The 56,248-nt window shown below is 54.4% G+C and carries 56 protein-coding genes and 2 tRNA genes (2 of these 58 only partly in view); 38 read left to right on the top strand and 20 right to left on the bottom strand.

Annotated features, from left to right (window positions below):
* The 4 genes in view from lptC to KUE00_RS10475 are tightly spaced (at most 13 nt apart) and all read right to left on the bottom strand, a layout consistent with a single transcriptional unit that may run on beyond the window.
* On the bottom strand, positions 1 to 74 hold the 5' end (the start) of the coding sequence (gene lptC / locus KUE00_RS10460; RefSeq protein ID WP_246759813.1) for an LPS export ABC transporter periplasmic protein LptC. Its footprint begins 499 nt before the window's first position; the window shows 74 of its 573 coding nt (coding positions 1-74); it begins with the start codon at positions 72 to 74; its stop codon lies off the left edge, out of view.
* Positions 71 to 637 carry a 3-deoxy-manno-octulosonate-8-phosphatase KdsC gene (kdsC, locus tag KUE00_RS10465; RefSeq protein ID WP_246759814.1) on the bottom strand — a complete coding sequence of 189 codons (567 nt, stop codon included), beginning with the start codon at positions 635 to 637 and terminating at the stop codon, positions 71 to 73. The genes lptC and kdsC overlap by 4 nt, the downstream gene beginning before the upstream one ends.
* A 13-nt stretch (positions 638 to 650) precedes the next feature.
* A complete protein-coding gene (gene kdsD / locus KUE00_RS10470; protein ID WP_246759815.1) occupies positions 651 to 1,637 on the bottom strand; it encodes an arabinose-5-phosphate isomerase KdsD in 987 nt (328 codons plus the stop codon).
* A gap of 13 nt (positions 1,638 to 1,650) precedes the next feature.
* A complete protein-coding gene (locus KUE00_RS10475; RefSeq protein ID WP_246759816.1) occupies positions 1,651 to 2,628 on the bottom strand; it encodes a calcium/sodium antiporter in 978 nt (325 codons plus the stop codon).
* Positions 2,629 to 2,859: 231 nt separating this feature from the next.
* On the opposite strand from KUE00_RS10475, the gene mlaF reads away from it, so the two are divergent.
* The 7 genes from mlaF to murA all read left to right on the top strand — a co-directional run bounded on the left by mlaF (position 2,860) and on the right by murA (position 7,648).
* Positions 2,860 to 3,672, top strand: coding sequence for a phospholipid ABC transporter ATP-binding protein MlaF (mlaF, locus tag KUE00_RS10480; protein WP_246759817.1), 813 nt, complete (start codon positions 2,860 to 2,862; stop codon positions 3,670 to 3,672).
* Positions 3,673 to 3,676: 4 nt separating this feature from the next.
* A complete protein-coding gene (mlaE, locus tag KUE00_RS10485) occupies positions 3,677 to 4,459 on the top strand; it encodes a lipid asymmetry maintenance ABC transporter permease subunit MlaE (RefSeq protein ID WP_246759818.1) in 783 nt (260 codons plus the stop codon).
* A gap of 4 nt (positions 4,460 to 4,463) precedes the next feature.
* Positions 4,464 to 4,997 carry an outer membrane lipid asymmetry maintenance protein MlaD gene (mlaD, locus tag KUE00_RS10490; RefSeq protein ID WP_246759819.1) on the top strand — a complete coding sequence of 178 codons (534 nt, stop codon included), beginning with the start codon at positions 4,464 to 4,466 and terminating at the stop codon, positions 4,995 to 4,997.
* A gap of 11 nt (positions 4,998 to 5,008) precedes the next feature.
* The gene (gene mlaC / locus KUE00_RS10495; protein WP_246759820.1) at positions 5,009 to 5,644 is read left to right on the top strand and encodes a phospholipid-binding protein MlaC; all 636 of its coding nucleotides are present in this window, start codon (positions 5,009 to 5,011) and stop codon (positions 5,642 to 5,644) included.
* The gene (gene mlaB, locus KUE00_RS10500; protein WP_246759821.1) at positions 5,644 to 5,934 is read left to right on the top strand and encodes a lipid asymmetry maintenance protein MlaB; all 291 of its coding nucleotides are present in this window, start codon (positions 5,644 to 5,646) and stop codon (positions 5,932 to 5,934) included. Before mlaC ends, mlaB begins: the two co-directional genes overlap by 1 nt.
* Positions 5,935 to 6,057: 123 nt before the next feature.
* Positions 6,058 to 6,312 (top strand): BolA family iron metabolism protein IbaG, encoded by a 255-nt coding sequence (ibaG, locus tag KUE00_RS10505; protein ID WP_246759823.1) that lies wholly within the window; start codon positions 6,058 to 6,060, stop codon positions 6,310 to 6,312.
* A 73-nt stretch (positions 6,313 to 6,385) separates the two neighbouring features.
* Entirely contained in the window at positions 6,386 to 7,648 is a 1,263-nt protein-coding gene (murA, locus tag KUE00_RS10510; protein WP_246759825.1) for a UDP-N-acetylglucosamine 1-carboxyvinyltransferase, read from the top strand.
* Positions 7,649 to 7,769: 121 nt separating this feature from the next.
* Here murA and KUE00_RS10515 read toward each other — a convergent pair whose 3' ends face one another.
* A complete protein-coding gene (locus KUE00_RS10515; RefSeq protein WP_246759827.1) occupies positions 7,770 to 8,036 on the bottom strand; it encodes a helix-turn-helix domain-containing protein in 267 nt (88 codons plus the stop codon).
* Positions 8,037 to 8,460: 424 nt separating this feature from the next.
* The gene (gene ispB, locus KUE00_RS10520) at positions 8,461 to 9,432 is read right to left on the bottom strand and encodes an octaprenyl diphosphate synthase (RefSeq protein WP_246759829.1); all 972 of its coding nucleotides are present in this window, start codon (positions 9,430 to 9,432) and stop codon (positions 8,461 to 8,463) included.
* Positions 9,433 to 9,687: 255 nt separating this feature from the next.
* Here ispB and rplU point away from each other — a divergent pair, with 255 nt between their 5' ends.
* The 5 genes from rplU to KUE00_RS10545 all read left to right on the top strand — a co-directional run bounded on the left by rplU (position 9,688) and on the right by KUE00_RS10545 (position 15,371).
* Entirely contained in the window at positions 9,688 to 9,999 is a 312-nt protein-coding gene (gene rplU, locus KUE00_RS10525; protein WP_125287102.1) for a 50S ribosomal protein L21, read from the top strand.
* 15 nt (positions 10,000 to 10,014) lie between these two features.
* Positions 10,015 to 10,272: a 50S ribosomal protein L27 gene (gene rpmA / locus KUE00_RS10530; protein ID WP_013204035.1), complete on the top strand. Its 258-nt coding sequence runs from the start codon at positions 10,015 to 10,017 to the stop codon at positions 10,270 to 10,272.
* A 284-nt stretch (positions 10,273 to 10,556) separates the two neighbouring features.
* Positions 10,557 to 11,735, top strand: a complete 1,179-nt coding sequence (cgtA, locus tag KUE00_RS10535; protein ID WP_246759830.1) for an Obg family GTPase CgtA — start codon at positions 10,557 to 10,559, stop codon at positions 11,733 to 11,735.
* Between the two features lie 153 nt (positions 11,736 to 11,888).
* Positions 11,889 to 12,848: a Fe2+-enterobactin ABC transporter substrate-binding protein gene (fepB, locus tag KUE00_RS10540; protein ID WP_246759832.1), complete on the top strand. Its 960-nt coding sequence runs from the start codon at positions 11,889 to 11,891 to the stop codon at positions 12,846 to 12,848.
* 261 nt (positions 12,849 to 13,109) lie between these two features.
* The gene (locus KUE00_RS10545; protein ID WP_281434575.1) at positions 13,110 to 15,371 is read left to right on the top strand and encodes a TonB-dependent siderophore receptor; all 2,262 of its coding nucleotides are present in this window, start codon (positions 13,110 to 13,112) and stop codon (positions 15,369 to 15,371) included.
* Between the two features lie 52 nt (positions 15,372 to 15,423).
* Here the strand turns inward: KUE00_RS10545 and dacB are convergent, their stop codons facing one another.
* Positions 15,424 to 16,857: a serine-type D-Ala-D-Ala carboxypeptidase gene (gene dacB / locus KUE00_RS10550; RefSeq protein ID WP_246760116.1), complete on the bottom strand. Its 1,434-nt coding sequence runs from the start codon at positions 16,855 to 16,857 to the stop codon at positions 15,424 to 15,426.
* Positions 16,858 to 17,105: 248 nt separating this feature from the next.
* Between dacB and greA the strand changes: the two genes are divergently transcribed.
* A complete protein-coding gene (greA, locus tag KUE00_RS10555; protein ID WP_246759835.1) occupies positions 17,106 to 17,582 on the top strand; it encodes a transcription elongation factor GreA in 477 nt (158 codons plus the stop codon).
* A gap of 104 nt (positions 17,583 to 17,686) precedes the next feature.
* Here greA and yhbY read toward each other — a convergent pair whose 3' ends face one another.
* Positions 17,687 to 17,980, bottom strand: coding sequence for a ribosome assembly RNA-binding protein YhbY (gene yhbY / locus KUE00_RS10560; protein ID WP_125287107.1), 294 nt, complete (start codon positions 17,978 to 17,980; stop codon positions 17,687 to 17,689).
* 127 nt (positions 17,981 to 18,107) lie between these two features.
* On the opposite strand from yhbY, the gene rlmE reads away from it, so the two are divergent.
* From rlmE to KUE00_RS10640, 17 genes are all read left to right on the top strand, one after another.
* Positions 18,108 to 18,737 (top strand): 23S rRNA (uridine(2552)-2'-O)-methyltransferase RlmE, encoded by a 630-nt coding sequence (rlmE, locus tag KUE00_RS10565; RefSeq protein WP_246759836.1) that lies wholly within the window; start codon positions 18,108 to 18,110, stop codon positions 18,735 to 18,737.
* A 55-nt stretch (positions 18,738 to 18,792) separates the two neighbouring features.
* On the top strand, positions 18,793 to 20,700 hold the full coding sequence (gene ftsH / locus KUE00_RS10570; protein WP_246760117.1) for an ATP-dependent zinc metalloprotease FtsH: 1,908 nt from the start codon (positions 18,793 to 18,795) through the stop codon (positions 20,698 to 20,700).
* Positions 20,701 to 20,807: 107 nt separating this feature from the next.
* Positions 20,808 to 21,644, top strand: coding sequence for a dihydropteroate synthase (folP, locus tag KUE00_RS10575; protein ID WP_246760118.1), 837 nt, complete (start codon positions 20,808 to 20,810; stop codon positions 21,642 to 21,644).
* A 1-nt stretch (position 21,645) separates the two neighbouring features.
* Positions 21,646 to 22,980, top strand: coding sequence for a phosphoglucosamine mutase (gene glmM / locus KUE00_RS10580; protein WP_246759837.1), 1,335 nt, complete (start codon positions 21,646 to 21,648; stop codon positions 22,978 to 22,980).
* Between the two features lie 274 nt (positions 22,981 to 23,254).
* Positions 23,255 to 23,584 carry a preprotein translocase subunit SecG gene (secG, locus tag KUE00_RS10585; protein ID WP_246759838.1) on the top strand — a complete coding sequence of 110 codons (330 nt, stop codon included), beginning with the start codon at positions 23,255 to 23,257 and terminating at the stop codon, positions 23,582 to 23,584.
* Between the two features lie 48 nt (positions 23,585 to 23,632).
* Positions 23,633 to 23,719: transfer RNA gene (locus tag KUE00_RS10590), tRNA-Leu, on the top strand.
* A 59-nt stretch (positions 23,720 to 23,778) separates the two neighbouring features.
* A tRNA-Met gene (locus KUE00_RS10595) sits at positions 23,779 to 23,855 on the top strand.
* Positions 23,856 to 24,066: 211 nt separating this feature from the next.
* Positions 24,067 to 24,519, top strand: a complete 453-nt coding sequence (gene rimP, locus KUE00_RS10600) for a ribosome maturation factor RimP (RefSeq protein WP_148101243.1) — start codon at positions 24,067 to 24,069, stop codon at positions 24,517 to 24,519.
* 24 nt (positions 24,520 to 24,543) lie between these two features.
* Positions 24,544 to 26,031 carry a transcription termination factor NusA gene (gene nusA / locus KUE00_RS10605; RefSeq protein ID WP_246759839.1) on the top strand — a complete coding sequence of 496 codons (1,488 nt, stop codon included), beginning with the start codon at positions 24,544 to 24,546 and terminating at the stop codon, positions 26,029 to 26,031.
* A 24-nt stretch (positions 26,032 to 26,055) separates the two neighbouring features.
* On the top strand, positions 26,056 to 28,743 hold the full coding sequence (gene infB, locus KUE00_RS10610; protein ID WP_246759840.1) for a translation initiation factor IF-2: 2,688 nt from the start codon (positions 26,056 to 26,058) through the stop codon (positions 28,741 to 28,743).
* Between the two features lie 72 nt (positions 28,744 to 28,815).
* Positions 28,816 to 29,217 carry a 30S ribosome-binding factor RbfA gene (gene rbfA / locus KUE00_RS10615; protein ID WP_246759842.1) on the top strand — a complete coding sequence of 134 codons (402 nt, stop codon included), beginning with the start codon at positions 28,816 to 28,818 and terminating at the stop codon, positions 29,215 to 29,217.
* A complete protein-coding gene (gene truB, locus KUE00_RS10620) occupies positions 29,217 to 30,191 on the top strand; it encodes a tRNA pseudouridine(55) synthase TruB (RefSeq protein ID WP_246759843.1) in 975 nt (324 codons plus the stop codon). Before rbfA ends, truB begins: the two co-directional genes overlap by 1 nt.
* Positions 30,192 to 30,268: 77 nt before the next feature.
* Positions 30,269 to 30,538 (top strand): 30S ribosomal protein S15, encoded by a 270-nt coding sequence (rpsO, locus tag KUE00_RS10625; protein WP_024966694.1) that lies wholly within the window; start codon positions 30,269 to 30,271, stop codon positions 30,536 to 30,538.
* 298 nt (positions 30,539 to 30,836) lie between these two features.
* The gene (pnp, locus tag KUE00_RS10630; RefSeq protein WP_246759844.1) at positions 30,837 to 32,963 is read left to right on the top strand and encodes a polyribonucleotide nucleotidyltransferase; all 2,127 of its coding nucleotides are present in this window, start codon (positions 30,837 to 30,839) and stop codon (positions 32,961 to 32,963) included.
* A gap of 120 nt (positions 32,964 to 33,083) precedes the next feature.
* A complete protein-coding gene (nlpI, locus tag KUE00_RS10635; RefSeq protein WP_246759845.1) occupies positions 33,084 to 33,968 on the top strand; it encodes a lipoprotein NlpI in 885 nt (294 codons plus the stop codon).
* 104 nt (positions 33,969 to 34,072) lie between these two features.
* A complete protein-coding gene (yrbN, locus tag KUE00_RS21950) occupies positions 34,073 to 34,129 on the top strand; it encodes a protein YrbN (protein WP_106382000.1) in 57 nt (18 codons plus the stop codon).
* 16 nt (positions 34,130 to 34,145) lie between these two features.
* Positions 34,146 to 36,062 carry a DEAD/DEAH family ATP-dependent RNA helicase gene (locus tag KUE00_RS10640; protein ID WP_246759846.1) on the top strand — a complete coding sequence of 639 codons (1,917 nt, stop codon included), beginning with the start codon at positions 34,146 to 34,148 and terminating at the stop codon, positions 36,060 to 36,062.
* Between the two features lie 150 nt (positions 36,063 to 36,212).
* On the opposite strand, the gene KUE00_RS10645 is transcribed toward KUE00_RS10640, so the two are convergent.
* The 3 genes from KUE00_RS10645 to ubiU all read right to left on the bottom strand — a co-directional run bounded on the left by KUE00_RS10645 (position 36,213) and on the right by ubiU (position 39,319).
* Entirely contained in the window at positions 36,213 to 37,220 is a 1,008-nt protein-coding gene (locus tag KUE00_RS10645) for a luciferase-like monooxygenase (protein ID WP_246759847.1), read from the bottom strand.
* Between the two features lie 216 nt (positions 37,221 to 37,436).
* Positions 37,437 to 38,315 (bottom strand): U32 family peptidase, encoded by an 879-nt coding sequence (locus KUE00_RS10650; RefSeq protein ID WP_246759848.1) that lies wholly within the window; start codon positions 38,313 to 38,315, stop codon positions 37,437 to 37,439.
* A gap of 8 nt (positions 38,316 to 38,323) precedes the next feature.
* The gene (gene ubiU / locus KUE00_RS10655) at positions 38,324 to 39,319 is read right to left on the bottom strand and encodes a ubiquinone anaerobic biosynthesis protein UbiU (RefSeq protein WP_246759849.1); all 996 of its coding nucleotides are present in this window, start codon (positions 39,317 to 39,319) and stop codon (positions 38,324 to 38,326) included.
* 203 nt (positions 39,320 to 39,522) lie between these two features.
* On the opposite strand from ubiU, the gene ubiT reads away from it, so the two are divergent.
* Both ubiT and KUE00_RS10665 read left to right on the top strand, forming a co-directional pair.
* Entirely contained in the window at positions 39,523 to 40,047 is a 525-nt protein-coding gene (ubiT, locus tag KUE00_RS10660; RefSeq protein WP_414148895.1) for a ubiquinone anaerobic biosynthesis accessory factor UbiT, read from the top strand.
* The gene (locus tag KUE00_RS10665; RefSeq protein WP_246759853.1) at positions 40,041 to 40,544 is read left to right on the top strand and encodes a GNAT family N-acetyltransferase; all 504 of its coding nucleotides are present in this window, start codon (positions 40,041 to 40,043) and stop codon (positions 40,542 to 40,544) included. The genes ubiT and KUE00_RS10665 overlap by 7 nt, the downstream gene beginning before the upstream one ends.
* On the opposite strand, the gene KUE00_RS10670 is transcribed toward KUE00_RS10665, so the two are convergent.
* Positions 40,517 to 40,834 (bottom strand): GIY-YIG nuclease family protein, encoded by a 318-nt coding sequence (locus KUE00_RS10670; RefSeq protein WP_246759855.1) that lies wholly within the window; start codon positions 40,832 to 40,834, stop codon positions 40,517 to 40,519. The two genes, KUE00_RS10665 and KUE00_RS10670, sit on opposite strands and share 28 nt — an antisense overlap.
* Positions 40,835 to 40,925: 91 nt before the next feature.
* Here KUE00_RS10670 and KUE00_RS10675 point away from each other — a divergent pair, with 91 nt between their 5' ends.
* Complete coding sequence (locus KUE00_RS10675) at positions 40,926 to 41,354, top strand: YhbP family protein (RefSeq protein WP_246759856.1); 429 nt, start codon at positions 40,926 to 40,928, stop codon at positions 41,352 to 41,354.
* Between the two features lie 54 nt (positions 41,355 to 41,408).
* Here the strand turns inward: KUE00_RS10675 and KUE00_RS10680 are convergent, their stop codons facing one another.
* From KUE00_RS10680 to nrdD, 3 genes are all read right to left on the bottom strand, one after another.
* A complete protein-coding gene (locus tag KUE00_RS10680) occupies positions 41,409 to 41,927 on the bottom strand; it encodes a type 1 glutamine amidotransferase domain-containing protein (protein ID WP_246759857.1) in 519 nt (172 codons plus the stop codon).
* A gap of 110 nt (positions 41,928 to 42,037) precedes the next feature.
* Positions 42,038 to 42,502 carry an anaerobic ribonucleoside-triphosphate reductase-activating protein gene (gene nrdG, locus KUE00_RS10685; protein WP_246759858.1) on the bottom strand — a complete coding sequence of 155 codons (465 nt, stop codon included), beginning with the start codon at positions 42,500 to 42,502 and terminating at the stop codon, positions 42,038 to 42,040.
* Complete coding sequence (nrdD, locus tag KUE00_RS10690) at positions 42,499 to 44,637, bottom strand: anaerobic ribonucleoside-triphosphate reductase (protein WP_246759859.1); 2,139 nt, start codon at positions 44,635 to 44,637, stop codon at positions 42,499 to 42,501. The genes nrdG and nrdD overlap by 4 nt, the downstream gene beginning before the upstream one ends.
* A 347-nt stretch (positions 44,638 to 44,984) precedes the next feature.
* On the opposite strand from nrdD, the gene KUE00_RS10695 reads away from it, so the two are divergent.
* Complete coding sequence (locus tag KUE00_RS10695) at positions 44,985 to 47,561, top strand: DEAD/DEAH box helicase (RefSeq protein WP_246759860.1); 2,577 nt, start codon at positions 44,985 to 44,987, stop codon at positions 47,559 to 47,561.
* A gap of 212 nt (positions 47,562 to 47,773) precedes the next feature.
* Here the strand turns inward: KUE00_RS10695 and treC are convergent, their stop codons facing one another.
* The 5 genes from treC to argF all read right to left on the bottom strand — a co-directional run bounded on the left by treC (position 47,774) and on the right by argF (position 52,798).
* Entirely contained in the window at positions 47,774 to 49,456 is a 1,683-nt protein-coding gene (treC, locus tag KUE00_RS10700) for an alpha,alpha-phosphotrehalase (RefSeq protein WP_246759861.1), read from the bottom strand.
* 223 nt (positions 49,457 to 49,679) lie between these two features.
* Positions 49,680 to 50,066: a 2-iminobutanoate/2-iminopropanoate deaminase gene (gene ridA / locus KUE00_RS10705; RefSeq protein ID WP_246759862.1), complete on the bottom strand. Its 387-nt coding sequence runs from the start codon at positions 50,064 to 50,066 to the stop codon at positions 49,680 to 49,682.
* A gap of 70 nt (positions 50,067 to 50,136) precedes the next feature.
* Positions 50,137 to 50,601, bottom strand: a complete 465-nt coding sequence (gene pyrI, locus KUE00_RS10710) for an aspartate carbamoyltransferase regulatory subunit (protein WP_246759863.1) — start codon at positions 50,599 to 50,601, stop codon at positions 50,137 to 50,139.
* Between the two features lie 12 nt (positions 50,602 to 50,613).
* Positions 50,614 to 51,549 (bottom strand): aspartate carbamoyltransferase, encoded by a 936-nt coding sequence (gene pyrB / locus KUE00_RS10715; protein WP_246759864.1) that lies wholly within the window; start codon positions 51,547 to 51,549, stop codon positions 50,614 to 50,616.
* A gap of 238 nt (positions 51,550 to 51,787) precedes the next feature.
* Positions 51,788 to 52,798, bottom strand: coding sequence for an ornithine carbamoyltransferase (gene argF, locus KUE00_RS10720; protein WP_246759865.1), 1,011 nt, complete (start codon positions 52,796 to 52,798; stop codon positions 51,788 to 51,790).
* A gap of 158 nt (positions 52,799 to 52,956) precedes the next feature.
* Between argF and rraB the strand changes: the two genes are divergently transcribed.
* The 4 genes from rraB to KUE00_RS10740 all read left to right on the top strand — a co-directional run.
* Positions 52,957 to 53,379 carry a ribonuclease E inhibitor RraB gene (gene rraB / locus KUE00_RS10725; RefSeq protein WP_246759866.1) on the top strand — a complete coding sequence of 141 codons (423 nt, stop codon included), beginning with the start codon at positions 52,957 to 52,959 and terminating at the stop codon, positions 53,377 to 53,379.
* 130 nt (positions 53,380 to 53,509) lie between these two features.
* Positions 53,510 to 54,274, top strand: a complete 765-nt coding sequence (miaE, locus tag KUE00_RS10730; protein ID WP_246759867.1) for a tRNA isopentenyl-2-thiomethyl-A-37 hydroxylase MiaE — start codon at positions 53,510 to 53,512, stop codon at positions 54,272 to 54,274.
* Positions 54,275 to 54,622: 348 nt separating this feature from the next.
* Positions 54,623 to 55,930: an OprD family porin gene (locus tag KUE00_RS10735; RefSeq protein ID WP_246759868.1), complete on the top strand. Its 1,308-nt coding sequence runs from the start codon at positions 54,623 to 54,625 to the stop codon at positions 55,928 to 55,930.
* A gap of 12 nt (positions 55,931 to 55,942) precedes the next feature.
* Positions 55,943 to 56,248, top strand: the 5' portion of a protein-coding gene (locus tag KUE00_RS10740) for a histidine phosphatase family protein (protein ID WP_246759869.1). Its footprint extends 435 nt past the window's final position; 306 of the gene's 741 nt are visible here — the first part of the coding sequence; the start codon lies at positions 55,943 to 55,945; the stop codon falls past the right edge of the window.

Consider the following 56,248-nt stretch of genomic DNA (forward strand, 5'->3'; position numbering starts at 1 on the left):
GCCAGGTTCCAGCCGATCAATACGATAGCCAGCAGCGCCAGCAGCAGCGTAATCCAACGCCTTGTTTTACTCATACAGACTGCCCTTTGGCCTCATCAAACTTATCCTGTGCGATTAAAATGACATCACAAATTTCGCGAACGGCGCCGCGTCCGCCTGCAATTCGGGTTACGTAATCGGCGCGGGGAAGCAGTACCGGATGGGCATCAGCCACCGTGACGCTCAGGCCGACCTCCGCCATCACCGGCCAGTCAATCAGGTCGTCGCCAATATAGGCGACCTGCTCCGGCTGAAGGGACAGTTTATCCAGAAGTTCGCGGAAGGCCAAAATCTTATCTGACTGGCCCTGGTAAAGATGCGTAATGCCCAGCGTAGCGCAGCGATCTTCCAGCAGCTTCGCTTTGCGGCCGGTGATAATAGCGACTTCTACGTCCGAGGTCAGTAGGCAACGAATGCCATAGCCGTCCCGTACGTTAAAAGCCTTCAGCTCTTCGCCATTGTTGCCCTGGTAGATGATGCCGTCGGACATCACGCCGTCTACGTCACAAATCAACAGTTTAACTTTGCGTGCGCGATCCATTACATCCTGGCTCACGTCGCCATAACAGGTTGTTACCCAGCTTGCGCCAGCGCTCATTTTTTATTCCTTGTTAAACCACGCCGGCACGCAGCATGTCATGCATATGAACGACGCCAATCAGCCGATCGCCGTCGGCTACCAGTAAAACGGTAATATTACGGTTTTGCATCAGGTTAAGCGCGTCAACGGCCAGCGTATTGGGTCTGACCCGGATACCGCCTGACGTCATCACGCTGGCAATGCTGGCATGCTGAATATCCACGCCCATATCGAAAACCCGACGAAGATCGCCATCGGTAAAAATACCTTCGATTTTCATCAGGTCGTCACAGATTACCGTCATACCTAAATTTTTGCGCGTAATCTCAAGCAGCGCGTCGCGCAGCGAAGCGTCACGGCTGACCCGGGGAATTTCATCGCCGCTATGCATAATATCGTCAACGGTCAGCAGCAGCTTACGGCCCAATGCACCGCCCGGATGCGAAAGCGCAAAATCTTCTGCCGTAAAGCCGCGAGCTTTAAGCAGCGCCACCGCCAGCGCATCCCCCATCACCAGCGTTGCCGTGGTGCTGGTGGTCGGCGCCAGGCCAAGCGGACAGGCCTCTTCGGGTACTTTAACACAGAGATGGATATCCGCCGCGCGGCCCATTGCGCTGTCGGGACGGCTGGTCATACAGATAAGCTTTACGCGCAGGCGTTTCAACACGGGGATCAGCGCCAGGATTTCAGAAGACTCGCCGGAATTGGAAATGGCAATAACGATATCGGCCGCGCTGACCATGCCCAGATCGCCATGGCTGGCTTCGGCCGGATGCACAAAAAAAGCGGGCGTGCCGGTGCTGGCAAAGGTTGCCGCCATTTTTTTACCAATGTGGCCCGACTTCCCCATGCCCATCACCACGACTTTTCCCTGACAGCCGTAGATGCTTTCACACGCCAGGGTAAAATCTTCATTGATATACTGGTCAAGCTGTTCCAGACCCTGGCGTTCAATCGTCAGAACGTCTTTTCCCGCCTGCTGAAAATCGAAACCGGGTTGAAGAGGGGCAGGTGCCATAATGTCTATTCCTTTACCAGAAGGTTATCGAAGGCAGCCAGTACAGCATCGCTACCCAGGCAAGAAAGCCGCTCAGCAGCAGCGCGCCCGTGACTCTGCCGATACAGCGGCTTTTCAGGCAAATCAGCATAAACAGCGCGCTGACGCCGAGCATGACCCAGTAGTCGCGAGCAAAGGCATGCATATCGACGGAAGCGGGATGCAGCAGTGCCGGAATGCCGGGGACAAGGGTGAGATTATAGATATTGGAGCCGATCAAATTGCCGACGGCAATATCATCTTCACCTTTCAGCGCGCCGGCAATCACGGTGGCCAACTCCGGCAGGCTGGTGCCGACCGAAACGATAGTCAGGCCGATAACCAGCTCGCTGATACCAAAGAAATTGGCGATAACCGTGACGTTATCAATCACCATGCGGGTAGACATTGGCAGAATGATTAACGCGACCGCCAGCCATAAAAAAGCGACGGTATTGCCGGTATCATCCCGCGGAAGTTCGGCAAGCTGCTCGCGCGTCAGGGAGTCGGTGCCGCCGCGTTCCGCTTTACGGGCAATGGTGATAATAAACACCAGCCAGGCCGCCGCAAGCGCAATCAACAGCAACCCGTCGTTACGGCTGAGCCTGTCATCAAACAGGAGCAGGCCGCAGAGCAGGGTCACCAGCAGCATCAGCGGCAGCTCGCGTACTAATAGCTTAGAATGCAGCGTCAGCGGGTGCATCAGCGCCGCGCCGCCCAGAATCAGCAAAATATTAGTAATATTAGAGCCAATGGCGGTGCCGACTGCGATATCCATCTGGCCATGCACGGCGGCGGAAAAAGAGACGATCAGCTCCGGCAGAGAAGTGCCTATGCTGACGACGGTCATACCGATAATAAGCGGGGGAATGCCAACGGCACGGCACAAAATGGCCGCGCTGAATACCAGACGATCTGCACCATATACCAGCAGGACCAGGCCGATAATCAATAGTGCGGTAGCTACAAGCATGAAATGTCCTTTGATCGGGTATAATCGTCGGCTTGCCTGCGCGACGTAAATAACGGGCCAGCAGAATGGCAGTAAACGCGCTGATTTTGACGATCTGCGAGCAAAAAGTAAAACTTATGCCAACTTTAGACACGTTTGCCGGGTAAGTTTCTGTAAAAGTGTCCAGCCCCGGCGGTTATACGTTACCATCGGTAGAGATGACAGGCCTGAAAAAGAGGATAAGCAGTCACAATGAGCAAGACGGAGACGAATTTGGTGGATGTCCGGGGCGTCAGCTTCGCCCGCGGCGATCGCCCGGTTTTCGATAACATCTCGCTTACGGTGCCGAAAGGGAAAGTCACAGCCATCATGGGCCCTTCAGGCATTGGTAAAACCACGCTGCTGCGTTTGATCGGCGGCCAGCTGCGGCCGGACGCGGGCGAAATTTGGTTTAACGGCGAAAATATTCCCACGCTTTCGCGCTCGCGGCTTTATGAAGCGCGCAAAAAAATGAGCATGCTGTTCCAGTCCGGCGCGCTGTTCACCGACCTGACGGTTTTTGATAACGTCGCCTGGCCGCTGCGCGAACATACGCAGCTGCCGCCGCAGTTATTACACAGCACGGTAATGATGAAGCTGGAAGCGGTAGGCCTGCGCGGCGCGGCGCAGCTGAAGCCTTCCGAGCTGTCCGGCGGGATGGCGCGTCGTGCCGCACTGGCAAGAGCGATTGCGCTGGAGCCGGATCTGATTATGTTCGATGAGCCTTTTGTCGGGCAGGATCCTATTACTATGGGCGTGCTGGTTAAGCTTATTGATGAGCTTAACCATTCGCTGGGAATGACCTGCATCGTGGTATCGCACGATGTGCCAGAAGTTCTCAGCATTGCGGATTACGCTTATATCATCGCCGGTCAGAAAGTTATCGCCCAGGGAACGGCCAGCGGGCTGCGCGAAAATGAAGATGCCCGGGTGCGTCAGTTTATCGATGGTATTGCGGATGGCCCGGTGCCTTTTCGTTTTCCCGCAGGCGACTACCTGCAGGATTTAACCGGTTCAGGGAGTTAATCTGATGTTAATACGTGCACTGGCGTCTGTCGGACGCCAGGGAATCAATACCTGCGCTTCCTTTGGCCGGGCCGGACTGATGCTGTTCCATGCGCTAATCGGCGTGCCGCGCTTTCATAAGCACGCGCCGTTAGTGATTAAACAGCTTTACAGCATTGGCGTCCTGTCGCTGCTGATTATCGTGGTGTCCGGCTTGTTCATCGGAATGGTGCTCGGTTTGCAGGGCTACCTGGTGCTGAACACTTACGGCGCGGACAGCAGCCTTGGCATGCTGGTGGCGCTGTCGCTATTGCGCGAGCTTGGGCCAGTCGTGACGGCGCTGCTGTTTGCGGGCCGCGCAGGTTCAGCGCTAACGGCGGAAATTGGCCTGATGAAAGCGACCGAGCAGCTCTCCAGCATGGAAATGATGGCGGTGGATCCGCTGCGCAGGATCATCTCTCCTCGCTTCTGGGCCGGATTTATCAGTATGCCGCTGCTGACGTTAATTTTTGTTGCGGTGGGGATTATGGGTGGCGCTATTGTCGGCGTGAGCTGGAAAGGCATCGACAGCGGCTTTTTCTGGTCGGCGATGCAAAACGCCGTCGATATCCGCACCGATATTATTAACTGCGTGATAAAAAGCGCTGTTTTTGCCTTTACCGTCACCTGGATTGCGTTATTTAACGGTTATGACGCTGTCCCTACTTCTGAAGGGATTAGTCGGGCGACGACGCGTACCGTAGTGCATGCTTCTCTGGCTGTGCTCGGTTTAGATTTTGTGCTGACGGCACTGATGTTTGGGAACTGATGCAATGCAATCGAAAAAAAGCGAAATTTGGGTAGGGGTCTTTTTACTGTTGGCACTTTGTGCGGCGCTGTTTCTCTGCCTGCGGGTGGCCGATCTTAAATCTTTAGGCAGCGAGCCAACCTGGCGGCTCTATGCAACCTTCGACAACATTGGCGGGCTAAAAAGCGGATCGCCAGTGAAAATCGGCGGCGTAGTGGTGGGGCGCGTAACGGATATCGGGCTGGATGAAAAAACCTATTTACCGCGCGTCTCTATGGATATTGAAGATAAATATAACCAGCTGCCCGACACCAGCTCGCTGGCGGTCAGAACGTCTGGCCTGCTTGGCGAACAGTATCTGGCGCTGAACGTCGGTTTTGACGACCCTGACATGGGAACGGCTATGCTTAAGGACGGCAGTACCATTCAGGACACCAAGTCTGCAATGGTACTGGAAGATCTGATTGGCCAGTTCCTGTACAAAAGCGGCAACGGTAACGACAGTAAAAATGCTGCTGAACCGAACGGCTCTGCGCCAGCCGCCGCGACTAACCCATAAGAGGACCAGTAATGTTTAAACGTTTCCTGATGGTGGCAATGTTAGTTATTGCCCCGATTGCGGCTAATGCCGCCGCAGACCAGACCAATCCTTACAAGCTGATGAATGAAGCAGCGGCAAAAACCTTTACCCGCCTGAAAAGCGAACAGCCTAAAATCAAGCAGGATCCCAACTATCTGCGCCAAATCGTGCGTGAAGAGCTACTGCCTTACGTGCAGATTAAGTACGCTGGCGCGCTGGTGCTGGGCCGTTATTACAAAGAGGCAACGCCTGCCCAGCGCGAAGCCTATTTCAAAGCTTTTGCTGACTATCTGGCTCAGGCCTATGGCCAGGCGCTGGCGCTTTATCATGGTCAAACCTATCAGATTGCACCTGAGCAGCCGTATGGCGACGCTACCATTATTGCTATTCGCGTTTCTATTATCGATCCTAACGGCCGCCCACCGGTTCGCCTGGACTTCCAGTGGCGCAAAAACAGCCGCACGGGTGACTGGCAGGCTTATGACATGATTGCCGAAGGCGTCAGCATGATCTCCACCAAGCAAAATGAATGGGCGGGCGTACTGCGTCAGAAAGGCGTTGACGGTCTGACCAGCGTGCTGGAAAACGCGTCTAAGCAGCCAATCACGCTGGATAAACAGCAGTAATGAACATTAACTGGCGCACCGACGCGAACCGGCTCTATCTGGCTGGCGAACTGGAGCGGGAAACGCTGCTGCCACTCTGGGAGCAGCGCAACAGCGTAATGAAACAGATTGATACCATTGATGTCTCCGCGCTGGAGCGCGTGGACTCCGCTGGTCTGGCGCTGCTGGTGCATCTGCGCCAGACCGCGCTGCAACAGGGAAAAGTGCCGAGTTTTACGGGCATTACGGACAAGCTGCGTTCCCTGATTGCGCTGTATAACCTGCAACAGTTTATTACCTCCGACCGCTAATCTTCATAAGCGGGCCTTTGTCTGAAAAAGCCTCTGCTGCCGCAGAGGCTTTTTTGCCTGTTTAAGACAGCGCCACTTTCCACTAATATGTGTGCCTGTTTATTATCGAGCGAATAAAACATCATGGAAACCAGTGAAATTCAGGCCGTGCTGATGGAGGCGCTGCCTCTTCAGGAAGCCATTGTGACCGGTGATGGCAGCCATTTTCAGGTTATCGCCGTGGGCGAGCTGTTTGGCGAACTGAGCCGCGTGAAGAAGCAGCAGGCGGTCTATGCGCCGCTGATGGCTTATCTTGCTGATAACCGCATTCACGCGCTGTCTATCAAGACCTATACCCCAGAAGAATGGGCTCGCGACCGTAAGCTGAACGGTTTTTAAGCCGCTGTCTTCATCGCGCTTTGCCGTGGTGAAGCGGCCGCACTCTATATCTGATTAATTGAGAGCAGGTTTAATGGATAAATTTCGTGTGCAGGGCCCGACCCGCTTAAGCGGGGAAGTGACTATTTCCGGTGCCAAAAACGCTGCGCTGCCGATTCTTTTCGCTGCTCTGCTGGCGTCTGACCCTGTTGAAATCCAGAACGTCCCGAAACTGAAAGACATCGACACCACCATGAAGCTGCTGAGCCAGCTGGGCGTGAAGGCGACGCGCAATGGTTCTGTGCATCTGGATGCCAGCGACGTCAATATTTACTGCGCGCCTTACGATCTGGTGAAAACGATGCGCGCTTCCATCTGGGCACTTGGCCCGCTGGTGGCACGTTTTGGCCAGGGCCAGGTCTCATTGCCGGGCGGTTGCGCTATCGGCGCTCGTCCTGTTGACCTGCATATTACCGGACTGGAGCAGCTGGGCGCAGAGATCAAGCTGGAAGAGGGCTACGTTAAGGCTTCCGTTGATGGACGCCTGAAGGGCGCACATATCGTGATGGACAAAGTTAGCGTAGGCGCGACCGTGACTATCATGAGCGCCGCCACGCTCGCTACCGGCACCACGGTAATCGAAAACGCTGCGCGCGAGCCGGAGATTGTCGATACGGCAAACTTCCTGAACACGCTGGGTGCAAAAATTACCGGCGCGGGCAGCGATCGCATCACCATTGAAGGCGTAGAGCGTCTGGGCGGCGGCGTTTACCGCGTGCTGCCTGACCGTATTGAAACCGGTACGTTCCTGATTGCGGCCGCGATTTCTGGCGGCAAAGTTGTCTGCCGCGATACGCAGCCGGATACGCTGGATGCGGTACTGGCTAAGCTGCGTGAAGCGGGAGCCGACATCGAAACGGGTAAGGACTGGATAAGTCTTGATATGCACGGCAAGCGGCCAAAAGCGGTTAACTTCCGCACCGCGCCACATCCGGGCTTCCCTACCGATATGCAGGCGCAGTTCAGCCTGATGAATCTGGTTGCAGAAGGGACTGGCGTTATCACCGAAACGATTTTCGAAAATCGCTTTATGCACGTGCCTGAACTCATCCGCATGGGCGCGCACGCGGAGATCGAAAGCAACACGGCAATTTGTCACGGTGTGGAAAAGCTTTCTGGCGCTCAGGTAATGGCGACAGATTTGCGTGCTTCCGCGAGCCTCGTGCTGGCTGGCTGTATCGCAGAAGGCACGACGATTGTGGATCGCATTTACCATATCGATCGCGGCTATGAGCATATTGAAGACAAGCTGAAAGCGCTGGGCGCAAACATCGAACGCATCAGCGGCGATGAGTAAAAGCAGGGTAAAAGGGCGGTAGCGCGCTACCGCCTGAGCGCCGGCATGCCGCTAAAAGCGCATGCTGGCCTGCTTTACGGCGCGCAGGAGGCAGAAATCTGCTTCCCATGCGTTGCCCGCTTTAATTTTTTGAACGGATTAGCTTTTTGCGGTCGAGCAGCTCGTGGGTTACCGGATCGTAATAGCGGCTGGGCCAGATTTCCGCCGGATGAATCATGAGCGCATCGGCAATAATCCACTCTCCCTTCGGCCACGGCCTGAACATTGCGTTAGACAGCGTTGACGAGCTTAATCCGGCATTGCGCGAAACTTCGGCCAGGCTGGTGCCTTTTTTCCGCAATCCCGCAATAATATCCGCCTTATGCCAGTCCTTTTTCTCCTTGACCATCTGTACTTTCCTCCGTGTACGCTTTGCTGTTTTCTGGAAACATCTGACACGAGCTCTGCGCGTGTCCGGCAATGTTTTCACCCATAATGCGAATAAATAAGCTTTTATTTTTAAAATCCGCGCGTCGCTTTATATCAATAACGGGCAAGAAATTTCCAATATTTTTTTACAAGGTTTTGCTTTTTGCGTAGTAGTACGCAAAGTTACGCAACGGCGTGACGAGTTACATCAGAAAGGTGAAGGCGGCAGGCAAAAAGTAACTTATGAGGGGGGGATTGAGTACGGACAGGCGAAGTTAAGCTGCGTCAGGCTACAAAAAGCCGCACCCACGCTACCTTAGCCCGCACCTTTTCTGGCGCGTACGGCAGCGGGAGCTTGACGTTTTTACCGGTGCGAAGCGCGGCAGGTAGCCGCGCTTACGGCATTAAAACTCGCGCTGTACTGACATGTGCGCCAGTGCTTCAAGCGCGCTGCGCCACGGTGACTCCGGCAGGATGCTAAGGCTGGCGATAGCTTTATCCGCCTCGCGCTCTGCTGATTCACGCGTCCACTCCAGAGAACCGCACTGACGCATGGTTTCAAGAACGGGCTCCAGCAAATGGCGGCCGTTGCCCTGTTCTATTGCACCACGGATCATGGCAGCCTGTTCAGGCGTTCCGGTACGCATAGCGTGCAGCAGCGGCAGCGTAGGTTTTCCTTCGCTCAGGTCGTCGCCGACGTTTTTACCCAGCGTTTCCCCATCGGCGCTGTAGTCGAGAAGATCGTCGATAAGCTGGAAAGCCGTGCCGATATAGCGGCCATAATCCTGTAACGCCTTTTCCTGCTCCGGGGTAGCGGAGGCCAGAATCGCGGAGGACTGCGCGGCCGCTTCAAACAGACGGGCGGTCTTGCTGTAAATCACCCGCATGTAGCTTTCTTCGGTGATATCAGGATCGTTGCAGTTCATCAGCTGCAACACTTCACCTTCTGCAATGACGTTGACCGCTTCCGACATCAGCTCCAGCACGCGCAGCGAGCCGATACTGGTCATCATCTGAAAGGCACGCGTATAGATAAAATCACCAACGAGTACGCTGGCCGCGTTACCAAAAGCGGCGTTGGCGGTTGCTTTACCGCGGCGCATGTCAGACTCATCGACCACGTCGTCATGTAACAACGTTGCGGTATGGATGAATTCGATCAGGGCAGCCACGGTAACGTGCTGTTTACCGGAATAATTTAAGGCGCGAGCAGCCAAAACGGCAATCATCGGGCGAATGCGTTTGCCGCCGCCGCTGATGATGTAGTAACCCAGCTGGTTGATGAGAGAAACCTCAGAGTTCAGCTGCTCGAGTATGGTTGCATTGACGTCCGCCATGTCCTGCGCGGTGAGTTCGTTTATCTGTTCTAAGTTCATTAGTCTGTTCAGCTATTGCCCACTATTGCGGCTATGATAAGCGTCTTTACCCGTGCCTGCGGCATGTAATGTATAACAGATTGTACTTGAAAATTGCGGCTGTGAAACATTTGCCTGTGCTTTGCGTTTTTTTTCTGCAATACCCCCTACCAGGCACTTGTCATCGCTTGCGAAGTTGCGTAGAATTCGCGCCCTATTGTGAATATTTATAGCGCAGCCTGACATCAAGAAGGCAAGCGCGAGAGCGGAGTTTATATGTACGCGGTTTTCCAAAGTGGTGGTAAACAACACCGAGTGAGCGAAGGTCAGACCGTTCGCCTGGAAAAGCTGGACATCGCAACCGGCGAAACGATTGAGTTCGACCAGGTTCTGATGATCGCCAACGGCGAAGAAGTGACGATCGGCGCACCTTTAGTTTCAGGCGGCGTGATCAAAGCAGAAATCATTGCTCACGGACGTGGCGACAAAATTAAGATCGTTAAGTTTCGTCGTCGTAAGCACTACCGTAAGCAGCAGGGTCACCGTCAGTGGTTCACTGATGTGAAGATCACTGGCATCAGCGCCTAAGAGGAGATCTGACAAATGGCACATAAAAAGGCTGGCGGTTCCACTCGAAATGGCCGCGATTCCAACGCAAAACGTCTGGGTGTTAAGCGTTTCGGTGGCGAAAGCGTTCTGGCAGGTAGCATCATCGTTCGTCAGCGTGGCACCAAATTCCACGCGGGCACCAACGTAGGCTGCGGCCGTGACCACACCCTGTTTGCTACCGCAAACGGCAAGGTCCAGTTCGAAGTGAAAGGCCCGAACAACCGCAAATACATCAGCATCGTTGCTGAGTAAGGTTTTCGTGCCTGAAAGCGGTACCCGATACCGCTTTTAGCAGCGAATCAAAAAGCCCCGCTATGATTGCGGGGCTTTTTACATTCTGCATTCTGACCCGCATAGCGCGGGTTGCCAGCAAAGCCCTTTGCTGTACAATTTATATTCAGCTGCATGATGTCTTAAAGCGGATCCCTGTCTGGAAAAGACGCGTGGTCTGCGGCACCAGGGATCTGTTATAAGGCCAGCGAGCCACGACGGATCATCCTGCCAGCAGCGGGCAAAATGATTTACGGAGAAGTAACATGAAGTTTGTTGATGAAGCGACGATCCTCGTTGCTGCGGGCGATGGCGGCAATGGCTGCGTCAGCTTCCGTCGTGAAAAATATATTCCCCGGGGCGGACCGGACGGTGGTGATGGCGGCGACGGCGGCGACGTCTACATGCAGGCCGATGAAAACCTGAACACCCTGATCGATTACCGTTTCGAAAAATCTTTCCGCGCTGAACGTGGCCAGAATGGCCAGAGCCGTGACTGTACCGGCAAACGCGGCAAAGACATTATTATTAAAGTGCCTGTTGGCACCCGCATCATCGATCAGGGCACCGGCGAAACGCTGGGCGATATGATGACGCACGGTCAGCAGACCATGGTCGCCAAAGGCGGCTGGCATGGCCTGGGCAACACCCGCTTTAAATCTTCCGTTAACCGTACGCCTCGTCAGAAAACGATGGGCACGCCGGGTGAAAAGCGCGACCTGCAGCTGGAGCTGATGTTGCTGGCCGATGTCGGTATGCTGGGTCTGCCAAACGCAGGTAAATCTACTTTTATTCGCGCCGTTTCTGCTGCGAAGCCTAAAGTCGCCGACTATCCGTTTACCACGCTGGTGCCAAGCCTGGGCGTGGTGCGTATGGATAGCGAGCAAAGCTTTGTGGTAGCCGATATTCCTGGCCTGATTGAAGGCGCTTCTGACGGTGCCGGTCTGGGTATTCGCTTCCTTAAGCACCTTGAGCGCTGCCGCGTGCTGCTGCACACTATTGACCTGGCACCGATTGACGAGTCCGATCCGGTAGAAAATGCCCGTATCATCCTGGGCGAGCTGGAAAAATACAGCGAGAAGCTGTTTAACAAGCCACGCTGGCTGGTTTTCAACAAGGTTGACCTGCTGGACCAGGAAGAAGCTGAATCCCGTGCGAAGGCGATTGCCGAAGCGCTGGGCTGGACGGATAAATATTATCTGATCTCTGCGGCCAACCGCGTCGGCGTTACGCCGCTGTGCTGGGACGTAATGTCCTTCCTGAACGCCAATCCAAAAGAGGCGGAAGTGGAAGAGAAGCAGCCGGAGAAAGTGGAATTCATGTGGGACGACTATCATCGTCAACAGCTGGAAGAAGCTGAAACGGCGGTAGAAGAAGACGACGACTGGGATGAAGACTGGGACGATGAAGACGACGAAGGCGTCGAAATCATCTATCAGCGCTAATCTTGCGGGGCACCTTAGGGTGCCTCTGTTTTTTGCGGCGAACCTTCGCCACCGGAAATTATTCCTTCCCGGTAATAAAGATAATCATTATCATTCTCTCTTGCTGAGGTGCGCGAGGCATACCGCTTCGCCCTGATTGAAAGAGCTTTGAGAATGACTGCTTACGTTCGCCTGCTTTCCCTGATCTGTTTTGCCCTTTCGCTCCTTTCTGTTAGCCCGGCTCGTGCCGAGGGAGGCTGGCCGCGTCATCTCACCAGCGTCAAGGGCGAGATTGTGCTTAAGCAACAACCTGAACGCATTGTCTCCACCAGCGTAACGCTGACCGGCTCGCTGTTAGCGATAGATGCCCCGGTCATTGCCAGTGGCGCAACCATGCCGGGCCATCGTATTGCGGATGGCCAGGGCTTTTTCCGCCAGTGGGGGAAAGTTGCGGTAGCGAAAGGCGTTAAGCGGCTCTACAGCGGCGAGCCAAACCTTGAAGCGATAGCCGCAGAAAATCCCGATCTGATCATCGTTAGCGCGACAGGGAATGACTCTGCGCTGCCGTTTTACGACCGTCTGGCCGCGCTGGCCCCGACGCTGGTTGTCAACTATGACGATAAAAGCTGGCAGGAAGTAGAGCGCGTGCTTGCACAGGCCACCGGCAAAGAGGCCGAGGCGCAAAAGTCGATTCAAAGCTATGCGCAGCGTGAAAAAGAGGTCAAGGCCAGGCTCAGGCTGCCGCCGCAGCCCGTTTCCGCGCTGGTTTATAATCCTCATGCTCATCTGGTAAACCTCTGGACGCCCGAGTCCGCCCAGGGAAAATTGCTGGAGTCGCTTGGCTTCACGCTGGCTAAGCCGTCGGCTATCGTATTACAGGCCAGCCAGCGGCTTAAGCGACGGGATATTATTCCTGTCGCGGGAGAGAACCTGGTCACCGGGCTGACGGGCAACAGCATAATGATGTTCGCCGCTGACGATAACAAAGCGCTGCTGGCCGAGCCGCTGCTTGCAACTTCACCAGCCATTAAAGCTAAGCAGGTTTACACCTTAGGCGAAGACAGCTTTCGTCTGGATTACTATAGCGCCAGCAACGTGCTGACTCGTCTTGAACAGCTTTTCTCCGCAAAATAGCCTGTCCGTGCCCCGGCGTTAGCCAGGGCACAATTCCTTTACTTTACGCGCCATCTCTCAAAATCAGCTGCCTCAATAAGAATGCGATGCATAATCGAATTGATAATAGTTTGCATTTAAAATAATGTATTGCCGCCTGGTGACAAACGTCAGAGCCGTTTGATAACGCTGGCAGGGCGGACAACAACGTATTTCCGCCTTTGAATTCATCTAATTGCCACTGTGGATACGGGCAGGGCGAATTGGCAGGGAATGAGAACGTTGAAAAGACTATCAAGATTATCACTAGCAATTTTACTTGAACTGGGCATGGTCGTGGCAGCGAGCGCGGCAGATACCACGCAGGAAAACACGGCGGCGGCGACGGCAAAAGCGGCCTCCGGCACGACCAGCAACACGGAAGGCGCGACCATGATGGTAACGGCGGAGCAGCAAAACCTGCAGGCACCGGGCGTTTCTACCATCACCTCTGACGAAATAAAAAAACGACCACCTGCCCGCGATCTGTCTGAAATCATCCGCACCATGCCGGGCGTTAACCTGACCGGCAACTCCACCAGCGGCCAGCGCGGCAACAATCGCCAGATTGATATTCGCGGCATGGGTCCGGAAAACACCCTAATCCTGATTGACGGCATGCCGGTTGCCAGCCGCAACTCGGTACGTTTGGGCTGGCGTGGTGAACGCGATACGCGCGGCGATACCAACTGGGTGCCGCCAGAGATGGTTGACCATATTGAAGTCATCAGGGGCCCGGCCGCCGCGCGTTATGGCAACGGTGCCGCGGGCGGCGTGGTCAATATCATTACCAAACAGACCAGCAACGAATGGCACGGCTCCTGGAACACTTATCTGAATATGCCGGAGCATAAATCAGAAGGATCGACCAAACGCTCGAACTTCTCCCTTACCGGCCCGTTAGGGGATGACGTTACCTTCTCGTTGTGGGGCAACCTGAGCAAGACGCAGGCTGACGCGCAATATATCAATGAAGGCCATCAGTCGCTGCGAACCGGCAGCTATGCCGATACCGTGCCGGCAGGACGTGAAGGCGTGGTGAATAAAGATATTCACGGCAAGCTGCGCTGGGAATTCGCGCCAAACCAGAATCTGGAATTCAGCGCCGGTTACAGTCGTCAGGGCAATCTCTATGCGGGCGATACGCAGAACACTAATACCAGCGCGCTGGTGAAGAGCGAATACGGTGATGAAACTAACCGCCTGTACCGTCAGGATTACGCGGTTAACTGGACGGGCGTTTGGGACAACGGCGTTAGCACGCGCACCTATGCCCAGTATGAAAACACGCGCAACTCACGTATGAACGAAGGTTTAGCAGGCGGAACGGAGGGGATCTTCTCCGACAGCGGCTTCTCTACCATCGAACTCAATGATGTGCTGCTGCACAGTGAAGTCAGCATACCGTTTGAGTTTTTAGTTAACCAGACTGCCACGCTGGGAACCGAATGGAACCAGCAGCGCATGAAGGATGGCGCTTCTAATACCCAGGCGCTCTCTGGCGGCGCTATTGACGGCATCAGCAGCACTAATCGCAGCCCTTACTCTTCTGCACAAATTTTCTCGCTGTTCGCGGAAGACAACATGGAGCTGACTGACAGCACCACGCTGGTGCCTGGTCTGCGTTTCGATCATCACAGCATTGTCGGCAACAACTGGAGCCCTTCGCTTAACCTGTCGCAGGCGCTGGACGATGACTTTACGCTGAAGCTGGGTATCGCCAGAGCCTATAAAGCGCCAAGCCTGTACCAGACTAACCCTAACTACGTGCTTTACAGCCGGGGTCAGGGCTGCGCTGACAGCGCCGGTGCCTGTTATCTGATGGGCAACGACGATCTCAAAGCCGAAACCAGCATCAACAAAGAAGTTGGCGTGGAGTACAAGCATGAAGGCTATCAGGCCGGTCTGACCTGGTTCCGCAATGACTATCGTAACAAGATTGAATCAGGCTATGAGCCATCCGGCTCAACCGGCAGTACCGATATCTATAAGTGGGAAAACGTGCCGAAAGCGGTAGTAGAAGGTCTGGAAGGAACAGTAAACCTGCCGGTCACGGAAGCTATTACCTGGAACAATAACCTGACCTATATGCTGCAAAGTAAGAATAAAACCACGGGTGACCGCCTGTCGATTATCCCGCAATATACCCTGAACTCCACGCTGTCCTGGCAGGCGACGCAGGATCTGTCGCTGCAAACAACCTTTACCTGGTACGGCCGTCAGACGCCGAAGAAGTACAACTACAAGGGCGAGGCGGTCAGCGGCACGGAGAAATCAACGGTGAGTCCTTACTCTATTCTGGGCCTGAGCGGCACCTATGCGGTGAACAAGTATGCCAGCGTAACGCTGGGCGTGGATAACCTGTTCGACAAGCGTCATTTCCGTGAAGGCAATGCGCAAACGACAGGAAATTCAACGACCGGGGCTTACATGTATGGCGCTGGTGCTAACACCTATAACGAGTCGGGCCGTACTTACTATATGAGCCTGAATACGCACTTCTGATTTCATTAAGGCACAGGCCCGCAATATTGCGGGCCTGTAACATCCAACAGTCTTAATAATTCTGATAAATATCTTTATACAAACGGCTTTCAAAGCGGACCAGCGGAATACGACGCTGTTTCTGATCCTGTGGCGGAACCGCATAACCCGAAAGATATTGTACAAAGGCAACCCGCTTGCCGCTGGCGGTAGTAATAAAGCCAGCCAGGTTATAAACGCCCTGTAGCGAGCCGGTTTTCGCCGACACTTTTCCGTCCACGCCCGCTTCATGCAGGCCACCACGATAGCGCAATGTGCCGTCATAGCCAGCCAGAGGCAGCATAGAGATATAGTTCAGCTGCTGGTCATTCTGCGCAATATATTGCAGCACCTGCATCATGGTCGCAGGAGAAATCAGGTCATGGCGTGACAGCCCGGAACCATCTACCTGAATGCTGTTGCCCAGATCGATATTCGCTTTTTGCCGTAAAATCTGACGTACCGCATCCGATCCGGCGCGCCACGTACCCGGCACGCCAAAGCGTTCGTGACCAATCGTCCGGAACACGGTATCCGCAATCATGTTGTCGGATTTTTTCAGCATGGTATGCAGCAAGTCGTGCAGCGGGGCGGATTGTTTCTCTGCCAGCACGGTGGCGGGCGGCGTTGGCAGCGTCTGGCGCAACAGATGGCCGGAATAGTCGATGCCGGCCTGCTGTAGTTCAGCTTTCAGCAGCGCGCCTGCATAGCTTGCTCCGTCCTGAATAGCGAAAGCCAACGGCAGCGGTTCTGAACGCTGGGTCATACAGCCCGTCAGGGTAAAACGGTTAAGTTCGCCCGGCACCACGTCCAGCTCGCAATACTGCGCTTCTGACGAACCGCGCGCCAGCGTACGTACCTGGCTGAACATATTGACCGGATAGAAAGAGGCAACGCGAATGAAAGCCTTCTCGCCTGGCGTTTGCGCGCTATAGAGCGAAACCGAAAAGCAGTTACGATCGACAATGGCCGCCGCTGGCGGTGCGCTAAAGCATTGCGTTAAATCGTTCCACGGCCAGCCTGGCGCCTTATCGTGGCTGGCGAATACCGAAGTATCAATCACCACGTTACCCGCAATATGCTCGACGCCCTGTTTTTTCAGCGCGATAACCATATTGCGCAAATCCTGACGTGTTAGCGTCGGATCGCCACCAAATCGCGCAACCAGGTCGCCTTTTAGCGTATTACCGCTAACGGAACCTTTGCTTTCCAGCTGCGTATGAAAACGGTAGTCCGGCCCAAGCTGCAACAGGGCAGCCAGCGCGGTAATCACCTTCATGGTACTGGCGGGCAGCGCCATTTGCTTGCTGTGGTAATCAATCGAGGGCGTGTCCGCGCCGATTTTTTGCACAATCAGCGCCAGGTTTGCGCCATCGGGCAGATACTGAGTATAGTCTTCGACCGTGGCCGCATGGGCATTCAGCATAAATGCGCAGGCTAAGCCGGTAACAATTCGTGAAAATCGCATAATCTCGCGTTTACTGGCAGGTGATGTTGCCATACTACGGTGCATCATGGTGGAAAGTAAACGATGACCCATAGGGAACTCTGCGTTAAAATACGTATCAAAATGCAAAACCGCCAGGCCCTGGAAACTTTTCGGGTCAGGTTTCTTTCGTTTGTAAATCAGTGGCAAGCGCCGCAGAACGCTTTTTCTGCATTTGCCTGTCAGGATGACAACAATTTTGCACAGGACAGATTTTACGAGGTATTGAGATGAATCAGATTCCGATGACGGTAAGAGGCGCGGAAGCACTGCGCGCAGAGCTTGAAGAGCTGAAAACCGTTAAACGCCCGCGAATTATTGCCTCGATTGCCGAAGCTCGCGAACATGGCGATTTAAAAGAAAACGCAGAGTACCATGCCGCGCGCGAAGAGCAGGGCTTCTGTGAAGGGCGTATTCAGGAAATCGAAGCCAAGCTGTCGAATGCTCAGGTGATCGATATCACAAAAATGCCGAATAATGGCCGCGTTATTTTTGGGGCTACGGTGAGTATCCTGAACGTGGATACCGACGAAGAATCTACTTACCGTATCGTTGGTGACGACGAAGCGGACTTTAAACAGAATTTAATTTCAGTAAATTCCCCTATGGCTCGCGGCCTGATCGGGAAAGAACCGGATGACGTGGCCATCATCAAAACGCCAGGCGGCGACGTTGAGTATGAAATTCTGAAAGTTGAGTATCTTTGATTTATTCTTAGAGAACTTTGCAGAAATAATGTAAAGAAAAGAAAAAGGCCGCACTGCGGCCTTTTCCTGACATCGGGAGCGTGTCACTTTCACACGCTGCTAAGCTAGCGAGGAAGGGCGATTTTACGTTCCTTCGTTGGACGGTACAGCACCAGCGTCTTGCCGATAACCTGCACGTTTGCGGCTTTGGTTTCGCGCACGATAGCTTCAACAACCAGGGTTTTTGTCTCACGGTCTTCCGTGGCGATTTTTACCTTGATGAGCTCGTGGTGCTCCAGTGCCTGTTCGATTTCGGCCAGCACCCCTTCGGTCAGACCGTTGTTGCCTAACATGACGACAGGCTTCAGCGGATGGGCCAGTCCTTTCAGGTGCTGTTTTTGTTTGGTACTCAGATTCATCGTATTTTTTACTTACATTGGGATTGAAAACGGGTCATTCTACCGCCATCTCGGGTATATCACCAAATCGGCATGCTGATTTGCGCGGTTTATTTATCGCATACGTTGAATCATAGTTGGAAATTGTATGACTGGTAAAAAGCGTTCGGCCAGTTCCAGCCGCTGGCTACAGGAACACTTTAGCGATAAATATGTGCTTCAGGCACAGAAAAAAGGGCTGCGCTCGCGCGCCTGGTTTAAACTTGATGAAATACAGCAGGGTGACAAGCTGTTCAAACCGGGAATGACGGTTGTCGATCTCGGCGCAGCGCCCGGTGGCTGGTCTCAGTATGTGGTCACGCAAATTGGCGCCAAAGGTCGCGTTATCGCCTGTGATATCCTGCCGATGGATCCTATCGTCGGTGTCGATTTCCTTCAGGGCGACTTTCGTGATGAACTGGTGCTGAAAGCCCTGCTGGAACGCGTTGGCGATACCAAAGTGCAGGTTGTGATGTCAGATATGGCACCCAACATGACGGGAACGCCGGCGGTCGATATTCCAAGGTCAATGTATTTGGTTGAGCTTGCACTGGATATGTGTCGGGATGTACTGGCACCTGGCGGCAGTTTTTTAGTGAAAGTGTTTCAGGGAGATGGCTTTGAAGATTACCTCCGGGAAATTCGCTCCCTGTTTACGAAAGTAAAAATTCGTAAGCCGGACGCTTCGCGCTCTCGATCGCGTGAAGTGTACATTGTAGCGACAGGGCGCAAACTATAGTACCCTACGCTGTCTGTTAACACAGTTGTAATAAGAGGTTAATCCCTTGAGTGACATGGCGAAAAACCTGATTCTCTGGCTAGTCATTGCAGTCGTGCTGATGTCTGTATTCCAGAGCTTTGGGCCCAGCGAGTCAAATGGCCGTAGGGTTGATTACTCAACCTTCCTGTCAGAAGTGAACCAGGATCAGGTCCGCGAGGCACGTATTAACGGGCGTGAAATCAACGTTGTCAAAAAAGACAGCAACAAATACACAACCTACATCCCCGTCAACGATCCCAAGTTACTCGATAACCTGTTGACTAAAAATGTAAAAGTGGTTGGCGAACCGCCTGAAGAGCCAAGCCTGCTGGCTTCTATCTTCATTTCATGGTTCCCAATGTTGTTATTGATCGGCGTCTGGATCTTCTTTATGCGCCAGATGCAGGGCGGGGGCGGCAAGGGCGCGATGTCCTTCGGCAAAAGCAAAGCCCGCATGCTGACGGAAGATCAGATCAAAACCACTTTTGCAGACGTTGCGGGCTGTGACGAAGCGAAAGAGGAAGTCGGCGAGCTGGTGGAATACCTGCGCGAGCCGAGCCGTTTCCAGAAGCTGGGCGGTAAAATTCCAAAAGGCGTGCTGATGGTCGGGCCTCCGGGTACCGGTAAGACGCTGCTGGCCAAAGCGATTGCTGGCGAAGCAAAAGTGCCTTTCTTCACTATCTCCGGTTCTGACTTTGTTGAAATGTTTGTCGGCGTGGGTGCATCCCGCGTGCGCGATATGTTTGAACAAGCTAAAAAAGCGGCGCCCTGCATCATCTTTATCGATGAGATCGATGCGGTTGGCCGTCAGCGTGGCGCGGGTCTGGGCGGTGGTCACGATGAGCGTGAGCAGACGCTGAACCAGATGCTGGTCGAGATGGACGGTTTTGAAGGCAACGAAGGCATTATCGTGATCGCTGCGACCAACCGTCCTGACGTGCTTGACCCAGCGCTGCTGCGTCCGGGCCGTTTTGACCGTCAGGTCGTGGTTGGTCTGCCGGATGTGCGTGGACGCGAACAGATTCTGAAAGTGCATATGCGTCGCGTGCCGTTGGCTACCGATATTGACGCGCTGGTTATCGCACGCGGTACGCCTGGTTTCTCCGGTGCCGATTTGGCTAACCTGGTGAACGAAGCGGCGCTGTTTGCTGCTCGCGGCAATAAACGTGTTGTTTCGATGGTAGAGTTCGAGAAAGCGAAAGACAAAATCATGATGGGTGCGGAACGCCGCTCTATGGTGATGACGGAAGCGCAGAAAGAATCGACCGCCTATCACGAAGCGGGCCACGCTATCATTGGTCGCCTGGTACCAGAACACGATCCGGTGCACAAAGTGACGATTATCCCGCGCGGTCGCGCGCTGGGTGTGACTTTCTTCCTGCCTGAAGGCGACGCGATAAGCGCCAGCCGTCAGAAGCTGGAAAGCCAGATCTCCACGTTGTACGGCGGTCGCCTGGCTGAAGAGATCATTTACGGTGTGGAACACGTTTCTACCGGTGCTTCTAACGACATTAAAGTGGCAACTTCCATTGCTCGTAACATGGTTACGCAATGGGGCTTCTCTGAGAAGCTGGGGCCGCTGCTTTATGCGGAAGAAGAAGGCGAAGTGTTCCTGGGACGCTCCGTCGCGAAAGCGAAGCATATGTCCGATGAAACCGCACGCATCATCGATCAGGAAGTCAAAGCGCTGATCGAAGGCAACTACCAGCGTGCGCGCCGTATTCTGAACGAAAACATGGACATCCTTCACTCAATGAAAGATGCGCTGATGAAGTACGAAACTATTGATGCTCCGCAGATTGACGATCTGATGGCACGACGTGAAGTACGTCCGCCAGCAGGATGGGAAGATCCGGGCAGCAGTTCCGACAGCAACGGCACGCCAAAGGCGCCGCGTCCGGTTGATGAACCGCGTACGCCAAACCCTGGTAACACCATGTGATAGCCAGGCAAAAGCCTTAAGTAACAGCAAACCCCGGCAATGACCGGGGTTTTTTTATGAGTCAATCGGTCAGGCCGAAACGCAAAATCAAAGGGAGAAGCGCCACCATGAAACTTTACGCCAGAGATTCCGTGCTCGACTTAAGCCATCCTCACGTCATGGGGATCCTGAACGTAACGCCGGACTCGTTTTCCGATGGCGGCAAACATAATGATTTGGTGCAGGCGCTGACCCACGCCAACAGCATGATTAACGCGGGCGCGACGATTATTGATATCGGTGGCGAATCTACCCGGCCGGGCGCTGATGACGTTAGCGTCGAGCAGGAGCTTGAGCGCGTTATTCCCGTAGTGCACGCTATCGCGCAGCGCTTTGAGGTCTGGATTTCAGTGGATACCTCTAAGCCAGAGGTCATTCGGGAAGCGGCGAAAGCGGGTGCCCATATCATCAACGATATCCGCTCGCTACAGGAGCCCGACGCGCTGGAAGCCGCCGCAGAAACCGGGTTGCCAATCTGCCTGATGCATATGCAGGGCGAGCCGAAAACCATGCAGCAGTCGCCGAAATATCAGCATTTCCTGCAGGATGTCGAAACCTTTTTTATTGAACAAATTGCCCGATGTGAAGCCGCAGGTATCAAAAAAGAGCGGTTGCTGCTCGACCCGGGATTCGGTTTCGGTAAGAATCTCTCGCACAACTATCAGCTGCTGGCGCACCTGGGTGATTTTCACCGTTTTGGTTTGCCGCTGCTGGTCGGGATGTCACGTAAAAGCATGATTGGCCAGTTATTGAACGTCGGCCCTTCGCAGCGTTTGACGGGCAGCCTGGCCTGTGCTGTTATCGCCGCCATGCAGGGCGCGCACGTATTGCGCGTTCATGATGTTAAAGAAACCGTTGAGGCGATGCGCGTCGTCGAAGCAACACTGTCAGCGAAGGAAAAGTAGAATGAGCAATCGTAAGTATTTTGGTACCGACGGCATCCGTGGCAAAGTGGGCGAGCCGCCGGTCACGCCAGATTTTATGCTGAAGCTGGGCTGGGCAGCCGGAAAGGTACTGGCGCGTAACGGCTCAAGAAAAATCATTATTGGTAAAGATACGCGTATTTCTGGCTACATGCTGGAATCGGCGCTGGAGGCGGGCCTGGCTGCGGCGGGTCTGTCGGCTGCCTTTACCGGCCCTATGCCTACGCCAGCGATTGCTTATTTAACTCGTACTTTCCGCGCGGAAGCGGGCATTGTGATCTCCGCTTCGCACAATCCTTTCGACGATAACGGCATCAAGTTTTTCTCCATTGAGGGCACCAAGCTGCCTGACGAAGTAGAAGAAGCTATCGAAGCGGAAATGGAAAAGCCTATCACCTGCGTTGAATCCGCCGAACTGGGCCGTGCCAGCCGCATCGTGGATGCAGCCGGCCGCTATATCGAATTCTGCAAAGGCACTTTCCCCAGCGAGCTTAGCCTGAACGGCCTTAAAATCGTGGTCGACTGCGCTAACGGTGCGACCTACCACATTGCGCCAAACGTCCTGCGCGAGCTGGGTGCGGAAGTCATTACGCTGGGCGTTAATCCGGACGGCATGAACATCAACAAAGAGTGCGGTGCCACGGATGTTCGTCAACTGCAGGCGCGGGTACTGGCAGAAAAAGCCGATATTGGCCTGGCCTACGACGGTGACGGCGACCGCATTATGATGGTCGATCATCTGGGTGAAAAAGTCGACGGCGACCAGATCCTCTATATCATCGCGCGTGAAGGTCTGCGTCAGGGACAGCTACGCGGCGGGGTAGTGGGAACGCTGATGAGCAACATGGGCCTTGAGCTGGCGCTGAAACAGCTGGGCATTCCTTTTGCTCGCGCTAAAGTAGGCGATCGTTACGTGCTGGAAAAACTGCAGGAAAAAGGCTGGCGGCTGGGTGCGGAAAACTCCGGCCATGTAATCCTGCTGGACAAAACCACCACCGGTGACGGTATCGTGGCGGGTTTGCAAGTACTGACTGCGATGGTGCGCAACCACATGAGCCTGCATGATTTGTGCAGCGGCATGAAACTGCTGCCGCAAATTCTGGTTAACGTGCGCTTCAGCGGCGACACCGATCCGCTGGAAGATGCCCAGGTAAAAAACGTGACGGCCGAAGCAGAAAAAGAGCTGCGCGGACGCGGACGCGTATTGCTGAGAAAATCCGGCACCGAGCCGCTGATTCGCGTCATGGTAGAAGGCGAAGATGAAGCGCTGGTCACCGCGCTGGCGCATCGCATTGCCGATGCCGTGAAGGCGGTTTGAAAGCCGTAAATTACTGACCCACGCGCGCCGGACGAAAATATTTTATTCGGCGCGAAACGAACGTAGCTGCGTGATATGTGACGAAATTTTCAGCATTATCTGCGTCATTGCCGTTTTTTTCTGCGATCGATATCGATGCGCTAAATTGCCCTTGCGCAATCATTCCGCTTTGGTTAGTATTCACACCCGCTTCTGATGGGTAGCAACAACGCTATCTTCTCACTGGGTTTGAAGCTTTTGATGTGCGGTTAACGCGCAAGGAAACAGGTTGATTATGTACGAAGCTCTTTTAGTAGTTTTCCTTATTGTGGCAATCGGCCTGGTTGGTCTGATTATGTTGCAGCAAGGTAAAGGCGCTGATATGGGCGCGTCGTTTGGTGCAGGCTCTTCAGCAACGCTGTTTGGCTCTAACGGTTCAGGTAACTTTATGACCCGTATGACCGCAGTGCTGGCGACTTTGTTCTTTATTATCAGCTTGATTCTGGGCAACCTCAACAGCAACAAAACGCAGAAAGGAAGCGAGTGGGAAAATCTGTCTCAGCCTGCACAGCAGCAGAGCCAGCCAGCTAAACCGGCCACGCCGGGTAGCGATATCCCACAGTAAGTACGATAATTTCGACGCGACAGAAATCAAAAAGTCGCAACCTTTAGTGCCGTGGTGGTGGAATTGGTAGACACGCTACCTTGAGGTGGTAGTGCCCGCATGGGCTTACGGGTTCAAGTCCCGTCCTCGGTACCAAATCTCAGTTTTGCTTGCATTTTATGCAAGATCGGCGTAGTATTTGCCACGTTTTCGGACGCGGGGTGGAGCAGCCTGGTAGCTCGTCGGGCTCATAACCCGAAGGTCGTCGGTTCAAATCCGGCCCCCGCAACCACTTTCCCTTAGAGTTCTTTTTCAAATATACTGTATGCAATGCACGGCGCATCAACAGCGAATTTTGAAAAAAATTCTATCTGGATTGTGCCGAACCGCCATTTATGGCGTACAGGGTCCAGTCGCATAAAGCCCCGATTTTCGGGGTTTTTTGTTATCAGGAAACAGCATACTGGGCTATTAAGCCCTTTTTTTATGTCTTGGGGGTGGGATTGTCCACATTAGAGCAAAAATTAACAGAGCTGATCACAGCACCGGTAGAAGCGCTGGGCTACGAGCTGGTTGGCATTGAGTTCGTTCGCGGTCGCACATCTACGCTGCGCATCTATATTGATAGTGAAGATGGCATCAATGTTGATGATTGTGCTGATGTTAGCCACCAGGTCAGTGCGGTGTTTGATGTCGAAGATCCCATCACCGTTGCTTACAACCTTGAAGTCTCCTCGCCAGGCCTTGAGCGCCCACTCTTTACCGCAGAGCACTACGCGCGATTCACCGGCGAAGAAGTAAGCCTGGTGCTGCGTATGGCCGTACAGAACCGCCGCAAATGGCAGGGAATCATTAAATCCGTAGATGGTGAAATGGTAACCGTTGCCGTTGAGGGTAACGACGAAGTGTTCGCGCTGAGTAACATCCAGAAGGCGAACCTGGTTCCCCACTTTTAAAAGTCCGGATTGAGGCATACCAGGATGAACAAAGAAATCTTAGCTGTAGTCGAGGCAGTATCTAACGAGAAATCCCTCCCGCGCGAGAAGATTTTCGAAGCGCTGGAGAGCGCACTGTCCACGGCTACCAAGAAAAAATATGAGCAGGAAATCGACGTCCGCGTCAGCATCGACCGCAGAAGCGGCGATTTTGACACGTTTCGCCGCTGGGTTATTGTTGACGAAGTCACCATGCCAACGCGTGAAATCACCCTGGATGCCGCGCGTTATGAAGACGAGTCGCTGAATCTGGGCGATTACGTTGAAGATCAGATTGAGTCAGTAACCTTTGACCGTATTACCACGCAGACGGCCAAACAGGTTATCGTACAGAAGGTTCGCGAAGCCGAGCGCGCAATGGTCGTTGACCAGTTCCGCGAGCAGGAAGGCGAGATCATCACCGGCGTAGTTAAGAAAGTTAACCGCGACAATATCTCTCTGGATCTGGGCAACAATGCTGAAGCGGTCATTATCCGTGAAGACATGCTGCCACGCGAAAACTTCCGTCCAGGCGACCGCATCCGTGGTGTCCTGTACGCTGTACGTCCGGAAGCACGCGGTGCCCAGCTGTTTGTCAGCCGTTCCAAACCGGAAATGCTGATTGAGCTGTTCCGCATCGAAGTGCCGGAAATCGGCGAAGAAGTGATTGAGATTAAAGCCGCCGCGCGCGATCCGGGCTCTCGTGCCAAGATCGCTGTTAAGACCAACGACAAGCGTATCGACCCGGTCGGTGCCTGTGTAGGTATGCGTGGTGCGCGTGTTCAGGCGGTATCCAGCGAGCTGGGTGGCGAACGTATTGATATCGTGCTGTGGGATGATAATCCTGCGCAGTTCGTGATCAACGCGATGGCCCCGGCGGATGTCGCCTCTATCGTGGTGGATGAAGATAATCACACCATGGATATCGCCGTAGAAGCCGGAAATCTGGCTCAGGCGATTGGCCGTAACGGCCAAAACGTGCGTCTGGCTTCCCAGCTGAGCGGCTGGGAGCTAAACGTGATGACGGTCGACGATCTGCAGGCCAAGCACCAGGCTGAAGCCCATGCTGCCATCGACGTCTTTACCAAACATCTCGACATTGATGAAGATTTCGCAACCGTGCTGGTTGAAGAAGGCTTCTCTTCTCTGGAAGAACTGGCGTACGTGCCAATCAACGAGCTGTTGGAAATTGACGGTCTGGATGAAGAGACAGTAGAAGCGCTGCGCGATCGTGCGAAAAATGCGTTAACTACCCTTGCTCTGGAAAAAGCTGAGAGTCAGGGCGACAACCAGCCGGCAGAAGATCTGCTGAACCTGGAAGGTCTCGATCGTGAACTGGCATTTAAGCTGGCAGCGAAAGGCGTTTGCACGCTGGAAGATCTTGCCGAGCAGGGTGTTGACGACCTGTCGGATATTGAAGGCCTGAGCGATGAGCAGGCCGGTGAGCTGATTATGGCTGCACGTAATATCTGCTGGTTCGGCGACGACGCGTAATAAACTGTAGCAGGAAGGAACAGCATGACAGATGTAACTGTAAAATCGCTGGCCGCAGAGATTCAGACACCGGTAGAACGCCTGGTACAGCAATTTGCTGATGCAGGGATCCGCAAGTCTGAGAACGACTCTGTGACCCAGCAGGAAAAAGAGACGCTCCTTACCCATCTGAATCGCGACAACAACGGCGGTTCTGGTAAACTGACATTACAGCGCAAAACGCGCAGTACCTTGAACATCCCGGGCACCGGCGGTAAAAGTAAATCGGTGCAAATCGAAGTCCGCAAAAAACGCACCTATGTAAAAGGCGATCCTGCAGATGCCGCTCAGGCAGAAGCAGAAGAGCAGGCGCAGCGTGAAGCGGAAGAAATGGCTCGTCGCGAGGCTGAAGAAAAAGCCCAGCGCGAAGCTCAAGAAAAAGCGCAGCGTGAAGCCGAGGAGCAGGCCAAACGTGAGGCAGCTGAAAAAGCCAGGCGTGAAGCAGCGGAAAAAGACAAAGTGAGCAACCAACAAACCGACGATATGACCCGCACCCAACAGTCTGACAAAGCTCGCCGCGAAGCGGAAGCCGCAGAACTGAAGCGTAAAGCCGAAGAAGAAGCGCGTCGCAAGATTGAAGAAGAAGCGAAGCGCGTAGCGGAAGAGGCCCGTAAAATGGCGGAAGAAAAAGGCTCCGAGTGGGCGGAAGCAGAGAAAGAAGTGGAAGACACTTCTGACTATCACGTAACCACGTCCACGCACGCTCGTGCAGCAGAAGACGAAAACGACGCGCAGGTTGAAGGCGACCGTCGCACTCGCGCTGCGCGCCCGGCGAAAGCCCCACAGCGTAAGAAAGGCAACAAGCATTCTGAAGCGAAAACCGACCGTGAAGAAGCGCGTGCGCAGTTCCGCGGCGGTAAAGGCGGCAAGCGTAAGAGTACGCTGCAGCAGGGCTTCAACAAGCCGGCCCAGGCCGTTAACCGTGACGTGATTATCGGTGAAACCATCACCGTAGCGGAACTGGCTAACAAAATGGCGGTGAAAGGTTCTCAGGTCATCAAAGCGATGATGAAGATGGGCGCTATGGCGACCATCAACCAGGTTATCGATCAGGAAACTGCCCAGCTGGTCGCGGAAGAAATGGGTCACAAAGTGACGCTGCGCCGCGAAAACGAGCTGGAAGAAGCGGTAATGAGCGATCGTGATACCGATGCAGCGATGGAATCGCGTGCGCCGGTGGTGACTATCATGGGTCACGTTGACCACGGTAAAACGTCGCTGCTGGACTATATCCGCTCCACTAAAGTCGCCTCTGGCGAAGCGGGCGGCATTACCCAGCACATTGGTGCCTACCACGTTGAAACCGACAACGGTATGGTTACCTTCCTGGATACCCCAGGCCACGCCGCGTTTACCGCAATGCGTGCCCGTGGTGCTCAGGCAACGGATATCGTTATCCTGGTAGTGGCAGCCGATGACGGCGTGATGCCACAGACCATCGAAGCTATTCAGCACGCCAAAGCGGCAAAAGTGCCGGTTGTGGTTGCGGTGAACAAGTGCGATAAGCCAGAAGCCGATCCGGATCGCGTTAAAAACGAGCTGACCCAGTACGGAATCATTCCGGAAGAGTGGGGCGGCGAAAACATGTTCGTTAACGTTTCTGCAAAAGCGGGAACCGGTATTGACGATCTGTTAAACGCTATTCTGCTGCAGGCAGAAGTTCTGGAACTGACCGCGGTTCGTCAGGGTATGGCAAGCGGCGTAGTTATCGAATCCTTCCTGGATAAAGGTCGTGGTCCGGTTGCTACCGTGCTGGTACGTGAAGGTACGCTGAACAAAGGCGATATCGTGCTGTGCGGCTTCGAGTATGGCCGTGTGCGTGCGATGCGTGACGAGCTGGGACGCGAAGTGCTGACCGCTGGTCCTTCTATTCCGGTTGAGATCCTGGGTCTGTCAGGCGTGCCTGCTGCCGGTGACGAAGCGACCGTGGTACGTGACGAGAAGAAAGCGCGTGAAGTTGCGCTCTATCGTCAGGGCAAATTCCGTGAAGTTAAGCTGGCGCGTCAGCAGAAATCTAAACTCGAGAACATGTTTGCTAACATGACCGAAGGCGAAGTTTCTGAGCTGAACATCGTGCTGAAAGCTGACGTCCAGGGTTCTGTCGAAGCTATCGCTGACTCACTGATGAAGCTGTCTACCGACGAAGTGAAGGTGAAGATTGTAGGTTCTGGCGTAGGTGGTATCACCGAAACCGACGCTACGCTGGCTGCGGCTTCCAACGCCATCCTGGTTGGCTTCAACGTTCGTGCTGACGCTTCTGCGCGCCGCGTGATCGATTCAGAAAGCCTGGATCTGCGTTACTACTCCGTCATCTATAACCTGATTGACGAAGTGAAGCAGGCGATGAGCGGTATGCTGTCACCTGAGTACAAGCACCAGATCACCGGCCTGGCCGAAGTGCGTGACGTGTTCAAATCACCGAAGTTCGGCGCTGTTGCCGGCTGTATGGTGACGGAAGGCAATATCAAACGTCACAACCCAATCCGCGTACTGCGCGACAACGTGGTTATCTATGAAGGCGAGCTGGAATCCCTGCGCCGCTTCAAAGATGACGTTAGCGAAGTCCGTAACGGCATGGAATGTGGTATCGGCGTGAAGAACTACAACGATGTGCGCGTTGGCGATATGATCGAAGTCTTCGAGATTATCGAAATCCAGCGTACTATCGCTTAATAGTTGCCTGAAACATAAAGCAATATATTTGGGAGGCCGCTGTGCCTCCCGAATTTTTTGAGGAAAAGAATTATGGCGAAAGAATTTGGTCGCCCGCAGCGCGTCTCCCAGGAACTGCAAAAAGAGATCGCGATTATTTTACAGCGCGAGATTAAAGATCCGCGCCTGGGCATGATGGTTACGGTTTCCGGCGTCGACGTTTCCCGCGATCTGGCCTATGCCAAGGTATTTGTTACCTTTTTAAACGATAAAGACGAAGACGCTATCAAGGCGGGCCTGCGCGCGCTGGGTGATGCTTCTGGCTATATCCGTACGCTGCTGGGCAAAGCGATGCGCCTGCGTATCGTGCCTGAGTTAACCTTCTTCTACGACAACTCGCTGGTTGAAGGTATGCGCATGTCTAACCTTGTCACTAACGTAGTACGCAACGACGCCGAGCGCCGTGGCCCTGCGGAAGATGACAAGGAGGAATAATGAGCCGTCCTCGTCGTCGCGGACGCGATATTCACGGTGTTTTACTGCTGGATAAACCCGGTGGGCTTTCCTCTAACGATGCGCTACAGAAAGTAAAGCGACTGTTTAATGCGAACCGGGCGGGCCATACCGGCGCGCTCGATCCGCTGGCAACCGGCATGCTGCCGATTTGCCTGGGTGAAGCCACCAAGTTTTCTCAATACCTGCTGGATTCTGACAAGCGCTATCGCGTGGTGGCCCGTCTGGGACAGCGTACCGATACGTCGGACGCCGACGGGCAAATTATCAGCGAGCGGCCTGTTACCTTTACGCAGCAGCAGCTCGACGATGCGCTCGACGGCTTCCGTGGGGAAACTCAGCAGGTGCCGTCGATGTATTCGGCGCTCAAGTATCAGGGGCGCAAGCTTTATGAATACGCGCGTGAGGGCATTGAAGTACCGCGTGAAGCACGCAGCATCAACGTCTATGAACTAAAATTTATCCGTCTGGAAGGTTCTGAGCTGGAGCTGGAAATCCACTGCTCGAAAGGCACCTATATCCGTACCATTACGGACGATTTGGGTGAAATTCTGGGCTGCGGCGCGCATGTTATCTACCTGCGCCGCCTGCAGGTGGCGACCTATCCGATTGCCAGCATGGTGACGCTTGAGCAGCTTCAGGCGCTCAGTGAGGAAGCGCTTGCCAACGGCCGTCCGGCAGCAGAGCTGCTGGATCCGCTGCTGATGCCGATGGATAGTCCTGCTGCTGCGTATCCGGAAGTGAATCTGTTGACCAGCGTAGCCGCATACTTTAAACAGGGTATGCCGGTGCAGGCGACTAACGTGCCGGATTCCGGCATGATCCGCGTGACGGAAGGCGAAGAACGCAAGTTTATCGGCATGGCGGAAGTGGCCGACGATGGCCGCGTCGCGCCACGGCGGCTGGTTGTAGAATATTCCGATGCGGCATTTGCGAAAGCCTCAGGCTCAGAGTAGAATGACTCGGCTTTACACTGGGTTGCTGAATTAGAGATCGGCACCTGTACATTTATCTTAAAATTTGGAGTGGTAACATGTCTCTAAGTGTTGAAACTAAAGCGCAGATCGTTGCTGATTACGGCCGTGATGCAAACGACAGTGGTTCTACTGAAGTTCAGGTTGCTCTGCTGACCGCACAGATTAACCATCTGCAGGGTCACTTCTCTGAGCACAAAAAAGACCACCACAGCCGTCGCGGTCTGCTGCGTATGGTTTCTCAGCGTCGTAAGCTGCTGGATTACCTGAAGCGTAAAGATGTAGCACGTTACACCAGCCTGATCGAGCGTCTGGGTCTGCGTCGCTAGTCTTACAATCTGCTGCCTTTTTCTTCAGTCACCTGCGAGGAAAAGGAAACCAAAGGCAGATTTATGCGAGTTTCGCTAAAAAGGGGCCTTTACGGCCCCTTTTTTCAGTCTGAACGCAGCAATCCAGGCCAAACTATTGTATTGTTGCTGAGTGTGATCTTCAGTTGCAGAGATTCGCGCGGCTAATGAGAGGCTTTGTCCCATGGGGGATTAGGGTTGTCATTAGTCGCGAGGATGCAAAGAAGATTTAAGATTCACGGCAGGGCGGTGCCTTGCCAGGAACGTTAAGGATATAATTTTGCTGAATCCGATCGTAAAAAAATTCCAGTATGGTCAGCATACCGTTACGCTTGAAACCGGTATGATGGCGCGCCAGGCAACGGCTGCCGTGATGGTAAGCATGGACGATACTGCCGTATTCGTCACCGTTGTAGGCCAGAAAAAAGCTAAGCCAGGTCAGGACTTTTTCCCACTGACCGTTAACTACCAGGAGCGTACCTACGCTGCTGGCCGTATCCCGGGCAGCTTCTTCCGTCGTGAAGGCCGTCCAAGCGAAGGCGAAACCCTGATTGCGCGTCTGATTGACCGCCCGGTTCGTCCGCTGTTCCCGGAAGGTTTCGTTAACGAAGTGCAGGTTATCGCTACCGTGGTTTCCGTTAACCCACAGGTTAACCCGGATATCGTGGCGATGATCGGTGCGTCCGCCGCGCTGAGCCTGTCAGGCATTCCGTTCAACGGCCCAATCGGTTCTGCCCGCGTAGGTTATATCAATGACCAGTACGTGCTGAACCCAACCACCGACGAGCTGAAAGAGAGCAAGCTGGATCTGGTTGTTGCCGGTACCGAAGGTGCGGTGCTGATGGTGGAATCCGAAGCGGAACTGCTGAGCGAAGACCAGATGCTGGGTGCCGTGGTATTTGGCCACGAGCAGCAGCAGGTTGTAATTGAGAACATCAAGGCGCTGGTTGCCGAAGCCGGTAAACCACGCTGGGACTGGCAGCCAGAAGCGGTTAACGAAGCGCTGCACAGCCGCATCGCCGCGCTGGCCGAATCTCGCCTGAGCGACGCCTATCGCATCACTGAAAAACAGGAGCGCTATGCTCAGGTTGACGTGATCAAATCTGAAACCACAGCGGCGCTGCTGGCGGAAGATGCAGAGCTGGATGAAGGCGAAATCAGCGACATCCTGCACGGTCTGGAAAAGAACGTGGTGCGTAGCCGCATTCTGCGTGGCGAGCCGCGTATCGACGGTCGTGAAAAAGATATGATCCGTGGCCTGGACGTGCGCACTGGCGTACTGCCACGTACTCATGGCTCCGCGCTGTTTACCCGTGGTGAAACTCAGGCGCTGGTAACGGCTACGCTGGGTACCGCGCGTGACGCACAGAATCTGGACGAGCTGATGGGCGAACGTACCGACAGCTTCCTGTTCCACTACAACTTCCCTCCATACTCCGTAGGTGAAACCGGTATGGTTGGTTCGCCGAAGCGTCGTGAAATTGGTCACGGTCGTCTGGCGAAGCGTGGCGTGCTGGCCGTTATGCCTAAAGGCGATGCGTTCCCGTACACCGTGCGCGTAGTGTCAGAAATCACCGAATCTAACGGTTCATCGTCAATGGCTTCCGTTTGCGGTGCTTCTCTGGCGCTGATGGATGCGGGCGTGCCGATCAAAGCGGCCGTAGCCGGTATCGCGATGGGTCTGGTTAAAGATAACGACAACTTTGTCGTGCTGTCTGATATCCTGGGCGATGAAGATCACCTGGGCGATATGGACTTTAAAGTAGCCGGTAGCCGTGAAGGCATCACCGCGCTGCAGATGGACATTAAAATCGAAGGTATCACCCGCGAAATCATGCAGGTGGCACTGAACCAGGCTAAGGGCGCACGTCTGCACATCCTGGGCGTAATGGAACAGGCTATCAGCACGCCACGCGGCGATATCTCTCAGTTTGCTCCGCGCATCCATACCATCAAGATCAGCCCGGACAAGATCAAAGACGTTATCGGTAAAGGCGGCTCCGTTATTCGTGCGCTGACCGAAGAAACCGGCACCACCATCGAAATCGAAGATGACGGTACCGTAAAAATCGCGGCAACCGATGGCGACAAAGCGAAATTTGCTATCCGTCGTATCGAAGAGATCACTGCAGAAATCGAAGTGGGCCGTATCTACAACGGTAAAGTTACTCGTATCGTAGACTTCGGTGCCTTCGTCGCTATCGGCGGCGGTAAAGAAGGTCTGGTGCATATTTCTCAAATCGCCGACAAGCGCGTTGAGAAAGTCACTGACTATCTGCAGATGGGCCAGGAAGTGCCGGTGAAGGTACTGGAAGTTGATCGTCAGGGCCGCGTGCGCCTGAGCATCAAAGAAGCAGCCGAGCCGGAAGCGGCTGCTGCGCCAGCACCAGAAGCTTCAGCAGAGTAAGAAGAACGCTAAGCTCTCCGCCGTTGGGCGGAGAGCCGTTTCATCGCGAGGGCAGGACGACACCTTGTGCACGGCAGGCGGATGAAGGAGTCATCCCATTGTTTGTATTCGGGAGTGGAAATGAAGCCTTTTTTGCGCTGGTGTTTCGTTGCGACAGCTTTAACGCTGGCAGGATGCAGCAACTCGGATTGGCGTAACAACGAGGTTTTAGCTGTTCCGCTACAGCCTACGCTGCAACAGGAAGTTATCCTGGCACGCATGGAACAAATTCTTGCCAGTCGGGCCCTGACCGATGATGAACGCGCACAGCTGTTATATGAGCGCGGAGTGTTGTATGATAGTCTTGGTTTGAGAGCACTGGCGCGAAATGATTTTTCACAAGCGCTATCTGTCAGACCAGATATGCCGGAAGTATTCAATTACTTAGGCATATATCTAACGCAGGCAGGCAACTTTGATGCCGCCTACGAAGCGTTTGATTCTGTACTTGAGCTTGATCCAACTTACAATTATGCGCATTTAAATCGCGGTATCGCCCTCTACTACGGTGGAAGATTTAAACTGGCGCAAGATGATCTGCTGGCGTTTTATCAAGACGATCCTAACGATCCCTTCCGCAGCCTGTGGCTCTATCTCGATGAACGCGAGATAAACGCCGACCAGGCAGCCGTATCGCTTCAACAGCGCTACGACAAAGCGGACAGAGACCAATGGGGATGGAATATTGTCGAGTTCTACCTGGGCCATATCAGCGAAAACACGCTGATGGAGAGGCTCAAGGCGGACGCAACGGATAACACCTCGCTCGCTGAACATCTCAGTGAAACCAACTTCTATTTAGGTAAGCACTACCTAAGTCTGGGGGAGAAGAGCAACGCAGAAGCGTTGTTCAAGCTGACGGTCGCCAACAACGTACATAACTTTGTTGAGCACCGATATGCATTGTTGGAGCTGGCGCTACTCGGCCAGACACAAGACGATTTATCAGAATCTGACCAGCAATAGCTGACGAACTTTTTTTGTCCTGACTTTTGAAATGTCATCATCTTCACGGGTGAGGGCTTTCTTGTTCGTCGAAACCACTAATTTGAGCCGGTTCACACTTTTTGATGAAAATGACTGAATGTTTTCACGACGAGTTATGTAGACTGGCCGCCGCAATCTAAGAGGCACGTGTACTACATGACTGAAATTGAAACCACTTTTGCTGACCTGGGTCTGAACGAATCCATCCTCGAATCACTTAACGGCATGGGCTATGTGAAGCCATCTCCGATCCAGGCTGAGTGTATTCCTCACCTGCTGGCGGGCCGTGACGTACTGGGTATGGCACAGACCGGTAGTGGCAAAACCGCAGCGTTCTCGCTGCCATTGCTGAACAACATTGACAGTAACCTGAAAGCGCCGCAGATCCTGGTGCTGGCACCAACTCGTGAGTTGGCGGTTCAGGTTGCAGAAGCCGTAACTGAATTCTCTAAACACATGCGCGGTCTTAACGTAGTGGCCCTTTACGGCGGCCAGCGTTATGACGTACAGCTGCGTGCACTGCGTCAGGGTCCACAGGTTGTTGTGGGTACGCCTGGCCGTTTGCTGGACCACCTGAAACGCGGCACGTTAGACCTTTCTAACCTGCGCGGCCTGGTGCTGGACGAAGCCGATGAAATGCTGCGTATGGGCTTCATCGAAGACGTTGAAACTATCATGGCGCAGATCCCGGAAGGTCATCAGACCGCTCTGTTCTCTGCAACTATGCCTGAAGCGATCCGTCGTATTACCAAACGCTTCATGAAAGATCCGCAGGAAGTGCGTATTCAGTCAAGCCTGACCACGCGTCCTGACATCAGCCAGAGCTACTGGACAGCCTACGGTCGTAAAACCGACGCGCTGGTACGCTTCCTGGAATCAGAAGATTTTGATGCGGCGATCATCTTCGTTCGTACCAAAAACGCAACGCTGGAAGTGGCTGAAGCGCTGGAGCGCAGCGGTTACAACAGTGCAGCTCTGAACGGCGATATGAACCAGGCACTGCGTGAGCAGACGCTGGAGCGCCTGAAAGATGGTCGTCTGGATATCCTGATTGCGACCGACGTTGCGGCACGTGGTCTGGACGTTGAGCGTATCAGCCTGGTTGTAAACTATGACATCCCTATGGATGCAGAGTCTTACGTCCACCGTATCGGCCGTACCGGCCGTGCTGGCCGTGCTGGTCGCGCGCTGCTGTTCGTTGAGAACCGCGAGCGTCGTCTGCTGCGCAACATCGAACGCACCATGAAGCTGACTATTCCAGAAGTTGAGCTGCCAAACGCAGAACTGCTGGGCGAGCGTCGCCTGGCTAAGTTCGCGGCGAAGGTTCAGCAGCAGCTGGAAAGCAGCGATCTGGAACAGTACCGTGCGCTGCTGAGCAAAATGCAGCCTGCGGAAGAAGAGCTGGATATCGAAACACTGGCTGCCGCACTGCTGAAAATGGCACAGGGCGAGCGTCCGCTGATCGTTCCTGCCGATCCGGCTCCGCGTCCGCGTCGTGAGTTCAAAGAGCGTGACGATCGCCGTGGCGACCGTCCGGATCGTGGTCCTCGCGAAAGCCGTGATGGCGACCGTCCACGTCGCGAACGTCGTGACGTTGGCGATATGGAAGTTTACCGTATCGAAGTGGGTCGTGATGACGGCGTTGAAGTGCGTCACATCGTTGGCGCTATCGCTAACGAAGGCGACATCAGCAGCCGCTACATCGGCAACATCAAGCTGTTTGGTACGCACTCTACCATCGAGCTGCCAAAAGGCATGCCGGGCGATATCCTGTCTCATTTCACCCGCACGCGTATTCTGAACAAACCGATGAATATGCAGCTGATTGGTGATGCACAGCCTCGTCCTGCCGATCGCGGTGGCGAGCGTCGTGGTGGTCCAGGCGCTGGTGCTGGTCGTGGCGGCTTCGGCGGCGGTCGTAGCGAAGGTGGCCGCAGCGAAGGCGGTCGTCGCTTCAGCAACGAGCGTAGCGGTGGCGGCGAACGTCGTGGCGGCGGTTTCAGCCGTGACGGTGGTAACCGTGGTCCGCGTCGTGAAGACGGCAGCGCGCCAACCCGTCGTCGTGATGCGTAAGCACTGACTACGAAATAAAAAACCAGCCTTCGGGCTGGTTTTTTTTGCTCTTTATATTGGTCTTAAGCACTATTCAGGCAAGGATCGCTTTCTGGCAGAAGCGGTAATTTAATGGCCGGGCGGAGGAGAGGGATCGCTCCGCCGCGTCGCTTACAGCGAACGGTAAGCTTCCATCGCCAGCGCAAAAGAGTGCAGGCGCGCTTCCTTATCGAAAATCTGGCCGTTGACCATGATTTCATCCGCCTGCGTTTCCCGCATCAGCGCTACCAGGCCGTGCCGTACTTTATCCACATCGCCAACGATAGACATGCTCAGCGCCTGCTGCACGCCGTACTGCTCGGAAGGCGACCACAGGTTATCCATATTCTCTACCGGCGCAGGCAGCGGGCCTGGCTTGCCGCGACGCAGATTGACGAACTGCTGCTGCATAGAGGTAAAGAGGAAGCGGGCATCGCGTTCGCTGTCGGCAGCGACTACGTTAACGCATACCATGGCATGCGGCTGTGCCAGACGAGCGGACGGCTTGAAGTTTTCCCGGTACAGATGCAGCGCCTGCAGCAGCATATCCGGCGCGAAATGCGAGGCGAAGGCAAACGGCAGTCCCAGCTTCGCGGCCAGCTGTGCGCTGTACAGGCTGGAACCCAGCAGCCATACCGGAATTTTCAGTCCCAGTCCGGGAACAGGCTGTACGGCAGGCTCTGCGCCTTCCGGCGCGTCAAACCAGGCGATCATTTCCGCCACGTCGGACGGGAAGTTATCAACGTGGCCGCCCATATGGCGGCGCAGCGCCATCATCGTACGCTGATCGGAACCCGGCGCGCGCCCCAGGCCCAAATCAATACGGCCGGGGTAGAGGGATTCCAGCGTGCCAAACTGCTCGGCAATGACTAACGGCGAGTGGTTAGGCAGCATCACGCCGCCAGAGCCAAGACGCAGCGTAGTGGTGTTGGCTGCAAGGTAGCCGATCAGCACCGACGTCGCCGCACTGGCGATGCCGGTCATATTGTGGTGCTCCGCCAGCCAGTAACGGTTGAAGCCCAGTTTTTCCGCCTGCTGCGCCATCGCCAGCGAGGTATGAAAAGCGTCACGCGCGGTCGCGCCCTGCGGGATAGGGGCCAGATCGAGCACGGACAGGGAGGCATTTTTTTTATCAGACATAATCGCTCACTTTATTTCCAGGCTACGCGCCTGCGCAAACACACAGCCTAAGCGATCTTTGGTCAGGTAGATTGGCAATTTGCAGCACTTTACGCATCGAAAAGCCGCTTCGGCAACGGCTCAGGAGCCGGTAAAAGATAAGTATATCTTTACTGATGGAAAACAGAAGGGCAATTATCGGACAGCAGTCAGCGGGCATCCCTTCCCGCCTGTGGCTTAATCAACCAGCGTCAGGCCAGCGACCTGCCGCCAGTAGCCATTGCAGTGATGCTGGTTTGTCAGAGGCAGCGGCGCGCCTCCCGTTTCGTTAGCGCGGAAGGTATCAATCATCGCCAGCGTTTCATCACCCTGAGGCGAAAGCCTGACGATATCGACCAGGCCCTGCATAGAGACCAGCTCGTTACCCAGGTTGTAGCAGTAGCCGCTCATGGTCTGAATGCCGTTCAGGACAAAGACCTGCTGATCTTCCTGAGAGCGCAGCGCCCGGCCCGTCGGATAATTAATGCAGCAGGTTTCGCATTCATCCTTACCGCGGTTTTCTGCTCTGGCAGTAAAGCAGCGGGCGGAAAGAGCGAGCGGCAGATAACCGTAGCTCAACACTTCAACCTCAAACTTTCCGCGTATCTCCAGCTGCTCGCACTGTTGTAACAGGCTGGCGAGCCAGTCGCGCGAAAGCTCTACCGGCATGCACCAGCGCACCATACCAAGTTTATGCAGCAGGCGCAGCGTTGCTGCGTTGTAGCAGTTCAGCGCGTGTCCCGCGACAAAAGGCAGTCCGGCCTCGGCAGCCAGATTAACCGTCGCCATATCGTTGGCCTCGATCAGAAACTCGCCGTTATCGACATAGCGCTTCAGTTCGCTCAGTTCCGACGGCGACTCAATCAGCGCCAGCGTGCTCAGCGTTACCTGTTTGCCGGCGCTGGCCAGCGCTTTCGCCATCGCCATCCAGTCAGCAAATTTTGTCGCGCGGCGTTTACTGCAAACGGCCTCTCCCAGATAAATAATGTCGGCATGGCTTGCCGAAGCGGCCTGATAAAACGCTTCCAGGGTCGCTTTTGGCCAGTACCAGAGCACCGGCCCCAGGGCATATTTCATGATTTTTCCTACTGCCATTGACGATGATAAGCGCCCAGCGTGGTTTGCGTGCCTTCACTCAGCTCGCTAAGCGCGGCCATCCAGTGCTGCTGGACAGCAAAGTTTTGCGGGTCTGCCTTGCAGCAGTCGATGGCCTGCCGCCAGATCTGCGTAACCTGCTCGACATAAGCCGGACTGCGCTGACGCCCCTCGATTTTTACCGAAGCAATATTCATCGCCAGCAAATCCGGCAGCAGCTCCAGCGTGTTCAGGCTGGTGGGTTCTTCCAGCGCGTGATAGCGCGTTTCTTCGACCTTATAGCGTCCTTTACACAGGGTAGGGTAACCGGCGTTTTCAGCGGCGTCGTAACGGTCAATCAGCACGTCGTTCAGGCGCGACTCCAGACCCTCCGGCGTTTGCTGCCAGCGTACAAAGCGCGCGGGCGAACAGGCACCCACGGTGTTGGGCGATTCGCCGGTTAGCCAGGAAGAGAGGTAGCAGCGGCCCTCTGCCATAATACAGAGGCTGCCGAAAGCAAAGACCTCCAGCGGGACGGGCGAGGTGCGGGCAAGCTGGCGCACCTGGTGGAGCGAGAGAACACGCGGCAACACCACGCGAGCGACGTCAAAATGACGCTGATAGAATTTTATCGCTTCCAGATTGGTTGCCGAAGCCTGCACGGAGACGTGGCGCTCAATCTGCGGGTAGCGGCGAGCGGCATAATCAAGCATGGCGATATCGGCCAGAATCAGCGCATCGACGCCCGCTGCGGCCGCGCTATCAATGGCGCGCTCCCAGCGTTCGAAGCCGGCCGGATGGGCGAAAGTATTGATCGCAACGTGCAGTTTGCGTCTATGCTGATGAACGTAGCGGGCTGCTTCCTCCAGCCGCTTTGCGGTGAAGTTAAGCCCGGCGAAATGGCGGGCGTTGGTATCATCCTTTAAGCCGACGTAGACAGCATCCGCGCCGCTGGCGACGGCCGCCTTTAGCGCTGGCAGATTCCCGGCAGGGCAAAGCAGTTCCATATGACATTCCATAAACAGAAAAACAAACGAGTGTAGTCATGCCGGCCGCGACGCTTTTTGATTCAGAACAGTTAAAAGCATATTGATAGCTATCAGTCTTGCTGTTAAAACCCCAGGGTTCACGCACTTTATTGATCCAACCGCCTGAAGGGATTTCTCAATCTGGCAAAATAGCTTAAATTTTATTTAAAGGAGTGATAATGGTGTTGAATCCGTTACGCGCGCAGCTTGTCCGCAAAGGTCCCCGTTTTCTGCGGCTTCCGCTGCAGTTTGCCCCCTTCATCGTGAAAAAGCAGCTGCTGCAACAGCTGCTGAACTGGCAATTTCACTATGCACTGGCGGAAGGTGAGTTAAACTTTCTGAAGGATCGCTGGTTAGGTGTGGAAATTCGCGACCTTGGACTGCGCTGGACAACTACCGTTGAGCAAGGAATATTGCGCATAACCAATCGCACAGAGGCAGACGTCTGGTTTCGCGGTGACGTTAACGATCTGCTGTTAATTGCCGCACGGCGTCGGGATCCTGATACCCTGTTTTTTCAGCGCCGGTTGCTGATTGAAGGCGATACGGAGCTGGGGCTGGAAGTAAAAAACCTGATGGATGGGATCGATCTAGAAACTATGCCAAAGCCGTTGCGTAGTGGATTAATACAACTGGCTGATTTTATTGAAGCAGGACTGACTGAGGACGCGGCTGCAACAGCAGCGCGCGCAGGTGTATCATGTTAATTCGTACGGAAATCGGTGTTGATGCCGCCAGCATAGACAGCTTGCTGCGCCGCAGCTTCGCCACCGCTGCAGAAGCAGAGCTGGTGCAGCAGCTGCGTGAGGACGGTTTACTGACGCTGGGCGTTGTAGCCACCGATGAGGAAGGACAGGTGCTGGGTTACGCGGCCTTCAGCCCGGTTACGCTGAACGGTGAAGATAAGCAGTGGGTCGGTCTGGCACCGCTGGTAGTGGATGAAAGCGTGCGCGGTCAGCAGCTGGGCAAGCAGCTTATTTACGAAGGGCTGGATACGCTTAATGAGTTTGGCTATGCCGCCGTGGTGGTGCTGGGCGATCCGGCTTACTACGGGCGTTACGGTTTTGTACCGGCCGCGCGTCACCAGCTGCACTGCCGCTGGCCAGGCACCGAAGCGGCTTTTCAGGTTTATAAACTGGCGGACGACGCTTTTGACGATGCAAAAGGCAGGATCGACTATTCCGCGCCTTTCAATCGCGACTGAGCGGTCAGCCAGGCTTCAACCGAATCAGGCTGGTGGCGCACCAGCCTGATTTTATCCTGTCGCGTCAGCTGTTTTATTCTGTATTCCAGCTTAGAAGCGTTTGAGCGGTCGCCTGCTTCACAGTGAAACAGCAGCGCCAGCGGCCCTTTCCCGCGCAACGCTTTGGCACCGGTACCCGCCTGATGTTGCTTAAAACGACGCGTAACGTTATTAGTGATGCCGGTATAAAGCGCGCCGCTGGCGGTTTGCACAATATAAAGATGCCAGGGCGCGGCTGCCTGTATGTCCATTCGTTGCTACCGATAGCCAGTAATGGCCGGAAGTTTATCAGCTCTTGCCCGTCGTTAACGATTTTTTGCCGGGCCTGGCAGGGAGATTTTAATGTCTGAATCTGAGCCGTTACAGGCTATCGCTCGCTACTTGCAAAAACAGCATGTCCTTTCCGTCTGCGGCGGCAGCCCCGTATGGTGCGCTAACTGCTTTTACGTTTTTGAACCGCAGAAAGTTGTTTTCTGGCTGATGACGGAGGAAAAAACCCGTCACGGTAGCCACTTCACCAGCGATCCTCGGGTGGCGGGGACGGTAAACGGGCAGCCCAAATCCGTTATGCTGATTAAAGGCGTACAGTATTCCGGTAGCGTCAGGCTGCTGGCGGGTACGGAAGAGGAAAGGGCGCGTAAGGCCTATGTTAGGCGTTTTCCCGTGGCGGCAGCGGCTTCTGCACCCATCTGGGAAATTGAGCTTAACGAGCTGAAGATGGTGGATAACGCGTTGGGTTTTGGCAAAAAGCTAAGCTGGCTGCGTAATTGAATATAGAAAGGCTAACGCGACAGGGTTACATGCCGCGTTAGCCATTATTCAATCTTAAGCGGTTTCAAGAATGCGTAGCGACTCACGGTTGAACGCGGGCAGATCGTCCGGTGTGCGGCTGGTAACCAGCTTGTCGTTGTCTACCACTACTTCCTTATCATAAAAGTCAGCACCGGCGTTTTTCAGGTCGATGGCAATGGCTTTTACCGAAGTCATTTTACGACCGCGCGTGGCGTTTGCACTGATCAGCAGCTGCGGGCCATGACAGATAGCAAATACTGGCTTACCGGCATCCACAAAGGCTTTGGTGAAGTTTACAAAACGATCGTCGCTGCGCAGGCTATCCGGTGAATGACCGCCCGGCAACAGCAGCGCGTCAAAGTCGGCCGCCTGAACGTGATCGATATCTTTATCAATCTTCACTTTGGCTTTGCCCTGCTTACCGGTAACGGTAATGCCCGCTTTTTTCTCAATAGTAACCACCTGGTGGCCAGCTTTGGTATAGGCTTCGGCTGGCGAAGTAAATTCGGAGTCCTCGAACTCATCGGTAATCAGAACCGCAATCTTCTTCATGTTTTCCTCCGGTTATTATTTTGCATAGCAGAGTTAAGTGTGGTTGGTAATTCTGAGAAATCAAGCTGGCCTAATGGATTACTCTGCATGTGGCTGATAATACGGGCCGCCTACCGCAAATAGTGGATAACCTGATTACTGCTGCCTCGCCAGCGCAGCGCCGGGTCCTTTAATGTCTGAATAAATTTTCCGTCTATCAGCACGTTAATCTGTTCTGCCACCTGCTGCTGCGCCGGACTCAGTTCCGCCAGGCGGTAGCCCGTCCATAGCCAGATATCTTTTTCCGGGCAGTCACGGCGCACGCGCTGCACCAGCCGCAGAATATCGGCTACGTTGGCGGGATGCAGCGGATCGCCGCCCGACAGCGACAACCCCTGGCGCGGAATGCGCGTATCGTTCAGATCGGCAATCAGCTGTTCTTCCATCTGTAGCGTAAAGGGATAGCCGGAATTAAGCCGCCAGGTACTTTTGTTATAGCAGCCGACGCACTGATGCTCGCAGCCCGCAACAAACAGCGTACAGCGCGTGCCCGGCCCGTTAACAATATCGACCGAATAGTATTGATGAATATTCATCCCGGCTGGCCGTTGGATAAATGCTTAACGCGGCGCTTCACTTCCTCTTGCTTACCCGCGTTAAAAGGACGCGCGTCCGGGCTACCCAGGTAACCGCAGACGCGGCGGGTCACGGAGACGCGTTCGGCATTGTGATTTCCGCATTTGGGACAGGTAAAGCCTTTGCTGGTGCAGTCAAACTCGCCGGTAAAGCCGCAGTCATAGCACTCGTCAATCGGCGTATTGGTGCCGTAATAGGGGACGCGGCTGTAGCTGTAATCCCAGACGTCTTCCAGCGCTTTCAGGTTGTGCTGAATATTGGGATATTCGCCGTAACAGATAAAGCCGCCGTTAGCTAACGGCGGATAGGCCGCTTCAAAGTCAAGCTTGTCATAAGGGTTAACTTTTTTCTCTACGTCCAGGTGGAAGCTGTTGGTGTAGTAGCCCTTGTCGGTGACGCCCGCTATCACGCCAAATTCGGCGCGATCCAGACGGCAAAAGCGGTCGCACAGGTTTTCGCTTGGCGTACTGTAAAGGCTGAAGGCGTAGCCCGTCTCTTCCTTCCAGCTATCCACCGCTTCGCGCAGGCGGCTGACAATCGCCAGCGCTTTTTGCCGCAGTTGCGCATCGTCGTAAAGATGCTTTTCGCGACCGTACAGCGCAATGATGGTTTCGTGAATGCCGATATAGCCCAGCGAAATAGAAGCGCGGCCGTGCTTAAAGATTTTGGCAACGTTATCGTCAGCCTGGAGCCGCACGCCGCAGGCACCTTCCATATAAAGAATGGGGGCCACGCGCGCCTTGACGTTTTCCAGCCTGGCGATACGGCTCATCAGCGCCTTTTTCGCCAGCCGCAGGCGCTGGTCCAGCAAATCATAGAAGCGTGCTTCGCTGCCTGCCGCTTCCAGCGCAATACGCGGCAGATTCAGGCTGATCACGCCGATGTTGTTACGGCCATCATGAACCTGCCTGCCGTTCTCCTCCCACACGCCCAGAAAGCTGCGGCAGCCCATTGGCGTTTTAAACGAGCCGGTTACCTTAACTACCTGCTCGTAGTTCAGAATATCGGGATACATACGCTTGCTGGCGCACTCCAGCGCCAGCTGTTTGATATCGTAATTGGCATCGCCCGGCGAGCGGTTTAACCCCTCTTTAATGGCAAACACCAGCTTGGGAAAAACGGCGGTTTTATGATTTTTGCCCAGCCCGGCTATGCGGTTACGTAAAATGGACTGCTGCACCAGACGCGCAGCCCAGCTGGTGCCCAGGCCAAAGCCAAAGGTGACAAAAGGCGTCTGGCCATTGGCGGTATGCAACGTGTTGACCTCATACTCCAGCGACTGAAAAGCGTCAAAACACTCTTTTTCTGTTCGGCTTAGCGCATAGGCTTCCACGTCGGCAATCTGCCACTGGCGGGCCGTCTGACGATGTTTCTCCAGGCTCGCGTCAACAAAAGGTGCCAGCACCTCGTCAATGCGGTTAATCGTGGTGCCACCGTAAATATGGCTGGCAACCTGGGCGATAATCTGGGCAGTTACGGCGGTAGCGGTCGATATCGATTTTGGCGGTTCTATCTCCGCGTTACCCATTTTAAAACCCTGGGTCAGCATGCCTTTAAGATCGATCAGCATGCAGTTAAACATAGGGAAAAAGGGCGAGTAGTCCAGATCGTGATAGTGAATTTCGCCGCGCTCATGGGCCTGCACCACGTCGCGAGGCAGGATATGCTGCGTGGCATAGTGTTTAGCCACGATACCGGCCAGCAGGTCGCGCTGCGTTGGAATGACTTTACTGTCTTTATTGGCATTTTCATTCAGCAGCGCCGGGTTGCTTTGGTCGATCAGCCCGCGGATCTCTTTATTCAGCTTGCCGCGCAGCTCGCGAGCGATATCGCGATCGTGACGATACTCAATATAGGTGCGTGCCAGCTCGGGATAGCGGCCCGCCATCAGCGTATTTTCAACCGTATTCTGAATAACGTGAATATCTACATTTTCCTGCTGCTGTAGCTGCTGGCAAATTTGTTGCGTAGCGATAGCGCAATAGGCGTCGTCATCAATATTGACCGCTCTGGCCGCGCTTTTAATCGCTTCCAGAATACGCGACGCGTCAAAAGGCGCGCGGCAGCCGTCCCGTTTGATTACTCTCGAAGTCATACCTTTTCCCTGTGCGAATCTCTATATGTAGATATAGCGTGGCATGATAATAACTATATGTAGCGTTTTCCTCCTGTTTAACCGCAAGGTTTTTGATTTGAAACAAGGATCAAAAAAAGCCTGTTGCGATCTCAGTCACTTAAGAAAAAGGGCCTTTTACTGACCGTCTAAATATTGGACGTTAACGGGAAAGCAGCAGCCGTTAGCGTCTGTTGACGACTATTATTTATCTTTTTTCACCCTATAGCGGACGTTCCGGAGTTGCAATCACCTGCACGGAATTCATATTATTGCCTGTTATGCGGAGTAGTTATGCTTCTGCTCAGGTCAGGCCGGGATACAGACTGATGTCTTCTGTGAAGTACAACGAAAAACAGGTTAGCCGCTGGACGGGCGCGCGCAGCGTAGCAAGAGCAAAAGAGCTGGTAGGTAAAGTTCAGCAACTGCAATGGCAAAATAATCTGTTAACGGGTGAAGTACCGGGCAGGAAAATCGAGCCTTTTCAGGTAATGGTTCACTTTAGCCGACCGCAGGGCAAACTCCATGCCAGCGGCGAATGCACCTGTCCGGTAAAAAATAACTGTCGCCACGTGGCGGCGGTGATGCTGGCGTGGCTACAGCGGCAGCCCGCCGTGGCGACGACGGTGGCGCTGACGCCCGTCACGGCCAGGCCTTTCCCCGTCCTTCGGCTGGAATCACGCGCAAAATTTATCAGCGGCTTTGGACGCTATGGCCATCGCCAGAAGCGCCTCGACTTCGCCGCGCTCTATTTTGACTATGCGGGCGTTCAGGTGCCCGCCGGCAGCAGCGGTGAACAGTTCGCCGATCGCCACGGCCAGCTCTTTCAGGTTGTTCGTCAGCATGAGCAGGAACAGCGCTGGACAGATGACCTGAACGCCCTGGGCCTGAACAGCGTTTCATCCGGTCATATTTATACGCCGCACTCGGCACCGTTACCGCCAATCATCTTTGCACCGGATGCGCCTGAGCAGTGGCAAAACGTCATTCATACCGTACTGCCAAAACTGACGCGAGATGGCTGGCAAGCCAGCGTAGACGATGATTTTACCTGGAACGTTCTGGAGATTACGGCTATAGACGGTGTGGTCGCTCAGCAGCAGGACGGCTGGTACGCGCTGGAGATGGAAGCCGCGATTGGGCCGCGTAAAGTCAAAATGCAGCCGCTGCTTGCCGGGCTTTTTCAGAAAGATCGCCGCTGGCTGTCTGGCGATCTCGCTGCGATCCCGAATGAGGAAACCATAGAGCTGCGCAGCGAGAGCAACGAACGCCTGCATATCGCGGCCAGCCAGCTAAAAACCGTGGTTGGCAATCTGGCCGATCTGTTTGCTCAGGGTGTAGAAACGCCGTTGCGCATAGCGCCTTACGAAGCGGGAAGGCTGACGGCGCTGAGCGAGACGGGCCGCTGGCAGTTCCACGGCGGAAACGGCGTATTACAGCTGGCCGAGCGCCTGCGGTCAGGCAGCAGCATTGAGCCCGTTGCGCCGCCGGTAGGGTTGCGCGCGCAGCTGCGTGACTATCAGCAGCAGGGCGTAAACTGGATGCAGTTTCTGCGGGCGAACGATCTTTCCGGCGTGCTGGCCGATGATATGGGGCTGGGGAAAACTATCCAGACGCTGGCGCACCTGCTGCTGGAGAAAGAAGCGGGGCGGCTGGATCGGCCAGCGCTGATCGTGGTGCCGACCACGCTGGTTTATAACTGGACGCAGGAAGCTTTACGCTTCGCCCCGGATCTAAAAATGCTGGCGCTGACCGGGCCACAGCGCAAAGCTTTTTATGACCGTATTGAAAGCTATGACGTGGTGATTACCACCTATTCTCTGCTGTGGCGCGATCAGCCGGAGCTGCTTGGCCACAGCTATCATCTGCTGATTCTGGACGAGGCGCAGTATGTGAAAAACAGCGCTTCGCGCGCGGCATCGGTCATTCGCACGTTGAAATCCCGCCATCGACTCTGCTTAACCGGCACGCCGCTGGAAAACCATCTTGGCGAGCTGTGGTCGCAGTTTGATTTTCTGCTACCGGGTTTCCTCGGCAGCGAAAAAGAATTTACTCAGGAGTGGCGTATTCCCGTGGAGCGGGATGGCGACAGGGTTCGGCGCGAGCTACTGGCACGCCGCGTCAGGCCTTTTATGCTGCGTCGGCGCAAGCAGGAAGTGGCGAAAGAACTGCCGCCAAAAAACACCATCGTGCGCTCGGTTGAAATGGAAGGCGCACAGCGGGATTTATACGAGAAGGTACGTGGCGCAATGCAAGATCGCGTGCGGCTGGCCGTCGAGCAGCAGGGGGCGGGGCGCAGTCATCTGCTGGTGCTGGATGCTTTACTTAAGCTGCGGCAGATCTGCTGTGACCCGCGCCTGATTGATAATGATAAAACGGCGAAGGTAAAACAGTCGGCCAAGCTGATGCTGTTGCGCGAAATGCTCAGCGATCTGCTGGCGGAAGATCGCCGCATCCTGATCTTTTCACAGTTCACCACCATGCTGACGCTGATTGCGGAAGAGTTACAGAAAGCGCGCATTCCTTATGTGATCCTTACCGGCAGCACGCGCGACCGAACCGAACCGGTGCGCCGTTTTCAGAATGGCGAAGTACCGGTGTTTCTGATTAGTTTGAAAGCAGGCGGCGTGGGACTGAACCTGACGGCGGCAGACACGGTGATCCACTACGATCCCTGGTGGAATCCGGCGGCGGAAAACCAGGCGACGGATCGTGCTTATCGCCTGGGCCAGGACAAACCGGTTTTCGTGTATAAGCTCATTGCCGCAGGCAGTATTGAAGAGAAGATCGTCGCGCTGCAGCAGCAGAAAGCGGAGCTGGCCGACGGCATCCTGGCCGACGACCTGAGCGAACCGGCCAGCTTCACCAGCGACGACCTTGCCGCGCTGTTTGAGCCGCTGGCTTAATAGCCGGCTTGCGCAAACCGTTGACTTAATCAGCTGCGTTCTTTAAGCCGCTGGCTTAATAACTGGCTCGCGTAAACCGTTGACTTAATCAGCTGCGTTCTTTAAGCCGCTGGCTTAATAGCTGGCTTGCGTAAACCGTTAGCTTGATCGGCTGCGTTCTCTAAGCCGCTGGCTTAGTCACTCTGCGCCCCCAGGCCCGGGCGTTGCTTCCCTTAGCTGGTTTGACCGGAGCCGTTCCAGCGTTTCTGATACCACCAGACCGCTTCCCAGGGGCGCAGCATCACCTCACCTGGCGTAACGTGCGTATCGGGGTAGTTGCTTACCAGCACCTCCCAATGGCCGCTGTAGGCTGGTGGATGCCATACCTGCGTTTCGCCGCTGAAGTTGGCCGCTACCACCAGCACTTCTTTCTCAAAGCGGCGGCAATAGCACCAGAGATAAGCGTGATCCGGCAGCAAATCGAGATAGTCTCCCCAGGTCAGGATTGCGTACTCTTTTCTTAACCTAATCAGCTTCTGATAGGTGTAAAAGACCGAGTTTTCATCCGCCAGAGCCGCTTCGACGTTAATCGTTTCCATGTTGTCGCACATGCCGATCCAGGGCGTGCCGCTGGTAAAGCCGCCGTTTTCGCCGCCGTGCCACGGAATGGGCGTGCGGCCATTATCGCGCGATTTGCTGGCCAGAATTTCCAGCAGATTATCGCTGTCGCGGCCTTGTGAACGCAGCTCGGCATACATGTTATGGCTTTCAATATCGCGATAGTCGATGATGCGGGTATAGTGCGGATTGGTCATCCCCAGCTCTTCACCCTGAAAAATATAGGGCGTTCCCTGCATGCCGTGCAGCACCAGCGCCAGCATTTTGGCCGACTGCACGCGATAGTGGCCCTCGTCGCCCCAGCGGGAAACCACGCGTGGCTGATCGTGGTTACACCAGAACAGCGCGTTCCAGGCTTTGTTATGCATGCCGTGTTGCCAGTGGGTAAAAATCGCCTTCTGCGCCACCAGGTCCAGCGGCGTTAACGTCCACTTCTGGCCGTTAAAAAAATCTACTTCCACGTGATCGAAGCTAAACACCATCGACAGCTCTTCGCCGTCCAGCGAGCCGTATTGCTGACAGTGTTCCAGCGTGGCGGAAGACATCTCGCCAACCGTCATCAGCTCGCGCGGGCGAAAGACGTCGCGGCTCATCTCACGCATATATTCATGGATGCGCGGCCCGTCGGTATAAAGCCGCAGCCCGTCGCCGTTAGGATCGTCCGGGAAATCCTGATGTTTGGAAACCAGGTTCACCACGTCCAGCCGCAACCCATCAATCCCGCGATCGGCCCAGAAGTTAACGATCTGCTTCAGCTCGGCACGCAGATTATCGTTCTCCCAGTTTAAATCGGCCTGTTCCGGCGCCCACAGATGCATATAGTACTGGTTACTTTCCGGATGCCAGCGCCAGGCGTGGCCGCCAAATTTAGACTGCCAGTTATTCGGCGGTTCGCCCGGCGTACCGTCGCGCCAGATGTAATAGGAACGATAAGGACTTTCGCGATCCAGCGCCTCGTGAAACCAGTGATGCTGCGTAGAGCTATGGTTAAACACCATATCAAGGATTAGCCGCATGCCACGCTGGTGCGTTTCCGCCACCAGATTGTCAAAATCGTTCATCGTGCCAAACAGCGGGTCGATGGCGATATAGTTCGCCACGTCGTAGCCGTTATCCACCTGCGGCGAGATATAAAAAGGCGTCAGCCAGATAGCGTCGACGCCCAGCTGTTTGAGGTAGTCCAGATGCTGGATCACGCCGGCCAGATCGCCCGTGCCGCTGCCGGTCGTGTCCTGAAAGCTCTTGGGATAAATTTGATAGATAACGCCGTTTTGCCACCACGGTGGATTTTTAGTCATTGCTCAATCCCGATATAAAAGAGGTCCGTTTGCGCTGCCGTTGCCTTTTTGTTCTTCCATAAGGTTAGCTATTAACTGGCAAGGTGCGCGCGCAGGAAAAGCGAAAAATTTTTACGGCGAGCACAAAGGATTGAACCTCAGGGATTAAAGGCGGCTGGCAGGAAAAAAAGGACGTGCATCGGGTGGGGAAAGATTCCTCTCCCGCAGGGGAGAGGAGAGAGGATTAGCGACGTACGGCTATCGCTTCGATCTCGATTTTGACATCTTTCGGCAGACGCGCCACTTCCACACAGGAGCGCGCCGGGAAGCTGGCATCGTGCTCGGTGAAGAACGCTTCATAGGCCGCGTTCACGGTAGCAAAATCGTTCAGATCCTTAACGAACACCGTAGTTTTCACGATATCGCCAACCTTCAGGCCCGCCGCTTCCACGATAGCCTTCACGTTTTCCAGCGACTGGCGCGCCTGGGCGGTCACGTCGTCAGCGACATTACCGGTTTTAGGATCGACCGGGATCTGGCCGGAGGTGATGATCATGCTGCCCAGATCGACGCCCTGTACATAAGGGCCAATCGCCGCTGGTGCTTGTTCAGTGCTGATTTCGCGAGACATAATTTCTCCTTGTTAACGGGTAACGCCGGTAGTCACCGGAACCGGGCCATTATAAGCCGCTTAAAACTGATTACCAGTTTGCCATTACCACGTGGCGCGCAAACTCTTTTTCGCAGTATTTGCACTTTAACTGCACGTTATCATTGCGTTTTTTTACCGCAAAGCTGGAGTGAACCGGCTCGCTGCGGCTGATGCAGTTGCTGTTGGGGCAGGTCAGCACGCGTTCAATATTGTCCGGCAGCGTCGGCGAAATTTTGCCGACCACGTCATAATTATCGATGCGGTTTACCGTGGCGTGCGGCGCATAGACGGCCAGCTGATTGATCTGATCTTCGGTCAGAAAGGTGTTCTCAATCTTGATCAGATCTTTGCGCCCCAGCTCGCCAGAAGGCAGATTCAGCCCGATGGTGATGCGCTGATCGGTTTCCGTCAGGCGAAACAGCGACAGCAGCTTAAAACCAACCTGCGCCGGAATATGATCGATTACCGTGCCGCGCTTGATCGCTTCGACCTGGAGTTTATTGTCTTGTGTCATCGTCAGTTCCTCTTACAAATCCAGTTCACTGTTCAGCACCAGCGCCAGCAGTGCCTGACGGGCGAAAATGCCGTTGCCGGCCTGCTGAAAATACCAGGCGTGCGGCGTGGCATCGACATCGGTAGTGATTTCATCAATGCGCGGCAGCGGATGCAGCACTTTCATCGTGGCGCGAGCGCCAGCCAGGTCGGCGGCGCGCAGAATAAATTGCGCCTTCACGTTGGCGTATTCCGACGGATCCAGCCGCTCTTTCTGCACGCGAGTCATATAAAGAATATCAACCTGCGGCACGACTTCTTCAATGCTGTCGTGACGGCTCCACGCGATTCCTTTCTCGTCGAGCATATCGGTAATGTAGGACGGCATCGCCAGCGCATCCGGCGCGATAAACAGAAAACGGTTGCCGTCAAACTTCGCCAGCGCCTGCGCCAGCGAATGCACGGTGCGGCCATATTTCAAATCGCCAACCATCGCGATATTCAGGTTGCTCAGGCGACCCTGCGTTTCCTGAATAGTGAAAAGATCCAGCAGCGTCTGCGTGGGATGCTGGTTGGCACCATCGCCCGCGTTAAGAATCGGTATACCGCCGGAAAACTCCGTTGCCAGACGCGCGGCACCTTCCTGCGGATGGCGCATAACGATAGCGTCAACATAGGTGCCGATTACGGAAATCGTATCGGCCAGCGTTTCGCCTTTCTTGCCCAGCGACGTATTGCTGCCGTCAGCAAAGCCCACCACAGCGGCACCCAGGCGATGCATCGCGCTCTCAAAAGACAAACGCGTGCGGGTTGAAGCTTCAAAGAAGCAGCTGGCAATAACCTTGTGCTTTAACAGCTCCGGCTGCGGCGTTGCTTTCAGGCTGGCGGCGGTGCGCAGCGCCAGCTCCAGCTCTTCACGGCTGAGATCGTTAATTGAGATAATGTGTTTGTGATACAGCGGATTAGCCATGTTCACTCTCCTTTACGCGTGCCGCTAAGCTGAAAAATGGACAAAAAAAAGCCCCTCATTGAGGGGCTTTTTTTAGGATCGGAAAGGAGGAAAAACGGCACTGCCCGCCGGCATTCAGACGCGTCATTTTAACCATGTCAGCAGTACTCAGTTTCATGCATCCTCCAGGCAAACGGGGGGCATTATACGCCTTCGTCGCGCGGCAGCAAGCAAAAGTAATCGTTTGCCTGGCGGAAAATCAGGGTAGCTTCGCCAGCGTCGCCACCATCACGGCTTTGATAGTGTGCAGACGGTTTTCCGCCTGATCGAAGACCACGCTGTGCGCCGATTCAAACACCTCGTTGGTGACTTCCATACCGCCGTGCAGATCGTACTGTTCCGCCATCTGCTGGCCTAACGTGGTTTGATCGTCATGGAAAGCGGGCAGGCAGTGTAAGAACTTAACCTGCGGATTGCCCGTGAGCTTCAGCATAGCGCTGTTTACCTGATAGGCGCGCAGTAGGGCGATACGCTCTTGCCACACTTCTTTTGGTTCGCCCATAGATACCCAAACATCGGTATAGATGAAATCCGCGCCGTTAACACCTTCAGCAATATCTTCCGTCAGCGTAATTTTGCCGCCGGACTTTTGCGCCGCGAGACGACACTCGTTAACCAGCGCTTCATCCGGCCAGCAGCCTTTTGGCGCTACCAGACGCAGATCCAGTCCTACCAGCGCCGCCGCTTCCATCATGGTGTTGCCCATATTGTTTTGCGCGTCACCCACATAGGCGAAAACCATCTCGCTGAACGGTTTTTCCGGCAGATGTTCCTGCATAGTCAGTAAGTCGGCCAGCAGCTGCGTAGGGTGAAACTCGTTGGTTAAGCCGTTCCAGACCGGCACGCCCGCATGTTCCGCCAGCGCCTCTACCAGCGGCTGACCGTGACCGCGATATTGAATGCCGTCATACATACGTCCCAGCACGCGCGCGGTATCCTTCATCGACTCTTTATGGCCAATCTGACTGCCGCTTGGCCCCAGATAAGTCACGTTCGCGCCCTGATCGTAAGCGGCAACTTCGAAAGAGCATCGGGTACGGGTCGAGTCTTTTTCGAAGATGAGCGCGATGTTTTTGCCTTTCAGATGCTGAACTTCTTCACCATTTTTTTTCGCGGTTTTTAAGGTGGCGGCCAGCGCCAGCAAAGCGGTAATTTCGGCCTGGGTAAAATCCAGCAGCCTGAGAAAATGGCGTTGATATAGCTGACTCATAGGACGCTCCGGAGATAGTTATTGAATTAAAATTCAATCTAACTGTATTAATATTCATTTTCAACCCGGGGGCGCAGAAACTTTTCTTTAAAGGTAGTGGCGCGAAGGACACTGTGGGAAAATACTTACCAGAGATGCCACACACAGAGGAACGGATCATGGCAAATGAAGCATTGCTGGAAGAGCAGCGTGAAGAGACGCGGCTGATTATTGAAGAGCTGTTGGACGATGGCAGCGACCCGGATGCGCTCTATACCATCGAACACCACCTCTCCTGCGACAGCTTCGACGCGCTGGAAAAGGCGGCGGTAGATGCGTTCAAGCTGGGTTATGAAGTGACCGAGCCGGAAGAGCTGGAGCTGGAAGATGGCAGCAAAGTCATGTGCTGCGATATCCTCAGCGAAGCGGCGCTGAACGCCGAGCTGATTGATGCACAGGTTGAACAGCTGATTGACCTGGCGGCTAAATATAACGTTGACTACGACGGCTGGGGAACCTATTTCGAAGATCCTGACGCCGAGGACGAAGAAGACGAAGACGGCGACTATATCGACGAAGAAGATAACGGTACGCGTCACTAATCCCGGCGGGCGGCGCTGTTCCGCCCGCACAATTTTTTGTGCCGCACTGATTGCCCGTTATTCTTTGTCTCACCTCTTTTCAACGCTGCCTGAAGCAACATTCCCTTTCTGATACGGAACCGCTGTACGCATGATTACCGACCATCTTCTTGCTCCCGTCCACGCTTTTCTGCATTGCCGTACGCCGCAAAAATGGATTGATGAAGCCCGCAGGCCGGAAAATTTGCCGCTGCTGCTTACCGATCATCTTGTCTGCGAGCTGAAGGCCGCTCAGACCGCCATGTGGCTGATCCGTAAATACGTGGCGGATAAAGAGAGCGGCGATGCGCTGCTGGCCTGGCTGAAGCCGTGGGAGCAGTTTGTTCACAGCGAGAACGCCGAGCTGGCCTTTCTGGAGCAGCATAAGGCGCTGTCAAAAACCATTATCAGCCGTGCCGAAGTGCCTTATGGCGACGCGCTGGTGGATAAGATGGTGCTGCTGATTAAAGAAGAACTGCATCACTTTTATCAGGTACTGGAAATTATGCAGGCGCGTCATATTCCCTACGTCAAAATCACCGCCAGCCGCTACGCAAAAGGCTTACTGCGTGAAGTAACCACTCACGAGCCGCAAACGCTGGTGGACAAGCTGATTTGCGGTGCTTATATAGAAGCGCGCTCCTGCGAGCGGTTTGCCAGCCTGGCCCCTTTTCTGGACGACGAGCTGGCGGCTTTTTACGTATCCCTCCTGCGTTCTGAAGCACGGCACTATCAGGATTATCTGGCGCTGGCGGCGGACATATCCGCAACGGACATTACCCATCGCGTGCGTAAAATTGGCGAGACCGAAGCAAAATTAATAACGGAACCGGACAGCGAGCTACGCTTTCATAGTGGCGTTCCTGACTGGCTATAGCGTTATACCGTTTTATCAAAAAGCATAGCCTTATCGTGGGCGTCATTATTGACGCCTTAATAATATGGAAAGCCTGCCATTTTTTACTATTTATTCCATTTAATCAGAGTCGTTAACGGAACAACTAATTTCATTTATTTCTCACCTTTTCACTTTTTTATTTTTTGCGGCGCATCTCACAGGTTGTGCTTTTTGTGCTGCTCTTCAATATTTTCAGGTGTATATTCCCCGGCGTGATTAGTTTTTTCAGTTTCTTTTTTTGGGTTTTATTAAAAGCTATAGTGGAATCAATGAATTTTATTATATGGGGATAGCGTTGGTTTAAAACAATAAACAAGGAAGATGGAAATGAAAAACAGGAACGTTTTTTTACTGGCTTTATTAGTCGCTGTTACTGCGCATGCAGAAGAAAACAGCAATGAATTTCAGCGTTTTTTGAACGACACGCACCTCGATCTCACGCTGCGTAACCACTGGAAATACCTGAAAGAGAACGAGGCGCAGCCTAAAGAGGTACACAACGCCTGGGGCCAGGCGGCAACGCTCGACTTCCGCTCCGGCTGGCTGTGGGATGCCGTAGGGTTTGACGCCAGCTACACCCGGGCCGTCAGGCTGGCAGCCAGCGACTATTTCGTCACGCGCGGCATGCTCTATAACCACGGGGAAGGATTCAACAAAAGCAACGCCGGCGGTTTTGGCCGCTTTGGCCAGCGCTATATCAAGCTGAGACTGGGTGATGATGACTTTGGCCTGCGTGCCAAAGGCGGCTGGCACCAGCTGAAAAACGTCGGCGTGCTGAGCGACACCTATCGCCTTTCCCGCAACAGCTATCTGGGCTACAGCGGCGCGCTGTCGTGGCAAAACGTCCAGCTGGATGCGGCCTGGGTTACGCACTCCATTCAGTACGATGCGCCCAATCGCGTGCGGTTCCTGACGGCGAACAATAAAGAAATTAGCCGTATTTTTACCAGCGGTATTACCTATAAAGCGGGTGACCTGTCGCTGGCTTACGGCTGGGGCGAATCAAAGCGCTATTTGCGCCGCAACCTGCTGGAAATCAATTATCCGCTTACGACGCAGTGGACGCTGGCCTCGCAGATTTACGGCAGCCACGCGCTGGAAGACTATAAGGCGATGCCGCAGAGTAAAAAGCAGTTCGACAACGACGCCTGGCACTACGCGGGAGAAGTTCAGCTGCGCGATAATCGCTGGATACACAAACTGGGCGTGGCCTATACGCAGGCGGATAAGACCAACGGCGTAGGATATTACGACCGCCATATGGGAAAAAATACGCGCGGCCGCTTTAGCGCGTTAACGTCGGCGGGCAAAGATTATATGCGCGACGGCGAGCTGGCATTGACGGCCTTCAGCGAATATCAGCTTAGCGAAAGCCTGGCCACCGCTCTCCAGCTTAATTATGGCCAGTTCGAGTATAAGGATAAAAATATTCGTACCGGTGAAATAACCTGGATAAATCGCTGGCGGCCTGCTGAAAAAAGTTTAAGTGGTTTAACGGTAGCCGCACAGCTTGGTTATGGCTGGTCATATAAAAATTATAACGCGACGCCCATTTTGAATGCGGATGGCGATTATATGCGTTCCCCCAGCCTTTCTGCCGAAGTTGGCATAACGTGGAAATTCGGCCTTTTATAATAAGGAGTCACCATGAAAAAAATACTGCTTTTTTTAACGATTATATTTGGTATCAGCAGCTGCTTTGCCGCTGATGTAGAGCTGTATATGGTTCGGCACGGCAAAACGCTGTTTAACACCGTGCATCGTGCCCAGGGCTGGAGCGATACGCCATTAACGGCAGAAGGCGTAGAGGTAGCCAGAAAAGCGGGGCGCGGGCTAAAAACGGTGGACTTTGTTGCCGCCTGGAGCAGCGATTCGGGCAGGGCCAGAGAAACCGCGCAGCTGATCCTGGAACCGCGCGAGAAAACGCTGCCCGTACGGGAGCGCCAGGGGCTA

The organism is Erwinia phyllosphaerae, from assembly GCF_019132875.1.
Classification (GTDB): domain Bacteria; phylum Pseudomonadota; class Gammaproteobacteria; order Enterobacterales; family Enterobacteriaceae; genus Erwinia; species Erwinia phyllosphaerae.

Excerpts from the sequence above, each read along its gene's own strand:
- ispB (WP_246759829.1), bottom strand. The coding sequence starts at position 9,432 with ATGAACTTAGAACAGATAAACGAACTCACCGCGCAGGACATGGCGGAC.
- ftsH (WP_246760117.1), top strand. The coding sequence starts at position 18,793 with ATGGCGAAAAACCTGATTCTCTGGCTAGTCATTGCAGTCGTGCTGATG.
- treC (WP_246759861.1), bottom strand. The coding sequence starts at position 49,456 with ATGACTAAAAATCCACCGTGGTGGCAAAACGGCGTTATCTATCAAATT.
- mlaE (WP_246759818.1), top strand. The coding sequence starts at position 3,677 with ATGTTAATACGTGCACTGGCGTCTGTCGGACGCCAGGGAATCAATACC.
- mlaF (WP_246759817.1), top strand. The coding sequence starts at position 2,860 with ATGAGCAAGACGGAGACGAATTTGGTGGATGTCCGGGGCGTCAGCTTC.
- ubiU (WP_246759849.1), bottom strand. The coding sequence starts at position 39,319 with ATGGAACTGCTTTGCCCTGCCGGGAATCTGCCAGCGCTAAAGGCGGCC.
- rraB (WP_246759866.1), top strand. The coding sequence starts at position 52,957 with ATGGCAAATGAAGCATTGCTGGAAGAGCAGCGTGAAGAGACGCGGCTG.
- KUE00_RS10650 (WP_246759848.1), bottom strand. The coding sequence starts at position 38,315 with ATGAAATATGCCCTGGGGCCGGTGCTCTGGTACTGGCCAAAAGCGACC.
- ridA (WP_246759862.1), bottom strand. The coding sequence starts at position 50,066 with ATGTCTCGCGAAATCAGCACTGAACAAGCACCAGCGGCGATTGGCCCT.
- infB (WP_246759840.1), top strand. The coding sequence starts at position 26,056 with ATGACAGATGTAACTGTAAAATCGCTGGCCGCAGAGATTCAGACACCG.
- yhbY (WP_125287107.1), bottom strand. The coding sequence starts at position 17,980 with ATGAATCTGAGTACCAAACAAAAACAGCACCTGAAAGGACTGGCCCAT.
- dacB (WP_246760116.1), bottom strand. The coding sequence starts at position 16,857 with ATGCGATTTTCACGAATTGTTACCGGCTTAGCCTGCGCATTTATGCTG.
- KUE00_RS10670 (WP_246759855.1), bottom strand. The coding sequence starts at position 40,834 with ATGGACATACAGGCAGCCGCGCCCTGGCATCTTTATATTGTGCAAACC.
- KUE00_RS10645 (WP_246759847.1), bottom strand. The coding sequence starts at position 37,220 with ATGTCTGATAAAAAAAATGCCTCCCTGTCCGTGCTCGATCTGGCCCCT.
- mlaC (WP_246759820.1), top strand. The coding sequence starts at position 5,009 with ATGTTTAAACGTTTCCTGATGGTGGCAATGTTAGTTATTGCCCCGATT.
- murA (WP_246759825.1), top strand. The coding sequence starts at position 6,386 with ATGGATAAATTTCGTGTGCAGGGCCCGACCCGCTTAAGCGGGGAAGTG.
- fepB (WP_246759832.1), top strand. The coding sequence starts at position 11,889 with ATGACTGCTTACGTTCGCCTGCTTTCCCTGATCTGTTTTGCCCTTTCG.
- KUE00_RS10675 (WP_246759856.1), top strand. The coding sequence starts at position 40,926 with ATGTCTGAATCTGAGCCGTTACAGGCTATCGCTCGCTACTTGCAAAAA.
- greA (WP_246759835.1), top strand. The coding sequence starts at position 17,106 with ATGAATCAGATTCCGATGACGGTAAGAGGCGCGGAAGCACTGCGCGCA.
- KUE00_RS10735 (WP_246759868.1), top strand. The coding sequence starts at position 54,623 with ATGAAAAACAGGAACGTTTTTTTACTGGCTTTATTAGTCGCTGTTACT.
- miaE (WP_246759867.1), top strand. The coding sequence starts at position 53,510 with ATGATTACCGACCATCTTCTTGCTCCCGTCCACGCTTTTCTGCATTGC.
- nrdD (WP_246759859.1), bottom strand. The coding sequence starts at position 44,637 with ATGACTTCGAGAGTAATCAAACGGGACGGCTGCCGCGCGCCTTTTGAC.
- nlpI (WP_246759845.1), top strand. The coding sequence starts at position 33,084 with ATGAAGCCTTTTTTGCGCTGGTGTTTCGTTGCGACAGCTTTAACGCTG.
- KUE00_RS10695 (WP_246759860.1), top strand. The coding sequence starts at position 44,985 with ATGTCTTCTGTGAAGTACAACGAAAAACAGGTTAGCCGCTGGACGGGC.
- KUE00_RS10680 (WP_246759857.1), bottom strand. The coding sequence starts at position 41,927 with ATGAAGAAGATTGCGGTTCTGATTACCGATGAGTTCGAGGACTCCGAA.
- cgtA (WP_246759830.1), top strand. The coding sequence starts at position 10,557 with ATGAAGTTTGTTGATGAAGCGACGATCCTCGTTGCTGCGGGCGATGGC.
- mlaB (WP_246759821.1), top strand. The coding sequence starts at position 5,644 with ATGAACATTAACTGGCGCACCGACGCGAACCGGCTCTATCTGGCTGGC.
- pyrI (WP_246759863.1), bottom strand. The coding sequence starts at position 50,601 with ATGACACAAGACAATAAACTCCAGGTCGAAGCGATCAAGCGCGGCACG.
- truB (WP_246759843.1), top strand. The coding sequence starts at position 29,217 with ATGAGCCGTCCTCGTCGTCGCGGACGCGATATTCACGGTGTTTTACTG.
- secG (WP_246759838.1), top strand. The coding sequence starts at position 23,255 with ATGTACGAAGCTCTTTTAGTAGTTTTCCTTATTGTGGCAATCGGCCTG.
- KUE00_RS10665 (WP_246759853.1), top strand. The coding sequence starts at position 40,041 with ATGTTAATTCGTACGGAAATCGGTGTTGATGCCGCCAGCATAGACAGC.
- glmM (WP_246759837.1), top strand. The coding sequence starts at position 21,646 with ATGAGCAATCGTAAGTATTTTGGTACCGACGGCATCCGTGGCAAAGTG.
- KUE00_RS10475 (WP_246759816.1), bottom strand. The coding sequence starts at position 2,628 with ATGCTTGTAGCTACCGCACTATTGATTATCGGCCTGGTCCTGCTGGTA.
- rplU (WP_125287102.1), top strand. The coding sequence starts at position 9,688 with ATGTACGCGGTTTTCCAAAGTGGTGGTAAACAACACCGAGTGAGCGAA.
- folP (WP_246760118.1), top strand. The coding sequence starts at position 20,808 with ATGAAACTTTACGCCAGAGATTCCGTGCTCGACTTAAGCCATCCTCAC.
- kdsD (WP_246759815.1), bottom strand. The coding sequence starts at position 1,637 with ATGGCACCTGCCCCTCTTCAACCCGGTTTCGATTTTCAGCAGGCGGGA.
- rpsO (WP_024966694.1), top strand. The coding sequence starts at position 30,269 with ATGTCTCTAAGTGTTGAAACTAAAGCGCAGATCGTTGCTGATTACGGC.
- rbfA (WP_246759842.1), top strand. The coding sequence starts at position 28,816 with ATGGCGAAAGAATTTGGTCGCCCGCAGCGCGTCTCCCAGGAACTGCAA.
- rpmA (WP_013204035.1), top strand. The coding sequence starts at position 10,015 with ATGGCACATAAAAAGGCTGGCGGTTCCACTCGAAATGGCCGCGATTCC.
- pyrB (WP_246759864.1), bottom strand. The coding sequence starts at position 51,549 with ATGGCTAATCCGCTGTATCACAAACACATTATCTCAATTAACGATCTC.
- nrdG (WP_246759858.1), bottom strand. The coding sequence starts at position 42,502 with ATGAATATTCATCAATACTATTCGGTCGATATTGTTAACGGGCCGGGC.
- ibaG (WP_246759823.1), top strand. The coding sequence starts at position 6,058 with ATGGAAACCAGTGAAATTCAGGCCGTGCTGATGGAGGCGCTGCCTCTT.
- kdsC (WP_246759814.1), bottom strand. The coding sequence starts at position 637 with ATGAGCGCTGGCGCAAGCTGGGTAACAACCTGTTATGGCGACGTGAGC.
- KUE00_RS10640 (WP_246759846.1), top strand. The coding sequence starts at position 34,146 with ATGACTGAAATTGAAACCACTTTTGCTGACCTGGGTCTGAACGAATCC.
- argF (WP_246759865.1), bottom strand. The coding sequence starts at position 52,798 with ATGAGTCAGCTATATCAACGCCATTTTCTCAGGCTGCTGGATTTTACC.
- rlmE (WP_246759836.1), top strand. The coding sequence starts at position 18,108 with ATGACTGGTAAAAAGCGTTCGGCCAGTTCCAGCCGCTGGCTACAGGAA.
- KUE00_RS10515 (WP_246759827.1), bottom strand. The coding sequence starts at position 8,036 with ATGGTCAAGGAGAAAAAGGACTGGCATAAGGCGGATATTATTGCGGGA.
- nusA (WP_246759839.1), top strand. The coding sequence starts at position 24,544 with ATGAACAAAGAAATCTTAGCTGTAGTCGAGGCAGTATCTAACGAGAAA.
- mlaD (WP_246759819.1), top strand. The coding sequence starts at position 4,464 with ATGCAATCGAAAAAAAGCGAAATTTGGGTAGGGGTCTTTTTACTGTTG.